This is a genomic window from Enterobacter sp. GD03975, from assembly GCF_029838645.1.
Classification (GTDB): domain Bacteria; phylum Pseudomonadota; class Gammaproteobacteria; order Enterobacterales; family Enterobacteriaceae; genus Enterobacter; species Enterobacter quasihormaechei.
Genome location: NZ_JAOBZC010000009.1, coordinates 113647 through 170288 on the forward strand (window position 1 = coordinate 113647; position 56642 = coordinate 170288).

The 56642-nt window shown below is 52.8% G+C and carries 60 protein-coding genes (2 of these 60 only partly in view); 20 read left to right on the forward strand and 40 right to left on the reverse strand.

What is annotated here, in order from left to right:
• The 3 genes from N5C09_RS15350 to N5C09_RS15360 all read left to right on the forward strand — a co-directional run.
• On the forward strand, positions 1-348 hold the final stretch of the coding sequence (locus tag N5C09_RS15350; RefSeq protein ID WP_279749345.1) for an alpha/beta hydrolase. Its footprint begins 474 nt before the window's first position; the window shows 348 of its 822 coding nt (coding positions 475-822); its start codon lies off the left edge, out of view; it ends in the stop codon at positions 346-348.
• Positions 349-900: 552 nt separating this feature from the next.
• Positions 901-2436 carry a sensor domain-containing diguanylate cyclase gene (locus N5C09_RS15355; protein WP_279749346.1) on the forward strand — a complete coding sequence of 512 codons (1536 nt, stop codon included), beginning with the start codon at positions 901-903 and terminating at the stop codon, positions 2434-2436.
• Positions 2433-3929: a diguanylate cyclase gene (locus tag N5C09_RS15360; protein WP_279749347.1), complete on the forward strand. Its 1497-nt coding sequence runs from the start codon at positions 2433-2435 to the stop codon at positions 3927-3929. The genes N5C09_RS15355 and N5C09_RS15360 overlap by 4 nt, the downstream gene beginning before the upstream one ends.
• 73 nt (positions 3930-4002) lie before the next feature.
• Here the strand turns inward: N5C09_RS15360 and N5C09_RS15365 are convergent, their stop codons facing one another.
• The 14 genes from N5C09_RS15365 to N5C09_RS15430 all read right to left on the reverse strand — a co-directional run bounded on the left by N5C09_RS15365 (position 4003) and on the right by N5C09_RS15430 (position 16333).
• Entirely contained in the window at positions 4003-5547 is a 1545-nt protein-coding gene (locus tag N5C09_RS15365) for an EAL domain-containing protein (protein WP_279749348.1), read from the reverse strand.
• Between the two features lie 31 nt (positions 5548-5578).
• Positions 5579-6364, reverse strand: a complete 786-nt coding sequence (locus N5C09_RS15370; protein ID WP_193033966.1) for an EAL domain-containing protein — start codon at positions 6362-6364, stop codon at positions 5579-5581.
• 112 nt (positions 6365-6476) lie between these two features.
• Positions 6477-7055: a hypothetical protein gene (locus tag N5C09_RS15375; RefSeq protein WP_279749349.1), complete on the reverse strand. Its 579-nt coding sequence runs from the start codon at positions 7053-7055 to the stop codon at positions 6477-6479.
• A 70-nt stretch (positions 7056-7125) separates the two neighbouring features.
• A complete protein-coding gene (gene parM / locus N5C09_RS15380) occupies positions 7126-8160 on the reverse strand; it encodes a plasmid segregation protein ParM domain-containing protein (RefSeq protein ID WP_107535648.1) in 1035 nt (344 codons plus the stop codon).
• Between the two features lie 61 nt (positions 8161-8221).
• Positions 8222-8995 (reverse strand): C40 family peptidase, encoded by a 774-nt coding sequence (locus N5C09_RS15385; RefSeq protein ID WP_279749350.1) that lies wholly within the window; start codon positions 8993-8995, stop codon positions 8222-8224.
• Between the two features lie 16 nt (positions 8996-9011).
• Positions 9012-9980: a putative lateral flagellar export/assembly protein LafU gene (gene lafU, locus N5C09_RS15390; protein WP_107534607.1), complete on the reverse strand. Its 969-nt coding sequence runs from the start codon at positions 9978-9980 to the stop codon at positions 9012-9014.
• Positions 9980-10843, reverse strand: coding sequence for a flagellar motor stator protein MotA (gene motA / locus N5C09_RS15395; protein WP_063450798.1), 864 nt, complete (start codon positions 10841-10843; stop codon positions 9980-9982). Before motA ends, lafU begins: the two co-directional genes overlap by 1 nt.
• A 7-nt stretch (positions 10844-10850) precedes the next feature.
• A complete protein-coding gene (locus tag N5C09_RS15400; protein ID WP_173937196.1) occupies positions 10851-11552 on the reverse strand; it encodes a FliA/WhiG family RNA polymerase sigma factor in 702 nt (233 codons plus the stop codon).
• A 13-nt stretch (positions 11553-11565) separates the two neighbouring features.
• Positions 11566-12036 (reverse strand): flagellar basal body-associated FliL family protein, encoded by a 471-nt coding sequence (locus N5C09_RS15405; protein WP_063450800.1) that lies wholly within the window; start codon positions 12034-12036, stop codon positions 11566-11568.
• A gap of 13 nt (positions 12037-12049) precedes the next feature.
• The gene (locus N5C09_RS15410) at positions 12050-13159 is read right to left on the reverse strand and encodes a flagellar hook-length control protein FliK (RefSeq protein ID WP_279749351.1); all 1110 of its coding nucleotides are present in this window, start codon (positions 13157-13159) and stop codon (positions 12050-12052) included.
• Positions 13159-13461 (reverse strand): hypothetical protein, encoded by a 303-nt coding sequence (locus N5C09_RS15415; RefSeq protein WP_279749352.1) that lies wholly within the window; start codon positions 13459-13461, stop codon positions 13159-13161. Before N5C09_RS15415 ends, N5C09_RS15410 begins: the two co-directional genes overlap by 1 nt.
• Complete coding sequence (gene fliS, locus N5C09_RS15420) at positions 13458-13850, reverse strand: flagellar export chaperone FliS (protein WP_063450802.1); 393 nt, start codon at positions 13848-13850, stop codon at positions 13458-13460. The genes N5C09_RS15415 and fliS overlap by 4 nt, the downstream gene beginning before the upstream one ends.
• Before the next feature lie 21 nt (positions 13851-13871).
• Complete coding sequence (gene fliD, locus N5C09_RS15425; RefSeq protein ID WP_279749353.1) at positions 13872-15194, reverse strand: flagellar filament capping protein FliD; 1323 nt, start codon at positions 15192-15194, stop codon at positions 13872-13874.
• A gap of 200 nt (positions 15195-15394) precedes the next feature.
• A complete protein-coding gene (locus N5C09_RS15430) occupies positions 15395-16333 on the reverse strand; it encodes a flagellin (RefSeq protein WP_107534602.1) in 939 nt (312 codons plus the stop codon).
• A gap of 839 nt (positions 16334-17172) precedes the next feature.
• Between N5C09_RS15430 and N5C09_RS15435 the strand changes: the two genes are divergently transcribed.
• A complete protein-coding gene (locus tag N5C09_RS15435; RefSeq protein ID WP_279749354.1) occupies positions 17173-18102 on the forward strand; it encodes a transcriptional regulator in 930 nt (309 codons plus the stop codon).
• Complete coding sequence (locus N5C09_RS15440; protein WP_063450806.1) at positions 18074-18547, forward strand: hypothetical protein; 474 nt, start codon at positions 18074-18076, stop codon at positions 18545-18547. The genes N5C09_RS15435 and N5C09_RS15440 overlap by 29 nt, the downstream gene beginning before the upstream one ends.
• 12 nt (positions 18548-18559) lie before the next feature.
• On the opposite strand, the gene N5C09_RS15445 is transcribed toward N5C09_RS15440, so the two are convergent.
• From N5C09_RS15445 to flgB, 12 genes are read right to left on the reverse strand one after another with little or no spacing between them, the layout of a single operon-like run.
• Complete coding sequence (locus N5C09_RS15445; RefSeq protein WP_107534600.1) at positions 18560-19570, reverse strand: hypothetical protein; 1011 nt, start codon at positions 19568-19570, stop codon at positions 18560-18562.
• Between the two features lie 6 nt (positions 19571-19576).
• Positions 19577-20494 (reverse strand): flagellar hook-associated protein FlgL, encoded by a 918-nt coding sequence (gene flgL / locus N5C09_RS15450; protein ID WP_279749355.1) that lies wholly within the window; start codon positions 20492-20494, stop codon positions 19577-19579.
• A 22-nt stretch (positions 20495-20516) separates the two neighbouring features.
• Entirely contained in the window at positions 20517-21884 is a 1368-nt protein-coding gene (gene flgK, locus N5C09_RS15455; RefSeq protein WP_279749357.1) for a flagellar hook-associated protein FlgK, read from the reverse strand.
• Positions 21871-22278, reverse strand: coding sequence for a rod-binding protein (locus N5C09_RS15460; protein ID WP_063450809.1), 408 nt, complete (start codon positions 22276-22278; stop codon positions 21871-21873). The genes flgK and N5C09_RS15460 overlap by 14 nt, the downstream gene beginning before the upstream one ends.
• Positions 22278-23369: a flagellar basal body P-ring protein FlgI gene (locus N5C09_RS15465; RefSeq protein ID WP_063450810.1), complete on the reverse strand. Its 1092-nt coding sequence runs from the start codon at positions 23367-23369 to the stop codon at positions 22278-22280. The genes N5C09_RS15460 and N5C09_RS15465 overlap by 1 nt, the downstream gene beginning before the upstream one ends.
• Positions 23370-23380: 11 nt before the next feature.
• Positions 23381-24046, reverse strand: coding sequence for a flagellar basal body L-ring protein FlgH (gene flgH, locus N5C09_RS15470; protein WP_063450811.1), 666 nt, complete (start codon positions 24044-24046; stop codon positions 23381-23383).
• A gap of 25 nt (positions 24047-24071) precedes the next feature.
• The gene (gene flgG, locus N5C09_RS15475; RefSeq protein WP_063450812.1) at positions 24072-24857 is read right to left on the reverse strand and encodes a flagellar basal-body rod protein FlgG; all 786 of its coding nucleotides are present in this window, start codon (positions 24855-24857) and stop codon (positions 24072-24074) included.
• Positions 24858-24878: 21 nt separating this feature from the next.
• Positions 24879-25610, reverse strand: coding sequence for a flagellar basal body rod protein FlgF (locus N5C09_RS15480; protein ID WP_063450813.1), 732 nt, complete (start codon positions 25608-25610; stop codon positions 24879-24881).
• Positions 25611-25613: 3 nt separating this feature from the next.
• Complete coding sequence (flgE, locus tag N5C09_RS15485; protein ID WP_279749358.1) at positions 25614-26819, reverse strand: flagellar hook protein FlgE; 1206 nt, start codon at positions 26817-26819, stop codon at positions 25614-25616.
• Positions 26820-26853: 34 nt separating this feature from the next.
• Positions 26854-27543, reverse strand: a complete 690-nt coding sequence (gene flgD, locus N5C09_RS15490) for a flagellar hook assembly protein FlgD (protein ID WP_107534595.1) — start codon at positions 27541-27543, stop codon at positions 26854-26856.
• Between the two features lie 2 nt (positions 27544-27545).
• Positions 27546-27971, reverse strand: coding sequence for a flagellar basal body rod protein FlgC (flgC, locus tag N5C09_RS15495; RefSeq protein ID WP_279749359.1), 426 nt, complete (start codon positions 27969-27971; stop codon positions 27546-27548).
• Between the two features lie 23 nt (positions 27972-27994).
• Complete coding sequence (flgB, locus tag N5C09_RS15500; protein WP_063450817.1) at positions 27995-28345, reverse strand: flagellar basal body rod protein FlgB; 351 nt, start codon at positions 28343-28345, stop codon at positions 27995-27997.
• A gap of 114 nt (positions 28346-28459) precedes the next feature.
• Here flgB and flgA point away from each other — a divergent pair, with 114 nt between their 5' ends.
• From flgA to N5C09_RS15525, 5 genes are all read left to right on the forward strand, one after another.
• The gene (gene flgA / locus N5C09_RS15505; protein ID WP_279749360.1) at positions 28460-29209 is read left to right on the forward strand and encodes a flagellar basal body P-ring formation chaperone FlgA; all 750 of its coding nucleotides are present in this window, start codon (positions 28460-28462) and stop codon (positions 29207-29209) included.
• A 131-nt stretch (positions 29210-29340) separates the two neighbouring features.
• The gene (gene flgM, locus N5C09_RS15510; protein ID WP_107534593.1) at positions 29341-29613 is read left to right on the forward strand and encodes a flagellar biosynthesis anti-sigma factor FlgM; all 273 of its coding nucleotides are present in this window, start codon (positions 29341-29343) and stop codon (positions 29611-29613) included.
• A 2-nt stretch (positions 29614-29615) separates the two neighbouring features.
• Complete coding sequence (locus N5C09_RS15515) at positions 29616-30053, forward strand: flagellar protein FlgN (protein WP_279749362.1); 438 nt, start codon at positions 29616-29618, stop codon at positions 30051-30053.
• Between the two features lie 115 nt (positions 30054-30168).
• Positions 30169-30831, forward strand: coding sequence for a glycosyl hydrolase family 25 (locus tag N5C09_RS15520; RefSeq protein WP_279749363.1), 663 nt, complete (start codon positions 30169-30171; stop codon positions 30829-30831).
• Entirely contained in the window at positions 30828-31484 is a 657-nt protein-coding gene (locus tag N5C09_RS15525; protein WP_197711249.1) for a glycosyltransferase, read from the forward strand. Before N5C09_RS15520 ends, N5C09_RS15525 begins: the two co-directional genes overlap by 4 nt.
• 63 nt (positions 31485-31547) lie before the next feature.
• On the opposite strand, the gene N5C09_RS15530 is transcribed toward N5C09_RS15525, so the two are convergent.
• The 11 genes from N5C09_RS15530 to N5C09_RS15580 all read right to left on the reverse strand — a co-directional run bounded on the left by N5C09_RS15530 (position 31548) and on the right by N5C09_RS15580 (position 44074).
• Positions 31548-33626 (reverse strand): glycosyltransferase family 9 protein, encoded by a 2079-nt coding sequence (locus N5C09_RS15530; protein WP_279749384.1) that lies wholly within the window; start codon positions 33624-33626, stop codon positions 31548-31550.
• Positions 33627-33718: 92 nt separating this feature from the next.
• Positions 33719-34969: a class I SAM-dependent methyltransferase gene (locus tag N5C09_RS15535; protein WP_279749364.1), complete on the reverse strand. Its 1251-nt coding sequence runs from the start codon at positions 34967-34969 to the stop codon at positions 33719-33721.
• A gap of 77 nt (positions 34970-35046) precedes the next feature.
• Positions 35047-35985 carry a hypothetical protein gene (locus tag N5C09_RS15540; protein ID WP_279749365.1) on the reverse strand — a complete coding sequence of 313 codons (939 nt, stop codon included), beginning with the start codon at positions 35983-35985 and terminating at the stop codon, positions 35047-35049.
• A 26-nt stretch (positions 35986-36011) separates the two neighbouring features.
• On the reverse strand, positions 36012-37433 hold the full coding sequence (locus N5C09_RS15545) for a glycosyltransferase family 2 protein (RefSeq protein ID WP_279749366.1): 1422 nt from the start codon (positions 37431-37433) through the stop codon (positions 36012-36014).
• Positions 37434-37438: 5 nt separating this feature from the next.
• Complete coding sequence (gene fliJ, locus N5C09_RS15550; protein WP_226848238.1) at positions 37439-37888, reverse strand: flagellar export protein FliJ; 450 nt, start codon at positions 37886-37888, stop codon at positions 37439-37441.
• Between the two features lie 3 nt (positions 37889-37891).
• Positions 37892-39211: a flagellar protein export ATPase FliI gene (fliI, locus tag N5C09_RS15555; RefSeq protein WP_279749367.1), complete on the reverse strand. Its 1320-nt coding sequence runs from the start codon at positions 39209-39211 to the stop codon at positions 37892-37894.
• Entirely contained in the window at positions 39198-39956 is a 759-nt protein-coding gene (gene fliH, locus N5C09_RS15560; RefSeq protein ID WP_279749368.1) for a flagellar assembly protein FliH, read from the reverse strand. The genes fliI and fliH overlap by 14 nt, the downstream gene beginning before the upstream one ends.
• A gap of 3 nt (positions 39957-39959) precedes the next feature.
• On the reverse strand, positions 39960-40985 hold the full coding sequence (locus N5C09_RS15565) for a flagellar motor switch protein FliG (RefSeq protein ID WP_107534585.1): 1026 nt from the start codon (positions 40983-40985) through the stop codon (positions 39960-39962).
• Positions 40954-42645, reverse strand: a complete 1692-nt coding sequence (gene fliF / locus N5C09_RS15570) for a flagellar basal-body MS-ring/collar protein FliF (RefSeq protein WP_279749369.1) — start codon at positions 42643-42645, stop codon at positions 40954-40956. Before fliF ends, N5C09_RS15565 begins: the two co-directional genes overlap by 32 nt.
• Positions 42646-42655: 10 nt before the next feature.
• Positions 42656-43024, reverse strand: coding sequence for a flagellar hook-basal body complex protein FliE (gene fliE, locus N5C09_RS15575; protein WP_279749385.1), 369 nt, complete (start codon positions 43022-43024; stop codon positions 42656-42658).
• An 18-nt stretch (positions 43025-43042) separates the two neighbouring features.
• A complete protein-coding gene (locus tag N5C09_RS15580) occupies positions 43043-44074 on the reverse strand; it encodes a sigma-54 dependent transcriptional regulator (protein ID WP_107534582.1) in 1032 nt (343 codons plus the stop codon).
• A gap of 537 nt (positions 44075-44611) precedes the next feature.
• On the opposite strand from N5C09_RS15580, the gene N5C09_RS15585 reads away from it, so the two are divergent.
• From N5C09_RS15585 to N5C09_RS15615, 7 genes are read left to right on the forward strand one after another with little or no spacing between them, the layout of a single operon-like run.
• Positions 44612-45496: a FliM/FliN family flagellar motor switch protein gene (locus N5C09_RS15585; RefSeq protein ID WP_063450832.1), complete on the forward strand. Its 885-nt coding sequence runs from the start codon at positions 44612-44614 to the stop codon at positions 45494-45496.
• On the forward strand, positions 45489-45887 hold the full coding sequence (fliN, locus tag N5C09_RS15590) for a flagellar motor switch protein FliN (protein WP_063450833.1): 399 nt from the start codon (positions 45489-45491) through the stop codon (positions 45885-45887). The genes N5C09_RS15585 and fliN overlap by 8 nt, the downstream gene beginning before the upstream one ends.
• A gap of 23 nt (positions 45888-45910) precedes the next feature.
• Entirely contained in the window at positions 45911-46636 is a 726-nt protein-coding gene (gene fliP, locus N5C09_RS15595; protein ID WP_226848244.1) for a flagellar type III secretion system pore protein FliP, read from the forward strand.
• A gap of 2 nt (positions 46637-46638) precedes the next feature.
• Entirely contained in the window at positions 46639-46911 is a 273-nt protein-coding gene (gene fliQ, locus N5C09_RS15600) for a flagellar biosynthesis protein FliQ (RefSeq protein WP_063450835.1), read from the forward strand.
• A 6-nt stretch (positions 46912-46917) separates the two neighbouring features.
• A complete protein-coding gene (gene fliR / locus N5C09_RS15605; RefSeq protein WP_063450836.1) occupies positions 46918-47691 on the forward strand; it encodes a flagellar biosynthetic protein FliR in 774 nt (257 codons plus the stop codon).
• Positions 47688-48824: a flagellar biosynthesis protein FlhB gene (gene flhB / locus N5C09_RS15610; protein ID WP_279749386.1), complete on the forward strand. Its 1137-nt coding sequence runs from the start codon at positions 47688-47690 to the stop codon at positions 48822-48824. Before fliR ends, flhB begins: the two co-directional genes overlap by 4 nt.
• Entirely contained in the window at positions 48811-50907 is a 2097-nt protein-coding gene (locus N5C09_RS15615; RefSeq protein ID WP_107534579.1) for a flagellar biosynthesis protein FlhA, read from the forward strand. The genes flhB and N5C09_RS15615 overlap by 14 nt, the downstream gene beginning before the upstream one ends.
• Before the next feature lie 35 nt (positions 50908-50942).
• Here the strand turns inward: N5C09_RS15615 and N5C09_RS15620 are convergent, their stop codons facing one another.
• Positions 50943-51920 (reverse strand): hypothetical protein, encoded by a 978-nt coding sequence (locus N5C09_RS15620; RefSeq protein WP_279749370.1) that lies wholly within the window; start codon positions 51918-51920, stop codon positions 50943-50945.
• A 237-nt stretch (positions 51921-52157) separates the two neighbouring features.
• Positions 52158-52589: a FosA/FosA2 family fosfomycin resistance glutathione transferase gene (gene fosA / locus N5C09_RS15625; RefSeq protein WP_112792948.1), complete on the reverse strand. Its 432-nt coding sequence runs from the start codon at positions 52587-52589 to the stop codon at positions 52158-52160.
• A 199-nt stretch (positions 52590-52788) separates the two neighbouring features.
• Here fosA and trpS point away from each other — a divergent pair, with 199 nt between their 5' ends.
• Positions 52789-53790, forward strand: a complete 1002-nt coding sequence (gene trpS / locus N5C09_RS15630; RefSeq protein WP_279749371.1) for a tryptophan--tRNA ligase — start codon at positions 52789-52791, stop codon at positions 53788-53790.
• 43 nt (positions 53791-53833) lie between these two features.
• On the opposite strand, the gene N5C09_RS15635 is transcribed toward trpS, so the two are convergent.
• A complete protein-coding gene (locus N5C09_RS15635; RefSeq protein ID WP_279749372.1) occupies positions 53834-54289 on the reverse strand; it encodes a SymE family type I addiction module toxin in 456 nt (151 codons plus the stop codon).
• Positions 54290-54913: 624 nt separating this feature from the next.
• Here N5C09_RS15635 and dptF point away from each other — a divergent pair.
• Positions 54914-56563 carry a DNA phosphorothioation-dependent restriction protein DptF gene (gene dptF, locus N5C09_RS15640; RefSeq protein ID WP_279749373.1) on the forward strand — a complete coding sequence of 550 codons (1650 nt, stop codon included), beginning with the start codon at positions 54914-54916 and terminating at the stop codon, positions 56561-56563.
• Positions 56564-56567: 4 nt separating this feature from the next.
• Positions 56568-56642: the 5' portion of a DNA phosphorothioation-dependent restriction protein DptG gene (dptG, locus tag N5C09_RS15645; protein ID WP_279749374.1), read on the forward strand. The gene runs 1251 nt beyond the window's last position; 75 of the gene's 1326 nt are visible here — the first part of the coding sequence; the start codon lies at positions 56568-56570; the stop codon falls past the right edge of the window.

Below are 56642 nucleotides of genomic sequence, written 5' to 3' on the forward strand. Positions count from 1 at the left end.
TTCGCCACGCCGTTCTACGGCACCAACGCCGGACAGACCGTTTCCGCGGGTGCCCTGACGCAGACGCTGAACATCGCCCTGCTGGCGTCTCTGAAGGGCACCATCGACTGCGTGACCGCCTTCGCCGAGACCGACTTCCGCCCGGATATGGTGAAAATCGACGTGCCGACGCTGGTGATCCACGGCAGCAACGACCAGATCGTACCGTTTGAAACCACCGGCAAGCTGGCGGCGGAGATGATCAACAACGCCACGCTGAAGGTGTACGACAACGCGCCGCACGGCTTCGCGCTGACCCACCAGGACCAGCTCAATGAAGATCTGCTGGCGTTTGTGAAGTCGCTGTAAGCGGTTACCGCTTCCCACCACGTTAACGCTCGTGGGCGCGTTGTGTTTCTGTTCAGACTTTGTCCAGCTACATACGCGCCCCGAAATAGCGACGCTCGCAACGATTGAACAGAATAATTTCCTGCCGGAAAAGAGGTGATGAATTTACAAATAATCATTTGACTGCATGGCATATTCTGCAACGCCATGAAGCGAAACCTAGATCTGGATTTTAATTCTCTCCCCGAGTCATAAAAGCGTTTTTTATCTCCCCGCGCGCAATATAATTCCGTTTCCCTCAACCCGCCGTAAATTTTACAAAGCGCTTTAATATAAAAGACTTAAATTTACTGTTTGACTGAATAACTTTAATTATTCCTTCCGGCTAAGATCGAGCAGGCCGATCGATTGTGGATCATTGATAGGACTTATCAATACCTTAAAATCGATCGGAATTGGCGATCATTTTTGCTTTAAAAATGCCTTAAAGACATATAAAATCGCCGACTTACTTTATAAATCCTATTTTAAAGAGTTACCTGTTTTTTACTTGTAATTTTAATGTTAACTAGTGTGGTTGAAGTGAAAAACATATTCCCGAGGCGGAAAAATAATTTCCGCAAAGAGATTCACATTACGTTCTTTATTGTAATCCTAACGACTGCGCTGGGCGGCATAATTGCAAACGTTCTTCAGTGGAAGAATCAAGAAAGAGTTTATGACAATATTTCACTACAGATAACCGAAGATAAGAAAAATGAAATTGAGTATATTATTCGGTACGTTGAGAGGAAATTTAATAACCTGACGAGGCTTCTCGAAAAAAGCAAGAGCCCTGATAGTCTCTTTAACGAGAAAATCCATCTGCGAGAAAATCTCATGGGTGCCTTTGGGCTTATTCCTGCGGTTTCGTCAGTCTACATCGGGGATACAAAGGGCCGCTTTTTAGCCGTACCGTCGTTAGAGCTGGAAACCGGCCTGAAGCCAGGCGGGAGGCCGTGGTTTGTACGCCCCACCGACGATCTCTCCAGCGTGAAATATTCGGGAGGATATCGCGATCTGCAAACGGGCCAGCGCGTTTTCTCCGTGTCCAGGGCGCTTTTTATCGAAAACGGCTATTACGCCGTGATTGGTATGGACGTCAACCTGCTCAGGCTCGGCGTTCTCTATGAAAAAATGCGCCATACCATGCCGGCCGATCTCTATATTCTCGACGAGCGCGGCAACCTGGTGATTGGTGACGAAAAACGCTGGCAGACGTTGCCGCAGCAGTCATTCACGGCCCTGGAGGGGAACAGCGGAGTGCTAAGCCAAACCCTCAACGGAAAACGTTTCTACTATAGCAAAATGCGCGAACCGCACTGGACCGTGCTCATGGCGGTTGATGATAAAGTCCTCGCGGAAACGCTTTACCGGGAAAGCGTTTTGCCGGCGATCACGCTTCTGACGATGCTGCTGTTTCTGCTGTTTTGCTGGTGGCGGTCGCTCGAAATCCTACAGATTTTCTACTTCAACCTCCTGAACAAGCTCAAGGGCCACAGCAGCAGCGTGGATAATCTTCTTGAAGAACAGATCCGTAAGAGCAGCAACGAGCTTGGGATGATGGAAACCTGCGCGAAAACGGATGGCCTGACGGGCTTATTAAATCGTCGCGTCTTCGACCGCGATCTCCATGACGCACTGAAGCGCCCTGATTTGCCTGTTTCCCTGGCGATGGTGGATATCGATAACTTCAAGCTCATCAACGATACGTATGGTCATCTCATTGGGGATGATGTGCTTCGTGTCTTCGCATCCATGGCGATCCAGTCTCTCGAGAGCGAAGCCATACGCGTGTATCGCTATGGCGGAGAAGAGTTTGCAATCCTCTTCCAGGGGCTCTCTTTTGCAGAGGCTAAACGCGCGCTGGAAACCTTCAGGCATGCATTTGCCGCACGTAAATGGCGAGATAATCTCTCATCCGTGTCGTTCAGCGCCGGGATAAAGCAGTGGGAGGGAGAAAAGCTGGCTCCCTTTGTCGCGGCGGTGGATAAATTGCTCTATCGGGCAAAGAAATCAGGGAAAAATAATATCAACGGTGACGGCGGCAAGAAGGACGATAATCAATGAAAAACTTGAGTATTTATGCAACGCTTAACCGCCTGTTTTTAGGTCTGGCCATCTGCTCAATATTCTTATTCGCCCTTTTTTATTTGAGTCAACGGGTCATTATTGCTAATTCATACCATCAGATGAACGATGATTATATTAGCAACATGCGCAACTATGTACTCCAGCGGCTAACCGGATATCAAGAAGAGACAAAATTTATCGCGGAAACCATCGGTGCGAATGAATCCTTAGCGACCATCATTAGTGGGAAGAATGAGACTAAAATGCTCAATACCTTTCAGATGCTCCCACACAGCGGCGCATTGACCGTGAGCGACATGGAGGGACACTATCTTCTGCTGCCCCAAACGTTTTCCAGAAAGCTCGATGTTAGCTTTGATCCACGCGAGCGCCCCTGGTTCATACGCAGGGCAACCTACGGTTTACGGCCGGAATTTACCCTCCCCTATCGTGATATTTTTAATAATCAGCCGTGGATTAGTATCTCTTTACCGATCTTTTATAAAAATACCAAACAGGAAGGGGTCGTATCCCTCTCGATAAATCCTCAGGTATTGACGGACCTGCTGAAAGTTTCAGTGGGCCCGTCCAGGGGTAAACTGTCACTGGTGGCGCATGACGGGACGTTTATTGCCGGCACGCCGCCTGCGGTCATACCCAGCCAAACCGATCTCAACGGCGAAGTAGGATTCTATGAAAACGTTGAGGCAGCCTATTACTACGCCTCCCTGACGCATCCCAACTGGTACATTGTTTATGAAGTTCCGAAAAGCATTCTCAATGGGATGATCAACGACGAAAGCAGCGCGGTACTGTACGCGGCGGTATTCTCGCTGCTCATGCTCCAGCTGTGCTGGATCCGCATGCGTGCAAATGCCAATCGTATTGAAAAACATTTTACCGGCCAGCTGGTGCAAAACGGCGACGACACAAGGCATGTCAGCCTGCCATCGGCACTGAATCATCTCTCTGAGAGACGTAATAAACTCAGGAAGGAATCGATCCAGGACGGTTTAACCGGCCTGTACAACAGGCGGGCGTTTGACAAGCTGCTACAGGAAAGCAGCCAGGATAAACATCTTTATCTGGCGATAATTGATATTGATAATTTCAAAGCGATAAACGATATCTGGGGACACCCGATCGGCGACGAGGTGCTAAAGCGGATGGCCTCCATGGCAATGCTGGCGTTTCACCATCAGGGAATGTTTCTCTTCCGCTACGGCGGCGAGGAGCTGGCGGTAGTATTCCGGGACGTTGCGCCCGCCGTCGCCCTGCATGCTCTGGAAACACTGCGTAAAGCGGTCGAGCACTATAAATGGGACAATGGCCCTGAGCAGGTCACATTCAGCGCCGGGTTCTGCCAGTGCAGGGAAGAAGATGTTCAGCTGATGCTGGCTACCGCAGATGCGCTGCTTTACCAGGCAAAGCGTAGCGGTAAAAACAGAATCATCTGCGAGGCCGGGTTGGAACCGAACCTTACCTGGTAACCTGGCCGAGAGAATAAAAATGCCCGCGTGGTTTCACGCGGGCATTTTTTTACGCGTATTTTCCTCGCCTCATTCAGGCATGAGAGGCCGCGTCACGATCGCAGCAATACTCCACGAAGGCACTGAAGGGAAGCGGCTTTGAATAATAATACCCCTGGAAAAAGTCGATATTGTTCTCCAGCAGCCAGCTAACCTGATAATCGTATTCCACCCCTTCGGCCACCGTTTTAATGCCCATTTGCTTCGCCATGGCAATCACGCAGTTGATTAACGGCGTTGAAGCGGCGGGTGAAATTTGATTGATAAACATACGGTCTATCTTGATGCTGTCCGGGTTGAGCGTGCTTATCCATGACAGATTCGAAAAACCGGTGCCAAAGTCGTCCAGAGCAATCGATACGCCCTTTTCACGAATAAACTTAATCTTATTCAGAAGATCGTCATTCATCTCAATTCGTTCATTTTCCGTAAATTCAAAAACCAGCCGTAATCCCATCTCACGAAAACGTTGTGCAAAACAGGTAGTAAATGCGCTAAAGCTGTCAAGCGACAGATGAGAATGGCTGATATTGACATTAAAAATGAAGTCTTGCGGCCAGATATTTCCCGCCTGACGACAGTCAGCCAGCACCCGATTAAGCAAATTTTCGGTCATCATGCCAATAAGATGATTTTTCTCCGCCAGGGGAATAAAAATATCTGGCCTGACAAACCCGAGGTCATGGTGTTCCCAGCGCGCCAGGATCTCCGCGCCGATGACGCGATTATCGCTGGCGGAAATAATAGGCTGATAGTGCGGTTTAATATGATCGTTAATGATTGCGGTAGCCAGATGCTGTTCAAGTGAACGACGGCGTGACATGACCATCCAGGCCAACAGCGTAAGCAAGAAAGACGGAGCAATAATCAGAAAGAGATATATCCAGGACTGGCCGATCTCCTGCCAGACCTCGTGCCTGTCAGGTAAACGCCAGGAGAGGGTATAAAAATCGGAGGCCTCGTGCCGGGTATAGTCCGACAGGATCCTCTCCGCCTCTTGCCCTTTTAAAATGCCCTGTTTGGTCAGAAGATTATCGTTAATCTGTAAGACGAATCGCCGATCGAGATTGGCATTTCCCATGATCCCCCACAGATAACGAAGATCGGCGGAGACGATCACTCCCCCTCCCGGCAAACGCTGGTATAACGACAAAACGGGAATACCCACCGAAGCCATTGTATTATCAATTTTAATGCCGTCCGTACCAAAGCTGCTGAGGTTCACCCGATGACCAATGTTATCAAGAAGCGAGGAGCAATATATTCGGTCTTTATTCAGCAGGTTAACCACCAGCATTCGCATTTCGTGGGCCGTTAGCGTATTGAGCTGGTTCTGAAGCCGCGCATCGCACTTTTTATTTATCCACTGATCGGCCTTTCGGGCAACGTCCTGCGCTTCGGCGAGTAAACTTTCAACAGCATTTTGAATCGGTACCGTCTGCTGGATAATTTGCGCCTCAAGCTGGCGCTGCGCAACGAAGAAAGTTAACAAGGTCGCCAGAGCCATCGACGACAAAGAAAATAACGCAAGAAGAAAATATCTTCTGCGTTGGGCTTTGCCCGCGTTAATTGTGTTCATGTTGTTCCGTCTGTCCGGGGAAACGATCCGTTTAACGTGAAGCGCCTGTTACACGCTCTTTTTGTTTTTGCATATATTCGTTAATAAAACGCTCTTTACTCAGCGGTCGTGAGAACAGATACCCCTGCCCGTATTTTACGCCCAGCCTTAACATGCTGGATAACTGAGTGTAATTCTCGACACCTTCAAGAATAACGTCGGTATCGTGCTGGCTTATTACCTGCAAAATCTCTTTAGTGGACGCCTCGTTGCCCCGTGCCAGGCAGGCGCGATCGAGCTTAATATAGTCGGGGCTCCATTCTGCCAGACGTGTATTAAGCGCATCCAGCGTGCCTATTCCATCCCAGGCAATATGGAGGCCCCCTGTCTTTAGCGTTTCAAGATTCTGTCTGGCAATATCCGATAGAGGCCCTTCGCCATGCGTAATTTCACAGACGAGCTGAAGTGCTGGAATCGCCTGTTTTTCAACAATGCTCATTGTCTTGCGGCCAAAGTCGGGCGTATTGATCTGAACGGATGAGATATTAAAAGTATAAAGATAAGAGGTGTCCGTCTCCCCGTGCTTTTTGGCCATAAACGACAGGGCCTTTTCCAGAACGTAATACCCCATCTCCACGATAGTGCCGTTTTGTTCCAGAAGCTGGATAAATTCAGCCGGCGGGACAACGTTGCGACGATGGGTGCCACGCACCAGCACTTCGCCACCAATACAAATAAAGCGAGATAAATCAAAAATGGGCTGAATAACAAAATCAATGCCGACATCAAATTTTGCATCTTCTACACAGCGCACGACGTAATCGGTACTTTTTTCCATATCGACCTCGCAGAAATAAATTTTTTAATCAAAGCGGCCGCAGACGGTAAGAACTTAAATGCCGTAAGATTCGATCGCGGGCGTACGAAAAGAGGGTACGGGCGCAAACCGGTCAGAAAACGCCTTTTTGCCGAATGGCCTTCATCTTCTGCGCCGGTGCGTTCAGGCTGCTCAGCGCAATCTCTTCCGTCTGTCCGTTTTTTACGCTTTCAGCGGGTTGGACGCTGCCAGCGCCCCCCAAGCTTAGCTTCCGCAACAGCCGTGTTTGCTGGTCCAGCAGTGTTTTCAGGTGAACGACCTCGCTGCGAAGCTGCGTCAACTCTTCACGCGACGCCTCATCCAGCGCGGCTGGCGGTTGCCGTTGCAGCGCGTCGGACATGAGCGCGCGCAGCTGACGCAACTGCTGTTTGCTGAAATCCGCGTTTGCTTTTGCCGGGTCTGTCTCCACGGGAGCAGACCCGTGGGCAGGAAGCAGATCGGCGCTGGAAAGCTCCTGACACAGGGCATACAGGGTGAGCCCTTCGCGGCCAAGGGATTCCGCGATATGGCTGCAAAGTAGCGGGTTCAGGAGCTGCAACTGAAGGCCGGCCAGATAAACGTTGCGGTGGAAACGACGCATCTCCATCTGGGTATCTTCAGAATTGCTTCCCTGAAGCTTAATGGCCTCGTGCCATTTTTTAAGCTGTAGCATTGCGCGCATGTCCGCGCGCGAATGCTCAGGCGACAAATGAAGGGTAAAATTTACCCGCCGAATTGGCCCGTTACTCATCGTCACCCACCTCTGCCATATGCGGCAGGGCGACCTCCTCTACCTCCGAATCGGCATGATAGAGGCAAATTTCCCGCGACAGTGCGCTCTGAGGGTTATCGATGGCGATCACGCGATCCCCCAGCGTGGCATAGGTTTCACGAACGGCCTTTTCAACCAGATGTGCGCCCCCGCCAACCAGATAAACGCGATTCGGGTTTTTGGAGAACTTCTTCGCTTCGTAAGCCACCTGATCCCCCAGCTCCTGAATTTTGATTTCAATTCGTTCCAGGATATCTGTAATGCGAGATTCATCGTTAATGACGCTTTTCACGAAATCCATATCATGGCGACGTTTGATGAGCTCGTTAGCAACAAGGTAGCTGGAGTCGCTATCGGCAGCGGCTAACAGCTTACGCGTCGCGTCAGTCACCATGGCCACGCCAATTTCGTTGTTACCGTAGATCGCAGAAACATCATCAAACTCACCAACAATAACGCCCATATCCAGCGTGGTGCCGCCGCAGTCAATCACCAGTGATTTGGTGAATTCATTGACCCGTGAGTTAAGCAGGTGAGAAAGCGCCGCAGGTAAACTTTCCGGCATCACCTGAACATCGACGATGCGGAATAATTCGCCTTTATTCAGCGAGATATCCCGCATCAGATTGCGCCGTTTTGCGTCAATGCGGCTTTCGTTGCGCTGGCAGTCATCTGGGTTGTAGTACTGCGTGATCGGCAAAGTCACGATGATTTCAACCTCGCATGGGGCAATTCCCGTTTGCAGCAGGGCGTGGTGAACGGCCAACAGGTTGAGATCGTCATACTGATAGTCGATGTGCGTGGTCGAAAGCGCCTTGTCGGAGGTCGCGTCGTACGTATATTTCGTCGTCCCAATGGTGTAGTTGTAAACCGACTGTCCACGCAGTAGCGCAGCGCTTTTCCAGTCTTTGCGGAAGGAGTTTGGTGATACCACCGTTTTCAGAATGCCGTCCTGGATCCAGCTGATTTTGACGTTAGTGGAGCCATCATCAATGGCGAATTTCATACGTTTTGCAGTCATTATTAAAGTCTCATTTCAGGTATGTAAGAAGGCTTTCTGCACGGCCTTACAGGACGCGTCGTGCACCTAAATAACGTTTTTGCCAGAAGTCATCGGTGAGTTGGCTAATACGGATAGTGAGCCCGGTTCGCGGGGCTTCGATAAACTGCCCCTCGCCGAGATAAACGCCAACGTGATCGGCTCCAGGCCGCTGGTTGATATTGAAAAAGACCAGATCGCCCTTCTTCAGGTGTGGCTGTCGCACCGGCTTTAAGCGGTTGTCCTTGAACATGCTGTTCGCCGTACGCGGCAGCTTTTGCTCCAGAACATGGTTGAAGGCGTAAAATACCAGGCCACTACAGTCGAAACCTTCGTGCGGGCTTGCCCCGCCCCACTGATAGGGTTTTCCAAGCTGGCTTTCCAGACGGTGAATAACGGTGCGTAACTTCGTCTGGCTCTCTCTCATGCGGCGCGGATCCCGCGCCTTTTTCATTATTTTTTCTGAGCTACCGAGCGCACCGGGCGACCAGCGTACGTGCATAGCCAACGTCTTTCGGTTGCTCGCTCGCTCCACCCGTTTCCTCTCACGCTCGCGGGCCATCTGTCCGGGCGTGGGCGGCAGCCGGTTTTCGCGCTTTTTCGCTTCTGCAAAAAGCCGGTCACGGTTTGCCTTACGCTTCTGAGCCTCGGCGGAAACTGGCGATGCGGATAACGTCAGCGGCTGCGCCTCAACCGGGGATATCGAACCAACCAGAGTGACCATCAGGAAGAAAAAGCGCACCAGACGGACGCAATCAGTCCGTTCAGGTACGAAAGTGAGGAAGCGAGGAAAACGTTTCACAGCGATAGTCTGGACGTTACTGACGATGGTTAAGCTTATCTGCCAATGGCTTAATGACTTTCTCGCCCTGGTGTCCGAAGAACTGATACAGCGAATCGCTGGCCGAATGGGTCAGCACCATGATCTCAATTCGTCGGTTCTCGGAACTCAGGGGGTTGTCCGGGTCCAGCAGCACCTGGTCAGCCATGCCGCTTACCTGCAATACTTTTTCCGGATCAAGGCCGCCGCGCGTCAGCACGGCACGGGCCTGCATCGCACGTTCGCCAGAGAGCGCCCAGTTGTTGTACAGCTCCTGATCGCGAAAACGGGTTGCATCGGTATGGCCTGTGATCACAATCTTGTTTTCAATTTTGTTAAGCTCAGGCGCAAACTCGGTCAGCAGACGTTTGAAAAAAGGCGTCAGAATGGCGCTGCTGCGCTGGAACATTTCGCGTTTACGATCGTCGGTTATCAGGATACGTAACCCCTGAGGCACCACTTCCATCTTGAGGTTCGCCTGCGCGTTATAGGCGGAGGTGATCTTCATGATAACGCGCGCCAACTCCTCAATTTCGTTTTGAGAGCGCACGCTGACGTCTTCAAGCGTATCCGCATTTTTCGCCAGCGCCTCGAGTTCCTTGCGTTCCTCCGCGACGGCCGCGGCCGCGCCCTCATCCTTATCCTCGTCATCCTCATCCTCATCCTCATCGCTGCTGCCGTTATGCTGGTGAACGAGGGGGATCTGGCTGCCTCTGTTGAACTCTTCCTGGGAAATCTGAATGATGGAGCTGCCTTCAAATATCGACTCGCCGTTCAGCCGCGAGACGATCTCTTTACGTTCTTCTTCTGTTACCGCCCCCATAATCCAAAGCACCATGAATAGCGCCATCATCGCCAGGGTAAAATCGGCAAAGGCCACCTTCCACGCCCCGCCATGAAAAGCATCATGGCTTTTGCGCGACGAGCGTTTGATGATGGTGGTATGTTCTTTATTACGACCGCGCATCAAGCATCACCAGTCATCTGGTTTACCCAGCCGTCGAGTGTGGCAAAGGTGGGTTTGGTGTCCATCGGTAGCATTTTGCGGCCCGCATCCACCGCCAGCAGCGTCGGTTTACCGGCAACATGGTTGACCAGCACGGTGCGGACGCACTCCAGTACCGCAATCTGCTTTTTGGTGCGCTGCTCCATGGCGTTTGCGACAGGATCCATCAGGCAGTAGCAGAAAAACACGCCCAGGAAGGTCCCGACCAGCGCGGCGGCAACCTTCACGCCGATGACCGCAATGGAGCCGTCGATAGACTGCATGGTGATGATAATGCCAAGCACCGCGGCACAGATGCCGAAGCCGGGCATCGCTTCTGCCGTACGCTGTAGCGACCGGGACGGCTGAAGCAAGTTTTCCTCCATCGCGACCAGCTCTTGCTCAAGGATGCCTTCCAGCTCGTGCTCGTTGATCTTGCCCATCGCCATCAGGCGGAAGTTGTCAGAGATGAACGTCACCAGCGCGTTGTCGTGAAGCATGAGCGGGTACTTCTGAAACAGCGGGCTGTTCTCGGGCGATTCAATATGTTCGTCCAGTACCTTCAGGCCACCATCCTGCACCAGCTCCAGCAGTTCATATAAGAGCATGAGCAGCTGGCGCTGGTACTCATTGGTATATTCATTCTTACGCATGATGCCGCGGAACTGGCGATACATTTCCCCCATCACCGCAGGCGGGTTCGCCAGCACCATCGCCCCCAGCCCCGCGCCAAGAATGATAATGATTTCACCCGGTTGCCAGAACGCAGTGAGCTTGCCGCCAGACATAAGAAAACCGCCAACAACGCAGGCCATAATGATTAAAATACCTAAGAGTTTCTGCATACACCTTTCACTTCTGGAAAAAAGACTGAATTTTTTGGGCGATTTTTTTATTGAGCTGACAGACCCTGGCTTCCGTTAAATCAAGGACCAAAGCGATCTCTTTAAGGCTCATTTCATGCTGGTAATAAAGCGTCAGGATCAGCTGTTCGCGTTCATCCAGCGCCGCCAGCGCACTGCGCAGCGTCCGGCTAACGACGATTTCATCCTCCAGCTTGCGGCTATCCAGCGCGCTGGTGTGAACATCATCGCCTAACAGCTCATCCAGGCTCTCTATGGTTTTGGCGCAATCCAGCAACAGGTACTCCTGGTACTCTTCCGCCGAAATGGAGAGATGACGTTTGATATCCTCAAACGTGGGCGTACGCCCGAGTTGACGCGTCACGTCGCGGATATCGTCATTGAGTTTGTGCGTCTTTTGCCGCAGGCGCCGCGGACGCCAGTCAAGCGAGCGGAGTTCATCCAGTATCGCGCCGCGAATACGCTGTGCCGCATAGGCAGCAAATTGCTCGTCCGGATGACCATAGCGACGCAGGGCGGTTAACAGGCCCATGAGCGCGATCTGCTCCATATCTTCCTGACCCATCACGCTGCTGGTCTGGTACGACAGCTGTTTCACAATCTTTTTGACCAGCGGCAAATAGGCGCTGAGATAGCGCCCTTCATCCGCAGGGGTCAGCGTTTCGTTCGCGACAAAATCCATCATTTGCATTGCGGTGCCGCTTTCACTGGAAGACCATTTTGCTGATGATGACGTCATCGAAAGGCACGCTCATCTTCAGGCTCTTGAAACGGGCTGCGTAGGCGTCCTGTAGTTTTTTATGCAGTTGTTCGACGCTCATTGCGCGCACCACGTCGTAATCCAGGTCTGAGAGCAGGCTTACCGTGGCGCCGCGAACGGCAGGGATCATCTCCTGCGCTTTACGCGTACTTTCCGCATCGCTGGTCGCCAGATTGAGCTCAAGCAACAGATAGCGTTCTTTATGCCCGGTCCCTCTTAGCGTGATGACCACATTTTTGATCTCCACAAACTCAACGGCGCCTTTCTCAGGGCTGGAAAACATCCCGGACAGGAAGCTCTTACCCGTGGTTTCATCCAGACGAAGCAGATGCGTGCCGACCACCGTCATACCGGCGGCCAGCATGGCGGTCACGAGGGCGATGATAATGCCGAAAGAAAGCGTTTTTGCATTCATAGTGTTCTGTGCCTTATACCGTCAGAAGGACCGAGTTATCGCGGCGAGCGTCGTCGCCGTTCGGGGAATGAGCAGCAATCTCTGCACCTGCCAGAATGGCGTCCTGCTGCCCGTTAAATGGATGTCCTCTTCCCTGCTGTTGTCCTCCGGACTGGGAAGAGACCTGGACGTTAACCTGGACAAAGTTTTGCTCTGTCAGGCTCTGCCGAAGTTCATTGCTTGTCTGCTGTAAGGCACGATAAACCTCGGCATGACTGGCGTTGATTTGTACCTGTACACGTCCGCTATCGATTTGCATCGCGATGTCGATTTTGCCCATATCCGGGGGATCGAGACGGATAGTGGCATGTTGAATTTGCTGCTTAACCTGTACCTGAAGGCGCTCTCCCAGCGCGCTTTGAAGTTGCTCGCTCCAGCGTGAAGGTTCAGGATCCATCTTCAGCGTCGTCGCGGGCAGGGATGGCGTGGAGGTCACAGCCGCGCCGACGGACGGTGCCGGAGAGGGTGATGCTGACGCTGGCGTTGACGTTGCTACCGGCATCACCTGCGTCAGGTCAGCAGCTGCCGGTTGCGAAACGACGTGTGCAGCAGTGGCGGCTGGCACAGCGTCCACGCCTGCCGACCGCGGTGCGGGCTGCGTTAGCGGTGTTAGCGGTTGCTGCGTCGGTGCTGAGGCAAGCGGAACGCTTTGTGAAGCCAGTGACGTATGCTGGACCGACAGCGCGCGCGCGGCGTCACTCTTTGGCTTTAATTCCAGCGTCAACGCAGGCGGCGTCGCGCTTACCGCCAGCCCAACAGGGCTATCGGTGAAGGTCGGCGAAGCGGCTCGCCCCGACATGAGCAGCGTCTCAAGCAACTGCTGACGCGCATCATCCTTTAGCAGTGACTCGGCAGAGGGCGGAGCATCCTCCTCGGACAAGAGGGGTCGCTCTTCGCCCGGCAGCATCGGGGCAGGCGCGCCCTGTCCCGCCAGTAAGGTACCGATCACGTTGGATAACGCGTCATTAAAGTCCGCCGTCGGCTGCCCCGCCTCAGGATCCAGGACCGCCAGAGGTGCAGATTCGGCCTGCATAAGCAGGCCAGACCCGATGAAGGTGCCCTGAAAAAGATTGAGAATATCCATTAGCCCCCCTCCACGTCGCTAAACAGCGCATACGCCGTCGCGCCCTCGCGGTTACGTAACGCAAGGTCCATTTTTTCCGCCAGGATGTCGCTTTGCCCCTGGCAGTAGTCGCGCGCCTGCCGGTGCAGTTTTTTCAGGTGATCCAGCGCCTGACGCTCGTGAGACAAGAGGGGGCGATCCCCGAGCCCCGTCAGGAACTCAGCGATGCTGGCATCCACGTTCATGACGGCGGGCCAGTTATGGTTTTCCGTTGCGTCACGCAGCGCTTTTGCCAGCGTCTGGAGGGTGTGAAGCGTGCTCATTTTCCCTGGCCCATTTTTTCCCAGCCCTCCTGGATATTGCCCAGAATCACTTCTACCTCCTCAATGATTTCTATTGAGAGCTTGTGGCTGGCGTCATACAGGCGATACACGCAGAAGTCGTATAGATTCGCCAGGCTCAGCGCCAGCTCGCCCCCTTTTTCGTAATCCAGCGAACTGGTCAGCGCATTCAGAATATCGATGCACTTATTGATGCTTTGCGCCTTACGCTCAAAACGGCGGGCCGCAATATGGCTTTTGGCGCGCACAAGCTCGTCCATCAGGCCGTTGAACAGCATCAATACCAGCTGATGCGGATTCGCGGCGGCGGCCTGGAGCGCCAGATCCGATTGTTGATAAAGGCCGTATCCTTCCTGTTCGTTACCGTACATAGCAGCGAAATTCCCTCAGAATTAACTAAACAGACCCATGGTGTTGTTCATCTGCGTCATCAATGACTGCAACTGCGTAAACTGCTTCAGATAGCGGTTGTAGGCAGACTCATAGCGCGATTCCATCTTTTCGGTTTTGGTATCAATCTCGGTCTGTTCGCGATCGAGTGTCTCCTGTCGCCCTTTAAGCAGGCCGCTGGAGCTGCTGAGATATTTATCCAGCGCTTTATCCATCGTCTTGATTAAGCCGTCGTTGCCGTTGAAGAACTGGGTGAGCGTTTGCGGATCGCGTTTGAGCTGTTCTTCAAAGTCGTCAGAATCGAGCGTGAGCTTGCCGTCTTTGTCGGCGGAAATACCGAATTTGGTCATGTTTTGCATGCCGTATGTGCCGCGCAGCAGCCCGCTCAGCTCGCTGGTCAGAGACGTGATGCTGGCGTCGCCCGCAAAGGCGCCGCGCGAACTGCCGCTGGTAGACGTCAGTTCGGAAATGGTGCTTTGTAGCGTGTTAAAGGCATCGATAAAGGTCTGGACCTGCGTTTTGGTCTCAGCGGTATCCGTATCGATGGTGATAATCAGTGGCTTATTGTTTTCGGTTGTACTGGTGAGCTTGATGGAGACCCCGTCAACCAGATCGTCCAGCGTGTTGGAGCTGCTGGTGTATTCCGTAGGCGAATCGCCCAGAGTGAATTTGGCGTCCCGGCCACTGGTGATGATCTCTTCGTTATCAAAAATGTCCTGCCCGCTGGTCATGCCGCTGGTATCCAGCTGGATATCGTATTTGGAACCGCTCTGATCGCTATTGAGAATCAGTGAGACCTTGCCATCGATGCGCATCAGCGAGGCGGTGACGCCGTTTTGCCCTTCGGCGCTGGTCGTTGAGTTAGACGCGCTTGGAAAATCCGTGCCGTTAATCGCATCGGCGAGATCGCCGAGGTTTTCGAGATCGTCCATCTCAATCTCAATGCTTTCGCCATTAAGATTGATTTTCAGCGTACCGGTCGCGTTCTTGACGGCCTCATCGTCCAGCCCACCGTAGCTTTTCTGCTGGGCGGTCGCTAACTGGTTAACGTTGATGCTGTATGTCCCTTTACGCGCGCTGGCGTCGGCGGTGACGGTCGCAATCCCTTCCTGGTTCAGCGTGGCGGAATTTTTGAGCACGCTGGCGCTACTGGAGTTCAGGGCGGTAATCGCACTGCGGAAGGTCGTCATCGCCGAGCGTAGTGATGAGAGCGCTTCTTTCTGCGCCTCCAGCGTTTTGGTCTTGGTCGTTATTGAGTTCTGGAGCGGAAGAATATCAAGGCTTGCCAGCTGCGAAGCGAGATAAGTGGGATCAAAATCAGACATTTTTCATTCTCCTGGCACGCAAACCGTGATTGACTTGCCAATGATTAGCAATTAGCGTGCCAACTTTTTAATCGTTTAAAATCAATTAATTATAAAAAACCAGGAATACGCTTTTCCGCTTTGAAGACGAAGCCGGCTGGTAAGCGGATACAAAAACACCGCCATACAGCGGTGTTTTAACTGCGTTAATGTGGGATGAATTAGCCCAGCAGAGAGACCACCATGCTGGACATGCTGTTGGACTGTTTCAGCATGGACATACTGGTCTGCGACAGCAGCTGGTTACGCGTCATGGAGGAAGCTTCCGTTGCGTAGTTCGCATCACGGACGTTACTTAATGCCAAATCCGTATTGTCCTGCATGTTTGCGAGGTTCGAAGCCGCATAGCTAAGACGGTTGATACTTGCACCCATTTTGGAGCGGACGCTGCCCACATCATCAAGGGTTTTCTCCAGGTCTTCCATCAACGCTTTCGCGCCCGCAGCATCTTTAATTTCAATTGAGCTGGTAGATGCACCGCTCGCACCGCTCGCGGAGATCGTGTATCCAGACCCGTTGAGGCCATTGAAATTGCCGCTGCCGTCAATCAGGCCGGTGCTCGCACCGCTCGCACCACTCGCACCGCCTGCACCGCCCAGCTCAGCGCTCAGATCGACCTTCATGGTTTCATCGGCGGAAGAACCGATCTGGAAGCTTAACTCTTTACCGAACTTACCGGAGGCGCCGAACAGCTTCTCACCCGCGTAAGAGGTATTTTTCATAATGTTGCCCAGCTCGGCGTTCAGGTCGTTCAGCTCGGTGTTGATGGCATCACGGTCTTTCTGGGTGTTCGTGTCGTTCGCCGCCTGGGTTGCGAGGTCCTTCATGCGGTACATGATGTTGCTTACTTCATCAAAAGCCCCTTCCGCGGTCTGCATCATCGCAGTGGAGTCAGCAATGTTACGCTGAGCAACGGTCATACCGTTGGACTGGCCCTGCAAGCGGGTAGCAATTTGCAGACCTGCCGCATCGTCCGCCGCGGAGTTGATGCGTTTACCGGTGCCCAGACGCTCCATAGAGGTGGTCAACAGCTTGTTCGCATTGTTCATTGCATTGGTGGATGCCATGGAGGCGGCGTTGGTAAAGATAGACATTGACATATGTATATTCCCTTTGTCGTTCAGGTGGTTCAGATGTTGTATTGACTAAAGACGACACAGGTGAAATGAACATTAAATCGCTGACGTTCGTTCGAACAAAAATTAAACACAATGAAAATTAAGCGATTGTTTTATCTATATTATTTTACGAATGCTGGCGCATAAAATACCGCATGGGGAGGGAAAAATGGCAGGAATCGCCTGTCCATGCCGCTCTGACTCACGCGTTAAACTGCTTTAATTTTCTTTATCTATTTTTAGCGGCTTTTACATAATGATAATTCTATAAAAAACCTTAATTTATATAGTTCTTTTTCGCATTATTCTTTAGCGAAATTATAAGAAGGCGCAAATAAAGCGACACAACCGCGCCTAAAATTAAACGCTGAGTTTTATTTTTTAAACAATAATTATTCAACTTTGAGCCAGAACAAACACACCACAATATTAATACCATGTATTCACTCTATAACCATATTATTAACATTAGGAATATTTAATAATTTCTGTTAACGTTGTGGTTACTAATCCTAATAACCAGGTAGACTTTTCCTAAATTTGAGTTGCGTGAAGCAGTTGGATCACGTAAAAATAGGCGCGGAAAAAATTATTCCTTCCTTGTGCCCTGTATATTGGAAGAGAAAATCTTCTGTTAGCATAATTTTTACAGATCATATGGAAGCGCATAACATCCTCTGACGTGGTTCACCGCAGGTACGCGGCATTCATTAAGAATCCTAAATGGAGTTGATAGAACAATCTGTTCATAACGGATTGCGACCGGCTATTTGCCGATTTGTTACTCTTATTCCTGGAATGGTGGAATCCATAACGCATACATGAATAAACGCTATTGTTCCGTAAACAACTGGCTGATTGATGTTGCTTCAGGCTCGATTCTCCATTTAGCTAGCGGAGAACGTAAACGCCTGGGTGAATATCAACTCAAGCTACTGGATATACTGTCGCAGAACGCGGGAAAAATATTTACTCGTGAGGAGCTGACCACGCTCGTATGGGAAAGGCGCGTGATCGGTAATAACAGTTTGCCGAATGCCATTCACGCGCTGCGCACCGCGCTGGAAGATGATGGTAAAAATCAACGCATCATCAAAACCATCCCACGGCGAGGCTACCTGCTTGAAGCAGAATATTGTTGCACGGTTGAGAAAGATGAAGAGGAGGTAAGCCAACCGGAAGAGCTCCTCGACGGGCAGGAGGAAAGTGCGGCCGGGCAGCGTGCTCTGCTCCCTGTGGCGCAGGAAGCCAATGAGGATAAGGTACCGAATGAGACGCTGCTGCGGGTCATTGAACCTAAAAAGGGTCATCGCCGTCTGTTCTCATTTATGCTGGTCATTCTGTTCACAGCCTGTATCACGCTTTTGGTTAGCGGGTATTTTTCTGGCAGCTTTGGCGAGCGTCTGAATGCACGTGAACTTCACCAGGGCATCTATAGCAACATTCGGATCTATTCCGTGGAGTCCAGGGTTGAGCCAGCCTATATGGCGGCCAACCTCTACAACAAGCTTAAGGATTCGCTGTATACCCTCAATCAGCAGATAAAAATGAAATCAGCCACGATGGAGGTCTTTTTTTACGGCAATACCCCCACGCTAAATTACAGCTTCGTGCTCACGAACGGGTGCGATCAAAAACAGCTGGCGATGGTCATTTACCACTGGCGTGTCGATCCCGTAAGGCTGAACGATCTGATCCTGCGCGAAACCAGGAGAAAGTTGAATGAAATGGCAACATGCAAAACGAATTAACTATCTGATTATCTCAATAACGTCTCTGTTGGTGCTGATCGTGTTGGCATTCAAGCTGCTTATGCCCAATTCGCCCGCCGGGAACCGTGACGTGTCGGCTAACTTTGACCTGGGCATGTATGATCTGATGTCTCAGAGTAAGGAGGTCTACAACGTCAATTTGCAGACGACCCGTAATGTGCTGCTGATGAGCATCACCAGCCCGGACGATAACCGTATCATGATGAAAGGTAAGCTGACGCCGACGAAGGAGATTCATGGCCGAATCTACTTCACAATGACGCCCATCTTCTATGGCGCACGCCAGAGCAAGCTGATGATTGATGGCCTTGCCGATCAGTTAATGAATTCAGGTTACTACTGGATGGAGTCGGTATCAGCCAAAGAGCGCCCCATCGTTGTGGGACAAAACGGAGCGATATTCCTTCATCCGCTCCCCCGGTAAGCGGGCCCCCGCTTACCGTTGTCCCAGCAAATTTTTTACCGTTGCCAAATGCACGTTAGCCTGTGCGCCCAAAGCCTGCGACAGCACGCCATAGCTGTTGCGGGCCAGCACCTCACCCAGATGACGCGATGCCTCAAGCGCCTGTCGGGTATCGTACGCCGTCGCCATTTCACCGATTCGCGAGCTGACGCGCTCCTGATGGTGCCGCAGCTTGCTGCGCTGGGTCGTGACGTGATCCAGGCTGTGCTGGAGCTTCATTTGCCCTTCTCGCTCGCGTCGCGCAGCAATATCAAGAAGTTCGTCACTGCTTGCGCTTTCCGCCTGGGGCGCCAGCAGCGTGAAGGCATCCGCCGGATAGTGGTGATTTTCGCCGCGAACGCTAAGCTGCTGACTCACCCGCTCCCAGCGGCTTTCATCCACGCTAAATAATAGTTGCCCACCTTGCGTTTGAGAGGCGTGGATCCCCAGACGCCCCAGCCCGACGTTCAGTTTCGTCAGCGTCTGACGCGGCGTCGCCTCTTCCGGCAGCGCTATTGCAACCATCTCCCTTTGGCGCCCCCCGAGCGAAAAGACAAGCGTTTCGCCAGCCGGGTCGCTCAGGAGTTTTTCGCTCCCCGGCAGCGTGAATTCCACCGTGCTTTTTTGCTCAAGCGAAGCCCGTAGCTGGCGATCGACCGTTCCGCCAGAGAGCTGCGTTCGCCGCGAAAGATGTTTTTGCAGCGCCGCAGCCTGCGCGCCGCTATCACCGCCACGGGCGACCGACTGGCGAAGCTTAAGCAGCTGCGCTTCGGTCTGGGCCAGATAGCTATCGGCCTGCTGAACGGAAGTGATCTGCTGGTTAAGCTGTACGTTATAGCGCATAGGCCGACGCGAGAGCAGCGCAGATTCAGGAAATGTGCTTCGGGACGGCGCCACGGTAGCGGGCAGAACGCGGCTAACCGTCTGCGGTGCATCAATATTACCTCGCCCGGCCGTCGCCGGGGAGGAGGTCGTAATGGAGGCGTTTTTTAAACTTACCTGCATAATAATTTACAACAAACTGAAGAGGTTAAGCTGGCTCACCTTGCTATAAGCCTGACTGGAGATCTGCATTGATATGGTATACAGCTGCAAGTTAATGGTGGCCGTCGCAGGATCTGCGCTGCCCAACTCATTCTGTACCAGCTCATTGGAGAGGCTGACGTCGGTATGCGCGTCGTCAATTAACGTCAGGCGGTTCTGGCGGCCCCCAAGATCGGTCAACAGCGATCCAAGGTTATCGCTGGTCGACTGCACCATGTCTATCATGGCTGTCACCTCGTCCTGGTAGTCGGCATAACTGGCGTTAGGATCCTGCATCTTTAGGCTCAGCGCTTTCAGATTGTTAAGCATCTCAAGGTCGTTACCGCTGCTGGAGAATGCACCAGCAACGTTTGTGTTTTCAGTGATGCTTACGCCGTTAGCAACCTGCGTTTCCCGCGTGCCGTCGTTTCCTCCATACACATACTCGCCCAGCGTTTCGTCCCAGGTCACTGCTTGCTGATCGGTCTTCGTCCCGGAAAAGAGATAGCTTCCACTCTCATTTTTGCTGTTTAACGTGGCCACCAGCGAATCGAGCATGGACTCCAGCTCGATGCCATACCCGGCGATGTCTTTCTGGCTGAGTGTACTGTTGTTAGCTAGCTTAAGCCTGTCGCCAATCGCCAGCACTTCGTTACTGAGCGCCGTAATGTGTGACTCCTGCACGGAGAGTGCGCCGCTCAGGCTCGCGATGTTGCTCTGATACTGTTTAATGGCGGACTGTTCCCGGTTCAGCTGTACCAGACGGCTGGCAGCGACCGGATCGTCAGAGGGAACATTGACGCGTTTTTGCGTGGCCAGCTGTTCCATCAGCTTACCCACTTTAACCCCCGTTGTTCCCAGCTGTGCCAGCATGGCGTTAGAGTGGTAAAGACTGCTTATACGCATAGGTTAGTGCTCCTGATTGCGTTTAAAAAATGCTCAACAGTTCGTTGAAAATTTCATTTCCAGCGGAGATAACTTTCATGTTGGAGGTATAGGCCTGCATATATATCTGAAGGTTGATAGCTTCCTCATCGAGGTTTACCGCACTGACGTTGTCACGCTGAGTTTGCGCCTCGGTATTGACCGCAACCGCTGCCTCCATTTCCGTCTGGTTCTGCTTACTGGCGATACCGATGCTCGAAATAATCGCCGCCGCTCCCTCGCTCAGGCTCATATTGCCCAGGCCCGGAATAGTGGTTTTTTGGTTTTTCAGCTTGATGAGTTCATTAAGGTTATCGCCATTACCCGGCTCATCCGCTTTGCCCGAAAGCGCCAGCTCTTCCGGCTCCAGATCGTTGACTTGCAGAATGCCCGCCGGATTGGTCGGGTCGAAGGTAAACAGGGGCTTACCCGGATCGCCGTTGAGATCGTAACCCTGAGCCAGCTGATTGTTGAACAGATCCGCCAGCGACTCCGCCATCCCCAGCACCGCATCGTTCATCTGCTTCAGGGTGCCGACTTCGTATTCATAAAGCGCGCCCAGCTGGCCGCCCGTGGACGGGTCAAGGGAAAACTCGCTGCTTGAAAACGTCAGGGTCAGCGTATGATTACCCTGACTGTCAGTCCCCGCGCTCAGCTGGCCGGCAGTCTTCCCGCTGACCAGCGGCTGACCGTTGCTCAACGAAACCGTGTAGCCGCCGCTATCTTCAGTGACCTTAACGTCCGTCATGGAGCTGAGCTGCTTAACCAGTTCGTCTCGCTGGTCACGCAGCACGCTGCTGTTACCGCCAGTAGAATCCATCTCAATGATTTTCTGGTTGTAATCCGCAATGCTGCTACTGAGCGTGTTTATCTCCTGCACGACCGCATCGCGCTGGGTATTGATGGAGCTTTTCTGGCTGTTAATGAAGTCATTCACGCTGTTGAAGCGGGTCGCGAGGCTGTTCGCCTGGTTCAAAAGCTGCTGGCGTAACGCCTGCGACTCCGGCTCCTGCGTCAAGGCGCTCAGGGCGCTAACGAGATCGTCCAGGCCATTTCCCAGGCTGGTCGAATCCGTACCCAATACCTGCTCCAGCGCGCTAATGTACTGATTACCCGTGCTGTAGAAATTGGCCTTACTGTTGGTTTGCCAGACCTGATTCACCAGATACTGGTTGGAGATACGACGAATACTGTCCACCTGGACGCCGCTTCCCGCCGAAAGCCCCGTCTGTCCCATCGGGCCTATGGCGCTCTGCATAATCCCTTGTCGACTGTAGCCGGGCGTAAGATAGTTGGCGGTATTGTTAGATGTCACGGTCATGCCCAACTGGGCAGCCTGCAACCCGCTGAAGGCAATATTAATCATGCTCATGGCTTACTCCTGCCCGCTGCGTCGGTAGTGTGACGGGCGTATTAAATGCTGGCGTTTGCTCCTGTAAAGCGGCCATGTCGACCGCATTCTTAAGCGGGGAAACCGTCTGCGGAGAGAGCTGGTTAACGATCATTTGTGTCATGCCGGTACTGCGCATTGACGCCAGCTCTGCCGCAAGCCTGTCGTCATGAAAATCCCGCATCATCCGCTGCTGTTTGCTGGTGAAGGGATTATCTTCGCCCAGCACGTCCGAGGCCTTACGCATCTGCGAGAGCATCGAACGCAGCATAATGGCTTCGAATTGCTCGGCAGCCTGTTCAAGGTTTTGAGGTTTCATCTGCCCGGTAAAATCACCGGGCAAAATAGTCTGCTGTCGGTTGATTGCGCTTAACATCACATCACCACCAGTTCTGCTTCCAGGGCACCTGCTTCATGAAGCGCCTGGAGAATGGCCATCGTATCGTCCGGCGCTGCGCCCAGACTGTTGAGGGTATTAACGATGCTGCGTAAGCTCGTCCCGGCGGGAACGGTAACCATCTGGCCGTGGCCACGATTCACGCTCACGTCGCTTTGCGGTGACGCAACCGTCTGCCCCTGGCCGAACGCATTTGGCTGACTGACATTCGTCGATTCCCGAATGGTTACGGTCAGGTTGCCGTGAGCCACAGCCGCCGCACGCACGATAACCCCATCGCCGATCACCACCGTACCGGTACGGGCATTGAACACAACGCGCGGACGCTGTTTGCCCGCATTAATCTGTACATCTTCGAGGGAAGACATAAACGCGACCCGCTCTCCGGCGCCCATCGGCGCGCGTACCGCCACATTGGTGGCACTTTGCGCCGTCGCGGTTCCAGGCCCGAACGCATTGTTCAGGGCGACCGCAACGGCATTGGCGGTTTTAAAACTCGGGCGCTTAAGGTTGAGCATCACCATCGGTTCCTGATGGAAGTCGGTGGGGATCTCTCGCTCTACGGACCCCCCGTTTGGTACGCGACCCACGGTCGGGGTATTAATCGTGACGCTGGAGCCGCTATTTCCCTCGGCTTTAACCCCGCCGACCACGACGTTCCCCTGCGCCAGCGCATAGACTTCGCCGTCAGCACCGCGCAACTGGGTTAACAACAGCGTACCGCCGCGCAGGCTTTTCGCATCACCAATAGAGGAAACGGTAACGTCGATGGTCTGCCCGGGCGAATATCCCGGCGGCAGCGTCGCGCTGATCGCCACCGCCGCGACGTTTTTGACTTTAGGATCGATCTTTGTCGGTAGCTGTACGCCGAACTGACGCAGCATGTTGGTTACCGACTGACTGGTAAACTTCACCTGGTTTTTATCACCCGTGCCGTCGAGCCCTACCACGAGGCTGTACCCGATCAGCTGGTTTCCGCGCACGCCCTGAATATCCACCACGTCGCGCAGAGGCTGCGCGACGGCGGCGCCACAGATAAGACAGAGAAGTACCAAAATGCGTTGTAACATCATGGCCTCCATCAAATTGGGAACAGCGGATGATTAAAGAAGCGAACCAGCCAGCCCGCCGCATTGGCATCGCTGAGCGCGCCGCGTCCCGCATAGGAAATGCGCGCATTGGCAATACGCTGCGACGAAATGGTGTTATCGCGTTCGATATCATCGGCGCGCACCAGGCCGGTAACGCGGATATACTCATCGCCCTGGTTAAGGGTTAACCACTTCTCGCCACGCACGGCGAGGACCCCGTTTGGCAGCACCTTATACACAGCAACGGTGATGGCACCCCGCAGGCTATTCTGCTGCTGTGACGTCGCGTTACCGTTAAAGTTACGCTCACCGTCTACTGTCCCGGAAAGCGTATCGGCGGAATGGCCGAACGCTTCCGGAATGCCGAGGGAGACATCGTTTTTCTTGCCGTAATTGGTACGCGCCTGCTTGCTAGCCTGCGTGGACTCGTCCAGCTTAACGGTCAGAATGTCACCGATGCGGTAGGCGCGGCGGTCCTGAATAAGCGACCAGTTATAGTTGCTGTTATATACCCCTCCACCGCGTACCCGGGTATCAGGCATGGCAAAGTCTTCCGGCGGCGCGTACGCCGCATCGTCTTTCTGGACCAGCAGCGCGGGGCTTTCACACCCCGACAGTGCCATCATCAGCAAACCCACTGCTACCTGCTTTTTCATCTCTCTCACTTTACTTGCTCTGCCGTTACATGGACTGGGTGACAAACTTCAGCATGTCGTCTGCGGCAGAAACCATTTTGGCGTTCATTTCATAGGCACGCTGGACGGTGATCATGTCCACCATTTCCTCTACAACCTGCACGTTTGAGCCTTCGAGCGAGCCCTGCTCCAGTAGACCGAGCGCATCCTCTCCCGGCACCCCCTCAACCGCCTCACCGCTGGCGGCAGTTTCGCGATAGAGGTTGCCGCCAATCGCTTCCAGTCCGGCTGGATTAACAAAGTTCACCAGCGTCAGCTGGCCGAGCTCGACCGGTTCATCTTCCCCCGCAACCGTTGCGGTAATCGTGCCGTCCTTCGCAATCTGGATGTCGCTGGCATTTTCAGGAACTTCAATCTGCGGGATTAACGGCAGCCCCTGAGCATTCGTCAGAATGCCGTCCGGCGTTTTTTGCAGGTTGCCCGCACGCGTGTAGGCGATATCCCCATTGGCGGTTTCTACCTGGAAAAAGCCCTGACCGGAGATCGCGACGTCCAGCTTCTGGCCCGTGTTCTGAATACTTCCCACGGTAAACTCTTTCTGAGTGCCGACGATTTTGACGCCGGTCCCGAACTGGATGCCCGTGGGGGCAATATTGTTTTGGTCCAGCTGGCCGCCCGGGGTGCGCTGGTTTTGGTAAAACAGATCGGCAAACATGGCGCGTTCGCGTTTAAAGCCAGGGGTGTTCACGTTCGCCAGGTTGTTAGAGATGGTGGTCATTCTGGCGTCCTGCGCCGCTAACCCGGTTTTACTGATCCATAAAGCGGGATTCATCTTTATTCCTTCATGAAGTCATTAAGAGACGCGAAGCAGGCGGTTACCTGCGTTAGCAAGATCTTCCGCCGCTTTCATCATTTTGATCTGCGCTTCAAACTGTCGTCCTAGCGCAATGCTCGAGACCATTTCGCTGATGGCCGACACGTTGGACGACTCCAGGTGTCTGGCCGCAACGGTCACCTCCTCATCGCGCGGATTTTCCGTCGCGTTGGTGATAAGAAAACCGGCGTCGTTTTTACTCAGCGCCTCAGCGGGAATGTTCACCAGCTTGATGCGGTCAACGTCTAACGGCGTCGCAATATCGGCCTCCTCCGGCACGATGCTGATTACGCCATCCTCGCTGATGCTCAGTGAGGCGAAAGGCGGTAGAACAATCGGGCCATTGTCGCCTTCCAGCGGCAGACCGTTGATGGAAAGTTCGCCGTCGGCGTTCACGTTGATTTGTCCATTGCGGGTATACACTTCCCGGTTGCCGCTCCGCAGCGCGATCAATCCATCGCCCTTGATGGCAATATCCAGCTCACGCCCGGTTTCACGCACCGCGCCGGGTGACATATCTACGCCACCCTGCGTGGGCTGCGCCAGATAGCGGGAAGCGTACCCTTCCCCGGCAATCTGCTTCGCCACCGCATTATCTAAATCGCTGCGAAATCCCTGCGTATTCACGTTGGACAGGTTATTCGCGTGGATCTGCTGCTGATTGAGGCTCCGCGAAGCCCCGCTCACGGCGGTAAAAAGTAAGCGATCCATAAATTACACGGCCTGGAATAGCGAGTTCATCATGGTGTCGTTGGTGCTGATGACCTTCGTGTTCGCCTGGTAATTGCGCTGCGCGGTCATAAGCCCAACCAGCTCAGAGGTCAGGTCGACGTTTGAGGATTCGAGTGCCCCGGAGACGATTGAGCCCAGCAGTCCCGTACTCGGTGCACCGGTCAGCGGCGCGCCGGAGCTGGCGGTCTGAGCCCAGGTGGTACCATCCTGCGACTGAAGGCCGTTCGGATTGGTAAAGTTGGCCAGTACAAGCTGCCCCTGAAGCAGGCGCTCGCCGTTGGAGAAGGTGGCATAGACACAGCCATCCTCGTCGATCGCCTGCCCGGTACGCTCACCCGACGCATAGCCATCGCTTTTGTTTTTGCTCACGGAGAAATCGGAACCAAACTGAGTCGAGCCAGAATAGTTAAGCGAAACGCTGATATCGTCCGCGCCGGCGATAGCCGCATCCAGCTTAACGGCGCTGGTTGGAGAGGTCAGCACACCCTGGCTGTTGAAGGTCAGGGCCTGCGTGACGGCAGCACCGCTGCTGTCGGTTACCGCCACGTCGTCCATGTAATAGTGGACTTCCCAGGTATTGGTGCCGGTTTTGACAAAATATTGGTTCAACGTATGTTCGCGGCCCAGTGAATCATAGACCTGAGTGGTATAAGAGTTGTTATAGGTCGTATTGTTTTTCGGATCGAACGGGGTGGTCGCCGGAACATCCGCGCGTGCATCCATGTTTGCCGTAAAATCAATGCTGCCGCTCGCTTTTGCCGGAATCGAACCGCTGCTGATATTCAGATTACCTATCGTGCCCACCTGTAGCTTGCCGTTGGCATCAACCGGATACCCCTGTAAATACATTCCCTGGTTGTTCACCAGGTTTCCGTTACTGTCGGTATTAAAATAACCGGCACGGGTGAAGGCGGTCGTTCCAGCGCTGTCCTGGACCATGAAAAAGCCGTTACCGTTAATCGCGAGATCGAGCGCGCTACCGGTGGAAGTGATGCTTCCTCCTTTGGTAATGCTTTGCGTGACGGCTGTTACCCCAACGCCCAGCGGCTGGCTTTCGGCATACAGCGCGGAAAACTCTGCGCGGCCCGACTTAAAGCCTACGGTGCCGGAGTTGGCAATATTATTTGAGATAGCATTAAGCTGCTCAGTAACCGCGTTCAGTCCAGAAGTTGCAATACTAAAACTCATAATCGTTCCTGTTTAATTAACGGCCTGATTCACTTCAGGCTTTATCTTTTGAGGCTTCGTCTGTGGAAGTCTTACCAAACTGGCTAATGTTGTTGTAGGCAATCTCGCCCATACCGCCGACGTTCAGCACCGTTGCGCTACCGTCAAGCGGGATACGCACATTTTTGACGATGCCGCCCACCTCGATCTGCACGGTTTCTTCCCCCGTATCGGTCACCACGCTCAGGGTGTATTTTCCTTCGCTCAGCCCAAGCTCCTGCGGATCGATAGTGAAGTCCACGAGGCCGGCTTCCTGCTTGCCCAGTTCGATTTTTTGCTCAACGCCGGCAGCATCTTTCACAATTACCGTCACAACGTTGGCTGAATGTTCCAGCGTCAGGCGTCCATTAAGCGCCGTTTCACCATCGCTCTCGATCGTGTTGGTCTGCACCATGACGTGCTGGCCCACCAAATTGCCGGTGGCCAGGGTCTGTAGGTTATCCATCAAGACGGCGTTGTTCGCCATCAGCTGTGATACCGTCTCCATGGACTGCACCTGCGTCAGCTGGGCAAGCTGGCTGACGTATTCCGTTCCGTCGGTCGGGTTGAGCGGATCCTGATTTTGAATCTGGGCCACAAGCAGCTGCATAAACATGCCCGACATCCCTGAGACGGTGCTGTTGCTGGCCACATTTGGCGCAGAGCTGGTGGCCTGGCTGCTGCTGTAGGTGCTTTCAACATTCATGATTACGCTTCTCCAAGCCGCAGCAGGCTTTGCTGCATACTTTTGATGCTGTTTAAAACTTCAACGTTGGTTTCGAATCCGCGCGAAGCAGACATCATGTCCGCCATCTCTTCCACGACGTTGACATCCGGGTAGTAGACGTAACCTTCGGTGTTTGCCATGGGATTATTGGGCTCGTAGCGCTGGACCGCATTGCCGGTTTCAACGACATCCATGACCTGAACGCGGGCTCCGCTTAGCGCCTTGTCACGCATTAATTCATCGTTCTGATAAACCGCTGCGAAGACCGGGCGCCTTGCCTTATAGGTGTCGGTTTCCGTAGCCGAGGCGGTTTCCGCATTCGCGAGGTTGCTGGCAATAGTGTTAAGACGCACCGTTTGCGCCGTCATCGCCGACCCCGAAACGCGATAGATATCCGAAAAAGACATATTTCGTCGTTACCTGTTCTGGATTACTTGCCTTCAATGGCCTTTTTCAGGCCCGTGAATTTCATGTTTAAAAAAGCCAGGCTCATCTGATAGTCCTGCGTGTTTTTGGCAAATTCAGCCTGCTCGACATTCAGTGACACGGTGTTTCCGTCTGACGAGGGCTGATACGGCACGCGATACATCTCCTGCGGCGAAGACGGCAGGGAAAAACTTGACCGCGACCGTTGCATCTCTGCGGCAAAGTCAATATCTTTAGCCTGGAAGTTGGGGGTATCGACGTTTGCCAGATTGGCTGATAGCAACTCTGCTCGGGAAAGTCGAAGCGCTACAGCCTGTGGATGAACGCCCAGGGCTTTGTCAAAAGTTATACTCACAATTCACTCCCTCTGATGCTAAACCTGCACGATGCACAACAATTAAAGCAATAATCGTGCCAAGGTTGCAATTCCATGATTTATATAAGATTTAAAGAATTTTTCACCCAAAGTATGAAGCGGCATTTCCGCTTATTCGCTGCACTGCCGCTGCTTATCACTAACCTTTCAACTGCCTCGGCTAACGATACGGCGCCCCTCAGCGCCCGTAAGCAAATCTATGCAGCCGCTCAGAGCCATACGGCATCGCTCATTCGTCAGGAGGCCCGGCGGAAACGCTGGCCCGACTATCAGGCAAAGATGAACATCTTTATTCCCGCCGAAGCATCGCAATATCGCTCATGCAGTCAGAAACTCGCGGTATCCCATTACGGCGGTGAAACCCCTGACTTCTACCGCCTGCGTCTCAACGTGAGCTGCAACGATCATCAGGGGTGGGAGACCGCCGTGACGGTGAAGCCGGATATCTACCTGCCGGTAATCATTGCTAAAACCGCCCTTGAGCGAGATCAGGTGCTCAGCGAGGAAGACGTCACGACAAAAAAAATCAACATCAACAGCACCCGCGGGGAGTATCTGACGCAGGTAGATGATGTTGTCGGCATGACGGTGAAACGCCGCATCCGCGATCGCCAGCCCATCACAAAACATCAGTTAGACATGCCGTTGCTCGTCGAGCGCGGCCAGCGCGTGATAATGGTGGCGGTACAAAATGGCGTGGAAGCGCGCACGGTTGGCGAGGCCATGAAGAAAGGACGTAAAGGCGAGACCATTAACGTCAAAAACCAGAGCAGCGGAAAGGTCGTGACCGCCGTTGTGACGGAGAGAGGCGTTGTGCAAACGGCTAACGATTCCACCCTATAAAAATCTTTCCGCCGCGTTTAAGTTTTCGCTTTCGCAGGCCGCTTATTTCCTGCAATGGCAGAGGAAATCAGGCTTCCGCAGAGCAAGATTCATGCGCAACCACAACGAAAGAAGAAAATGAGGGCAAAGCGATGAAAATTTCAACAACACAATTCAACCTGGCCACCGCGATTAATAAGGCCAGCAGCGCAGAACAAACGCCCACCGTGGCACAGGAAGGTTCAGCTGTGGTTCGCAGCGCCGCTATCGACCCGGTCCTTGGCGAAGCGCAGACCCAGCTTAGCGCACTGCCGGAAGTTGACATGGCGCGCGTCGCCGAAATGAAAGATGCCATCAGCAGCGGCAAAATCAGTATTGACGTTGATTCGCTGGCGACGGCTATGCAGAAGTATTACCAGAGGTAACTATGACTAACGCCGCACAGCGCGTTAAAGCCCTGATTCAGGGTATGACCGAAGACAGAAAACACTACCAGACGCTAGGCGAAATGCTCATGGAGCAGCGTCATCATATCATCGCCCGCAATGCTGCATCGCTGGATAGCGTCAACGCGCAAATTATGGCGCTATACCAGCAAATTTCACACAATAGCCAGCAACGTCGACGCCTTCTTGAACAGCTCGGCATCACTGCCAGTGGCGAAGGCATGAAAACCCTCATTGCCCGCCTGCCCTCCTCTCATCAGGCCCCCGTCGCGGCCCTGTGGCAGACGCTTCAAAAACAGGTTGAAGACTGCCAGCATCGCAATGAATACAACGGCACCCTGATAAACATGCAGCACGATATTCTGCAAAATTTGCTGAACAGCAGCGAACCGGAAAACTGGCTGTATCAGCAAATATAGTTCTGATAACCGCTACGCAAGAACGTCTGATGAATGTTCATCACTCAGTACAGGGCAGCAGGTATAAAAACGCTGTCATTTTCTTACTGGTTTAGATTCTAAGGAAACGTTGCACATGGATATCGACTGGTCAGTTTTTGACAAAGTCATTTATATCAACTTAAAAGAGCGTCACGATCGCAAAAACACGATCAAAAAAGAGCTTCGGTCGCTCGGTATTCCGCCCCATCTGATTCACCGCGTTGAGGCAACCCGCCATCTTGTCGGGCAAATTGGACGCGCCCGCTCCCATCTGGCGGCGGTTGAAACGGCAATCTCAGAAGGGTGGGGAAATGTTCTTATTCTCGAAGACAATATGATCTTCGACACCACCGCTGAGGCAAAAGAGCGCCTCAACGCGTTCCTGCAAACGCTGAAGAAGATTGACTGGCACTGCGCCCTCTTAAGCACCCGTTACAGAAAGGTCATCACACTTAAAAGCACGGACCGGATAGTGAAGCCTGTGGACGCGGGCTCCGCCTGTGCCTATGCCGTTCACCGCGATTATCGTGACACCATGCGTGCCTGCTTCGCCACGGCGACGGGATATTTGCTCAAGGGAGGCAGCCCCCATGAATATGCGCTTGAAAATACATGGCTGCCGTTAATGCAGCAGCACCGATGGATCGGTATGTACCCTGTCGCAGGGCATCCCGCGCCGGGAATGTCCGACACGGAGGGGTGTGTCGTGGACCATACTGAACATTATTATAAAGAGCTTTCGGTAATAGCATTATGAGAATACCTAAGATCATTCATGTTGTTTGGATCGGCGACGAAACCAAAACGCCGCGAAAGATGATTGATACCTGGAAAAAAAACAATCCCTCCTGGACGGTAAAAGTCTGGAATAATGCCGCGCTACGCCAGACTAAATGGATTAATAAAAAGCATATCGACGCGATGATTAAATCAGGCAGGATGTGCGGGGCGGCAGATATTATGCGTTACGAAATTCTTTTTAATCACGGCGGATTTGCGGTAGATGCAGATTCGATATGCCTGCGTCCCCTTGAGGACTGGCTTTTTGACAGCCAGGTCTGCGCCAGCATGGAAAATGAGATCGTCCGTCCTGGCCTTATCGCGAACTGCTTTGTGGCATCAGAGCCACGGTCGGCACTGATGGCTGAATTAATCATGCGGCTTGAGCAGAAAAAAAGCGTCATTTACGATTTGCCGTGGATTGTAACGGGGCCGAAATTCCTGACGGATACCGTCCGGGAACTGGGATACGCGAATATCACCTACTGGCCAAGCCACTACTTTTTACCCCAACATTTTACCGGACAACGATATCTCGGACCGGGGCGTGCCTTTGCACATCAGCTGTGGGGGACGACCAATGGTCTGAATGAAACGCTCTTCGAGATAGACGTTCCCGAGTCTGCGTAATCATCAATAACAGGCAAGACGGCCCGACTAGCATCGGGCCGCACGTCTGAACAGATTCGCCCGTTATTCCGCCGGGCCCGTCTTCTTCTGGACACGTCGATCGAAGAACTTATCTGACGCGATAAAGCGCTGGATGCGCGAATAAAAATCATCGGGCATGAAGCCACTCATGCAGGCATAGGACCTGTTATTGGGGCACCATTCATCAAACTTCTCATCCGAGCCCAGACGATAGGAGCTGGCGCAATGGTAATAGCTACAGGCGATATCCACCGCCAGTGAATTCCAGCCCTGCTCACCGTGACGCCAGGGCAAACGATACTCTCCGGGCACAACCGAATAGAGGGCGCAAATAGCAATATCGGTTGCCCCCGCTAACGCCACGGGTCCGGAATCACAGGCGACAAGCAGTGTAGCCTGGGTCATTAAATAGACCGTTTCCAGTATCGTAAACCGATCGATGGCATTCACCACGGCAGCGTTTTCAATCTCCAGCGCTTTTTTATGGGAGTAAAAGTTGGTATTACTGCCGATCAGCACCACGGACCATCCGTCGTCGACGAAACGCGCGATAAGCGCTTCCCAGTATTGCTGTGGCCAGGTTCGGTTTGGCACGCCTACGTTAGGGTGAACCAAAACGATTTTATCCGCCCCCGTTAAGCCGTGGTCGTTCATAAACGCGTCAACTTGCCGCTTATCAAGCGCGTCAAGCAACAGGACAATCGATTTCCTGCTATCGTCGACCGGCTCGCCCCCAAAGGCGTCCACAAAAGAATCAATCTGATGCTTTTTGTCGAGAATATGTTTTACGTGGCTTGGTAAGTGGTATTGCCCCAGCTGCTGCGCAATATAAATGTCTGCCGCCTGCTGTTGAGTAAAGTACTGAGGTTCCCAGAGCTCATCCACCCAGGGGCAGAGCGATAATAGATCGTGATAAATTTTGGGCACGATACAGATAAATGGGCCTTCCAGCCTGTCGCGAAGCGCGTTGAGCGCTCCAGCAGCAAACAGGACATCCCCCATGGACTCAGCCAAAAGAAAGATATGCTTTGTAGAATAGTTACCAGCTATTTTTCTCTGCGTTTCATTAACATAACGGAAGGTTTTTTTAGCGAAACCATTTAGGGTAAGATAGCGGCCCAGCGTTGCATTTTCTGAAAAATTCTCGTGCTCATGGAAAAATATTTTTTGGATGCTTTTAGCCGGCGCGAGAAAAAGCTCAAAGACAGGGAATCCGTAAACGTTGCGGGGCGCAACGCCTGCCAACAATAAAGATGCAAAAGTGATATTATCAGGCAGCGCAATGACATTAGCGCCACTTACGTTTAGCGGAATCGGTCCTTTACTATTCAGGATAACGATATAATCAACGCTATCGGCATCAATTTCCTGTTGTAAACAGGCGCCCTTTCCTTCCTGCCCCAGGAGATGCGTTTCACCATCATCAACGAAAAATAATGTTTTTTTCTTTTCGTTCATTTCACGCAATGAATCCAGAATAACATTATCCACGCCCAGCAACCTGAGTGCGCCTGCGGCTGCATCAGCGTTAATGCTGTTAAGCAGCTGGCTCCAGTAACGAAACTGCGGCGCTGCAAAAAACTTTTTATACGTATTCCGATGGAAATCAGACAGGTAATAGGTTGTGTTTACCAGAGCGTTAAACAGATAATTATAGACCGGGCTCCACTCTGCGTTATGATGCGTAACTTTACGCTTTAACTGCTGCGAAAAGCCGCGCACGTCCAGCCCTTCATAGAGGAGTTTATTAAGCTCTTGTCGAAAAACGGCGTCAACGATGCGCGTCTCATAGAGGCAGAAGGCGAGCCGGAACGTGTGCGCCTTCTGACTGAAAGCCTGGAGTAGCGGAAAGTTGATCGACTTACCACAGTGGACAGGCGCATGGATCGTGACGGCGTCTGCGTTGATTTTGCAGGCAAATTGAGAAAGAGTATTACACCACTCATCCGTAACGGCGGCCGGGAAATCACATACCATGACATTTTTGTCATTATGTAACCCAGGATACTTTTTTTTCAAAAAGAAAAGGTAATAATCATTCTGCCTGACGTTTTTTGCATAATCTATAATCGGGAAAAGATGCCAGGCATCTTCATCCTGAATATATATATTCAACTTCACCAAGAAATTCGACTCCATTCAATACCAAAGCGTGCGCGCAGGGTGATAAACGCCATTTCACATGGCGTTTATAAAACAATTATCGTGACGTGTTAGTCGCCAATTTTTTTAATGACAATTTCGATACCACTCTCCGCAAACGGCGTTCTGGTCTGATCTATGCGCGGAACATTTGTTAAATAGCTCTGATTCAACAGCTCAATCTTTTGAATTTCATACGTTCCATTTAACGTGTTGAGCAGGTCCAGAACATTAATCGACACGGGTGACCAGCTCTTCTTTTTCGCTAAAGTAAACGTATGTTTGTGATCGAAGTTATAGGTTGAAGGCCAAACGCCTTGCTCATACATATCTTCGTCAGGAATGGTGAGGATCATATGGCCGTTTGGCTTTAAAACGCGGAACCAGTTATTTATCGCGATGGTTGGATCAACCATATGCTCCAGACAGTGTGCAGAATAGACGAAATCAAAAGCATTATCCGGCACATTATACAGGAACTGCGCATCACCCTGTGGCATATCATAAAGCGTAACCGCTTTAATTAACGGGAAAAGCGATTGATAAATACCGATACTGTCGTTGCCTCCGCCAATATCCAGCCCATAGCCAACCAGCCAGCGAGTCGAAAAGCGTGAATCGTGCAGTCGGCGGTTAATCGACATCGACGTGGTGCCCGGCACGCCTGGCGTTACGCTGAACGTCGCGGTTGGATCGCCCGGGAAAATATAAGGCACCAGCACATTTTCACCCCAGGCTTTCGGCCACAAAATGACGTATCCCGTGTCATGCGGCAATAAGTGTATTTCGTGCGTAGCGCTGAAACCGTTTAAGAGCTTGATGAAAAGCTCGCGGCTCTCAAAATCATTCTCCGCGATGTCGCCAATCGGCCCCTGATAGACCTCTCGTTCCTTAAGATATATACGATAATCGTCAATAATAACTACGCTGTTGTTGCACTTACCCTGTAGCGCGAGCAATTCATTGAGCAAGGGGAGTTTCGTCTCCTTGTCCCATTTGTCAGTTTTATAGTCCTCATAACCAAAATCCGCGCCGGGGTAATGGGCATCAAGGAAAATTAAACAGCGGTTCTGTTCCAGCGTCTGGTTAACGATGTCGGACTGGATAAAATCCGTACTGTCGGAGAGCGCGACGGAAATCTTCTCATTCTGTATCGCCTGTCTGTGCAGATCGGGATAGATTTCACACGATAGCGCTTTAGAAAAGCCATAGGCGATAGCGGCTCGACACGAGACCCCTTTACCATACCCCGTCTCAATAAAATGGGTGACGCCATAATCAGAGACCAACGTATTTACCGGAAAACGTACAATATTACCCATTCGCGAGTATCCTTTAATGTTGTTATTTATTTCGTGCCGTTCGGGTGTATTACGCGTAAACGGCAGCGCAGGCGCCACTAAAGAAGCGATAATCCATACAACAGGCTGTAGTCGGGGGTATTTTGTGTTTCCCCTGCCGCATTCTTCAGGTGCCAGTCGCGCAGGGCGCTAACAAGCGGCGCGATATCCTCCTGCGTTAGGGCCTTCTGCTCTGCGCGGAAGGCACACAGCATCTTGAACTGGAAGACCTGCCGTGCCAGATCTAAAAAGGCCTGACCGTAACTGGTGCAGTCAACGCCGGGAAACACGTCATGATAGAGTGAATAGATAATTAAATTGCGCATGATGTATGGGTTATCGTGGAGGATTGTCGCTTCCCCCCAGGCCGCTTCCAGCTCATGCAATCGGTCGGTCAAGCGGGTTGGCTGCATTACTGACAGCTCGCTCAGCTTCAGCGCTACGCCTATTTTATCCACCATGGGTAAATTCAGATCCAGGCGCATCGTGCCCATCTCTTTTAACGTGGCAATGCGATGCTCATTAATCGGCGGCAGCATCGTGAACTGCTGGGTCAGAACACCCTGCTCTGCTAACAGGCTCAGCTGCGCGCCCATCTCTTCAAGCAGCGCCGGAGAAAGCTCGCCGTTATCGCGATAATGTTGCGCTTTGCTGAGGAGCACGCCTATCCCATACAGGCTTACTTCGAGCGACAGCGCCGGATGAATGGCCAGATTAATGCACTGCTGATTTAACGTTTCGCTCCAGGCTGACAAGGTCTCTTCTGCGCTCGCGGCAATCTTTGCCTCGTGCAGAACAAACGCGTCAGGACTCAGCAGCATTTCATGCGCCGCCGTCTCGCAGCGAATATCCAGGCTATCGCGCTGCTGATTTTTAAACTTCACGCTGCTGTGCGGCCACGCGTCATCGGCATTCTTACAGGTTGGACAGTCGCAGCGGGTCTCACGCGCATCAAAGCGCAATACGAATTCGGGTTGGTATTGTTCAATCAGTTCCATGTCTGTTCTCTTCCAGCGATAGCGTCTTAAGATTGTTTACGGAAAAACCAGTGGGTGCAGTCGATCACCTTTCCGTTTTGTGGATCGGTCCAGTGCTGTAGGAAGGCGAAGCTCGGGCTAAAGCCGAGCCATATTGCGTCATAACGCATCAGCACCTTCCAGCAGCGGTCCAGGCTCGCCTTCAGCGCTATGGTCTGTTCATAGGCATCCAGCAGTACGGTGTAATAGTTCGCATTTACCGCGTAAGCGCAGGCGCAGCCGGCACTGTAAATACGGGCCACCCCTTGCAGCGACTGGGTCGGAGTGAAGTTGTCATAGCGCCCTCCCAGCAACAGCATCTGCCAGTTGATCTGATCCAAACCGTTGAGCAGCTTATTGATGTTGGTAACCACGTTTTCTTTTCTGACAAAGCGCAGCTTTGCATCAAGCAGCAGCACATTTTTCCAGCCCTGCTGCTGCGCCTTTGCAATCACCTGATAATGCGTTTGCAGCTCGCTATCCTCGGGCGAGCTTCCCTGCGCGTTGGCAACGGTCCAGAGCTGTTCTTCTTTAATCCCCAGGGATTTCAGGTTTTCACAGCAGGCTGGCAGCTCGGCTTCCTCGAGGGGATCGTAAAGCACGGCAATTTTCTCAAACGCGTTCCAGTTCACCTGGGTGTTGAGCGGCGCGGTGCTCAGGCGACGATAATGAGCCAGAAGGTTGGGATCGCTGACGAAGTCCTCCAGCGTCAGGTCCACCGGCGTGGAGGAGCTGAGCACAAAGTCTTTATCGTACGTATTACTGCTATGTGAGATGCACAGGATCGCCTGTTTTGGGTCAATCTGAAGAACCGGCGCGGTAAAGTCCTTCAGGAATCCCACCTCTTCCGCCAACGAGGCATCGTCAAGGTAACGATGCTTTTTCAGGAAGTTACGGTGGTAGCCAAAGGTACCGTTGAGCGCATGACGCGGGCCAAACCCGTGGGTCATATAGATTTTGTCGAGATGGCTGTACCAGATGTAGATCCGATCGCTGCCGGAGAACAGGGCCTTATTTACCTGCATCTCCGCAACCTGATGGGAAATTTTATTTGGCGGATAATAGTCATCATCATCAAAGCAGATGATGTATTCCCCTTTCGCCATGTCGTTGAGGCGGTTACGCTTGTTACCCAGCACCAACCGCTCGGGGCTGTGAATATAGCGCACGTTAGCCTGAGCCGGATCGACCATCATCTCCACGAGATCGGCATTGCTGACGGGCGAGTCGTCAAGAATGATCAGCTCGCGCTTTTCGGCAGGGTAGTCCTGATACTGCCAGATATAGAGCAGGTAGGGCAGAAACTCGCGGCGGTTATAGGTTGGGCAAATAACGCTCACAAACGGCGTCGGCAACGGCTGAGTGCGCTTATTGCGCGCCATAAGCGCGTTAATCAAAGAGGAGTGGGCGGGCTGTTTTACAGTCTTCATAACACTTATCGTTGACGTGTGGTGATCTGCTGCTGGCGCAGCCAGCATTGAGCAGAAATAGAGTCGGTCATTTTTTGTTCGCGGCGATTGTGCTCCTGCTGGCGATCGCGGCGTTTCGCCTCCAGCACGAGCTCAAGGCTCTTCTCGCGCCTGGCTTCGGCCACAAGCGTCCCCTGCATCTTTTGCGCTTCCAGATTTGCCAACGCATGCTCTTGCTTCTGCCAGTCGATAACCCGCTGGATAACGTGCTTATACGTCGACTGGTTACTCATCATCACCGGGCTGTTGAGGTTCGAATTCGCCATGCCGGACGCGAGGGAAGAGAGCGAGTCGATATTTTTCTCGAACCGCTGGCAAAGCTGTTTTTGCGTAGCCAGCTTGAGGCTTAAATCATCGACGGCGCGGGAGCGCATAAGATGCAGCTGTTCTAGCGTTGAAATAAGTTTGCTCATCATTCCTTATCCTGCGTTTGCCAGCGCACAGAGATCGCTGATAGTGGGCGCCAGCAATGCCGCATCCTGAACCTCCTGCTGTAGGAATCCGACGATGGCCGGAGAGAGTCGAACGGCTTTGTCCGCCAGCGCATCCGCGCCGGCAACATAGCCGCCCAGCGGGATCAGCGGTTTGATATTTTGATATTCCGCGTAAAGCTGCTTAACGGTGCGGGCGGCCAGCTGGTGCTCGCGCGCCGTCACCTGGCTCATGCAGCGGCTGATTGACTGGCCTATGTCGATGGCCGGGTAATGCCCCGCCTCCGCCAGTTGGCGTGATAACACGATGTGACCATCGAGTACCGCTCGGGCACAGTCGACGATCGGATCCTGCTGATCGTCTCCTTCCGCCAGCACGGTATAGATCGCCGTCATCGATCCTGTGCTCTCGCTGTTACCCGCGCTCTCCACCAGCCGGGGGATCATGCTGAACGCCGAGGGTGGGTAGCCCTTGGTTGCGGGGGGCTCACCCAGCGAAAGCGCAATCTCGCGCTGCGCCATCGCGTAGCGGGTTAAGGAATCCACCAGCAGCAGAACGTCTTTCCCTTTGTCGCGGTAGTAACTGGCAATGGTGTGGCACAGTTCGGTCGCCTTAATGCGCATCAGCGGCGATTCATCCGCCGGCGCGGCAACAATCACCGATTTCGCCAGTCCTTCGGCCTGGAGGGAATTTTCAATAAACTCCTTCACCTCGCGACCACGCTCGCCAATCAGGCCCACCACGACCACCTCGGCCTGCGTATAGCGGGTGATCATCCCCAGCAGAACGCTTTTTCCCACCCCGCTACCCGCCATGAGTCCGACGCGCTGGCCTTTACCGATCGTCAGCAGTCCGTTGATGGCCCGCACGCCCACGTCCAGCGGCGACTCCACCGGCTGGCGCTTAAGGGGATGTACCTGGGGAAGCTGGGAAGACAGTAATGTATCCCCGCCGAGCCTGCCTTTTTCATCCAGCGGTTCGCCGAGGCCGTTCACCACCCTGCCCAACCACGCGTCGCCAATCATGATGCCTTCGTTCTTTCCGGCAGGAAAAACGCGCGCGCCAGCAATCAGCCCGGACGGCTGCTTAAAGGGCATCAGGAAGGTGACGTCCCGATCGAAACCGACAACCTGAGCGTCAATCATGTCGAGCTCAACGCTCTCCACGTGGCAGAGCTGGCCTATCGCCAGCCGGCAGCCCACGCATTCGAGGAGGATACCGTTAACCCGTACCAGACGACCCGCAACGCGTGCCAGATCAATCTGTTCGATAGAGCGCAGCGCGTGTTCAAAATCAAGATTGCTCATGGCTCTCTTCTGGCAGTAGTTTTTCTTTTAATACGGAAACACACTGGTCGAGACGGTGCTGGCAACCAATGTCCATCTCGGTAGACTCGGTCACTACGCGGCACTCCCCGAGCGCCAGCCCCGGGTCCGCAGCCAGGCCCCACTCACGGGCTTTTTCGGGCTCCGCTTCGCTAATGCGGCGGAACTCTTCAGCGTTAAGCAGGACACGGATCTGTTCGGGCGGCTGCGGCAGGCTGGTCAACGCCTCCTCAACCAGCGCTAAAAGTTGGGTTGGATGGAGCGACAGCTCGCAGCGAATAACCTGCCGGGTGACCTTTTCGACCAGCTGTAGCAGCTCTTCGCGACGGCGCTGCTCGTAATTGTCCAGAAAGCGCTGAACGTTGGCGGTCATCTGCTCGAAGGGCGTTGCCGCCTCAAGAAACAGCTGGCGGGCCTGAAGCGCCCCTTCAGCCTGCCCTTTCGTCATGCCCTCTTCAAAACCAAGCCGCATGCCTTCCTGGTATCCCGCCTGCTTACCCTCTTCCACGCCCTGCGTAAAGCCCTGGTTCATGCCCTCCCGAAATCCCTCCTCAAGCCGCTGCTGATATTCAGCGGGGTTCAGTGAGACCGGCTCGTTGCCGGCTCCCGGCACGTCGGGCACGTTCACTCCCTTTCTTAACGGAGGGAACTTATACGGCCGCGGCTTTACGTCGGTTGGCCGGGCGGTAAACACGGGCTGCGGCGAAATACGCCGTTTTGTAAACATGGCTTATTCCACCGTTTGCTCTGCGAAGAGCTGTACCTGGATTTCACCCTCATCCACCAGCTGACGCAGCGTTTGCATGATCTCTTTACGCACCTGCTCAATGCGGCTGATCGGCACCGGACCAAGGCGCGTAACGGTGCTTTGCAGCAGCGTTACCTGACGCTTCGGCATAACGTTGAAGATCGCTTCGCGCAGGACCTGCTCGGTTCCCTTGAGCGCCACGGCCCAGTCTTCGATAGGCACTTCGTCTATCAGACGCTGTAGCGTGACCGGAGACTGACGGCTGAGGATAAAGAATTCGTACATTTCGTCCTGAAGCTCTTCAACGACGCTCTCATCGCGTTCACGCAGCTGGTCCAACAGCTCCTGCTGATTCTCAGGAATGCGGTTGACGATATCCGCTGCGTGCTTGATCCCTCTCAGCTTCGAACCATGTTCAGAGAGAACGGCAATACCGCGATCGATCAGGCGATCGAGTTCATCAATCACGTCGCGGTTGATGTCGTCCAGCCGGGCAATACGGTAGATAATTTCATCCTGTCGCTCGCGCGGCAGCACGCCGAGCACGCCCGCGGCGATATCCGGCGGCAGGAAGGCAAGAAACACCGCCTGCATCTGCAAATGCTCATGCTCGATCAGCGCCGCCAGCTGTGGGGTATCAACCCACTGTAGGCGAGCCATGCGGTAGCGGATCTCTTCGCCATAGATGCCGTTGATCACGCTGCGGGAGATCTCGCTGCCCAGCGCCTTCTCCAGAATGCTGCGCAGATAGGAACGCGAGGCGCCGTTAATCCCGCTCTGCTCACTGTAATCAGAGAAGAAATTATTCATGGCCTGCCGCACCTGGCTCATTTTGACATCGTGGAGCCGCGCCATAGTGTCGCTCAGGAGCATCACCTCTTCCCGGTTAAACTTCTGCATTACCTGCGCTGCGGCCTCTTCGCCCACGCTCATCAGCAGGATAGCGGCCTGTTCAAGGGGGCTACGGCCAGCAGAACTATTCATTTGATTTCGCGTTGCTTCGGTCATTGCTGTTAATCCATTGTTTCAGAACCTCCGCTACACGCTCCGTTTCGTTCTGGGCGAGAACCTGTAGATACTCGACTTTGGTTTCCAGACCGGAGCTCTGCGGCGGCAGTTTGTCGTCATTGATATTGAATGCCGCTTTTGGCAGCACAGAAAGTTCATCTTCCTGCGGCGGTGTTTCCGTTGTTATGACAGGTAGTTCCTGCACATCAGCCTCGTGTTCAATACGTTCGCGTCGTCCCAGGCGCTTAACGAGTGGGCGCACGCCGAACAGCAGCGTCAACAATGCCAGCAGGCCAATCCCCAGATTTTGTCCCCAGAACTGCATATCAGGATCCTGCCACCACGCCAGCACCTCGGTTTCTACCGGTTTCTGTACGTTGAAGGCCAGCACATCCAGCGTCAGCACATCGCCACGCGTTTTGTCGATGCCCGCCGCGCTCTCCACCAGACGGGTGATCGAAGCCAGCTGTTCCGGGGTCGCGGCGGCCAGCGCCGGGGCTGATTTATTCAGCGCAACGGCCACGCTCAGCTTTTGCAGCTTGTAACCGGGATGGCGGATATGGCGAATATCGCGATCGAATACGTATTTACGCTGTTCCTGACTGCGCGCGGAAAGCTTGCGCGGATCGGAGGACGGATTGGCGGTCGCGGTATTACCAGCGGTCGCCTCACCGCCCGCAGCCTGTGCCGCAGCAGCCTGAGGGTTTTGGTTAACCGGACGATTGCTCAGCGACCCCGGGATACCAAACGCCATCTCATTGGTGATGTTCTCCTGGCTCAGTTGCTCGTCGCTCACCTTCGGTTCTTTGCCCAGACGCTCCTGCGTCTCCTCTACGCGGCTTAAATCGACGGTGGGTGCAACGCTAATGCGGAAATTGTCGCTGCCCACCAGCGACGTCAGCAGGCTGGAGACATTTTTGCTGGTATCTTCGCGAATACGCTGCGTCACATCGTTAGCAAGACGCTTTTCGCCGAGGGTGCCATCCTGGCCCTCAATGCCGCTCGACAGCAGGTTGCCCGCCTGATCGACCACGCGCACGCTGCCCGGTGCCATACCGGGCACCGAGCCAGATACCAGCTGGACGATCGACGCAACCTGCTGATCATCAAGCGTTTTGCCATAGCGCAGCTGAACCATGACCGACGCGCTGCTGTTGGGTTTGTTCGTCAGGACAAACGAGCTGGATTCGCTTAGGCCAAGATGGACGCGCGCATGCTCGACCGGCTGGAGCGCCATAATGCTCTTTGCAAGCTCACCTTCCAGGCTGCGCTTGTAGCGCACGTTCTGGACAAACTGGCTGCTACCCAGCATCTCCTCTTTATCCATAAGCTCATAGCCGTCCGGCATGATCGCACTGATACCCTTAGCGGCCAGCGCCATACGCGCCTGAGGAAGTTTGCTCTCTGCGATCAGCACCTGCCCGCTGTTGGGGTCGATACGGTAGGGAATATTTTCCCCCCCCAGCACCTCAACCACCTGTGAGACAGGAATGTTTTCCTGCGCGCCATACAGCGCAACATAGCCCTGGTTGCGGTTCCACAGGGAGGCAACAATAGCGATCGCTAACGCCGCCCCCCCGGCAATCACCCACAGTCGGGTACTCATCAGGCCGGCAGGCAGGGAGAGCGCGGAAAGACGATCTTTGATTTTGTTTAACACGGTACAAACCTTACAGCGGAGTATTCATCACTTCGTCGAGCGCGCTGTTAAGCTTGTTGCGCACCTGCATCATCGCCGAAAAGGCCACGCTGGCTTTTTGGCTCTCAATCATCGCGCCAGCCAGGTCGTCGCTCTGACCCATATCAATGGCGGTCTGCTTTGCGCCCGCGCTGTGCTGTAATGCATCCACCTGATTGATGGCGTTATCCAGCACGCGAGAAAATGAGACGCTATGCGTACCGGCAGAGGCGTTTTGAGCCGGCGCAATGGTTGGAAACGTGCTGACCTGACCGGCAGAGGCCAGTCTGGCCGTTTGCCGCATCTGGTTCAGCAACATCTGCTGCGTGGGTTGCATACCTACAGCGCCTATCTTGTCCATCATTTTTCCTTACAAACTTCAGGAATAGCATTCAATATCAATGCCTTCATCGCGCATCGAGGCAAGGCGGTAGCGCAGCGCTCTCGGCGTAATCCCTAAAAACTCAGCCGTTTTCGATTTGTTGCCTTTATGGCGTTTAAGCAGGTCGATGATGTATTGATACTCCGCCAGACGACCGTGAAGCTTAACGTCCTTAATGGCGGAGCTGCCGCTCTCCTGCTCGCGATAGGCAGGCATAAGATCAACCGCGGGCGTTTCAGGAAGCGGGACGCGGGGTTCAAGACCAAAATCTTCTGCGGTTATCTCTTCCCCGTTACTCAGGATCATGCCCCGCTGAATCACATTCTCCAGTTCGCGGACGTTACCCGGCCAGTCATAGCCCAGGAGTGCTTTACGGGCCTCTTCGCTCAGGCGGATATTGCCCTTGTGGAAAGCGCGATATTTATCAATAAAACGCTGCACCAGCGGCAAAATATCCTGCTTGCGCTCGCGCAGCGGTTGAATATGAATAGGCACAACAGAAATACGGTAGAATAAATCCTGGCGGAAACGACCTTCGGCGATTTCCTGCTGCAAATCCTTATTAGTGGACGCAATCAGGCGAATATCCAGAGGGATACGCTTATGGCTTCCCAGACGCTCAACCTCCTGCTCCTGCAAAACGCGCAATAATTTCGCCTGCAAGGAGAGCGGCATATCGCCAATTTCATCCAGCAGCAGCGTACCGCCATTAGCCTGCTCGAATTTACCCGCCACGCTGGCGACAGCCCCGGTAAAGGCGCCCTTTTCATAGCCAAATAAAATGGCTTCCAGCATGCTTTCCGGAATTGCCGCGCAGTTAACACCTACGTAGGGGGCATCGTCACCGCAAGCGTGCTTATGGATATATTTGGCGATGCACTCTTTTCCAGTTCCTGTTTCGCCGGTAATCAATACCGAAACATTATATTTTGCAACGCGCCGCGCCAATGAAATTACGCCAACGCTGGCAGGTGAAACAGCGACAACGCCATCTACATTACGGTTTTCACGCCCAATGATAATGTTCATATTTTGAGCCCAAGTAATAAAACAATGTAACCAACAGCACGTTAGAAATTTATTAAAAAAATGATAACAAACTTATTTTCCACACTTGCGCTACAAGGAGAAACTAATAAGCTATTAACAATGAAAGAAAACAAATATCTGCGTACTCTTCACAGGAAGCAAACCTTCCCTGAAAATGTGTTGCCTAGTATACGTTTCCGTTGAGAATTGTCTTATTTTTAATGTGTATTAAAGGATTAATCAATATAAAACAAAGAGTTATAGATGTTATTAAACTGAATTAATCCTAATTAATTATGGATTAATAACCGGAATAGTCTTGAAATAAAATGACTACAGATGTCTAATTCTCACTCTGAAAAAAAGCGTGTGAATGTGTCTTGCGGTGTGTGAGCCTCTATTTATCTATAGCGACACAAAACCACCTGAAATCGTTTTTTTTCAGAAAAAATTTTTACGTATGGTCGAAGAGCCCATCAGCGCGTCGTAAAAACGCACAACGGTTTCATCATGCATTGTTATTAAAGCGGAATGATTATGTACCCTGCTACCCAGCGCATCAGAATCCATCAGCAGGATAGTCTTCCTGAGCTGGAAATACTTGATATCAGCAAACTTGGTCGTCCATGGCATAAACTTCCTAAGTCCATGAACGACAGCTTTGACATCCTTGATGCACGCCTTGGCATTTACTTCCTGAAAAAACTTCGGGTAAACGCCACGCTGGAATCAATGACATTTACTGTCGACCGTCATTTTAAAAATGCACAGATTTTTTCCACTCCCTATGGAAATCTCGGGTTCGTTATCGATCGCCTGCTGCTGCTAAATATCCTGCACGACTACTACGGTCTTAATAAAGACAGCGTGCATATTGAGCCAGATGAATCGATGCCGGTAACGAAAACGGAAGAGCGTTTACAAAGCAAGCTGGGCCAGGAGCTCACGTCGCTGATCATCTGTAAAGAGACGCTGGGTGAAGATCTCGAGATTAAAGTGGATTATTCCACCGTCATTAATCAGTGGCCGTGGTGTATTACGTTTAATCTGGAAGGGTATAAGCACGGTAGTTTCAGCATACTGCTGGATAGCCACCACATTGATCAGATGCTGGCAAATTTGCGCTCGCCCGTATCAAAAGAACACCGGCAGCGAAAAACGGACTCGTTGAGTCCCGCTCAGCTGGAGCGCCTGTTTGATAGTTTACCCATCAAGCTGAACGGTCGGTTAGCCAGCCTGAACCTCACCGTGGCGCAAATTGCCGACATTAAACCCGGGGATATTATCCCCATCACCATCAACGAACCGATGCCCGTTTTTATCGGTAAAGAGCAGATTTTCGAAGCCACAATAGCCGAGGATTACGGCAAGCTTTTCTTCTGCGACATCCATGAAAAGACGCCCGAGAAACAATATGAGTGATTTGCAACATGAGCTGAGCCAGTCTCTGGATTTGGACGATCTCAACCTCAGTGATATGCCGCAGGACGCGCCGGCGGAAGGCACTATCCGCAACGATTTACAGCCTGAGCCTTCACACGCGTCGATGACCGATATGCGCCGTATGGCGTTATTTAGCCGTATCCCGGTCACCCTGACGCTGGAGGTCTCCTCCGTGGATATTCCGTTGTCGGAGCTGATGAATATCAGCAGCGACTCGGTGATCGAGCTGGACAAAATGGCCGGCGAGCCGTTAGACATCAAGGTCAACGGCATCCCGTTTGGGAAGGCGGAAGTGGTCGTACTGAATGATAAATATGGCCTGCGGATCATCGATTTCAACACCAAAGAGCTGGGCGAGCTGACCCGATGAACCGCGAGCTTATTCTGTGGGGCATGACGCTGCTGCTTTTCGGCGTGCTGTTTAATCAGCAGGCGATGGCGGCGAACGGCGATATTACGCTGCTCAGCACCGCAGCCAACGGCGATGGCCAGGACTACAACGTAAAGATTGAGATCCTGATCCTCATGACCTTACTCGGCCTGCTGCCGATTATGGTCCTGATGATGACCTGCTTTACGCGCTTTATTATCGTGCTGGCCATTCTGCGCCAGGCGCTGGGCCTGCAATCCAGCCCGCCGAATAAAATCCTGACCGGTATCGCCCTGGCCCTAACGCTGCTGGTGATGAGACCGGTATGGACCACTATTTATACCGATGCGGTTGAACCCTTTCAGAGCGATCGCATTACCCTGAAGCAGGCGCTGGTCAATGCTGAAGCACCGCTGAAGCGGTATATGCTTGCCCAAACCAATGAAAAGGCCATGGCCCAGATCATGACGATTGCGGGCGTGGAGGGGGATGCTCGCGAACAGGATTTGACGATCGTGACGCCCGCCTATCTGCTGAGCGAGCTGAAAACCGCCTTCCAGATTGGCTTCATGATCTACATTCCTTTCCTGGTGATCGATCTTATTGTCGCCAGTATTCTGATGGCAATGGGGATGATGATGTTGTCGCCTCTCATCGTTTCACTCCCCTTTAAGCTGATGCTCTTCGTGCTTTGCGACGGCTGGACGCTGATCGTCGGCACGCTCACCGCCAGCGTGCGGGGATTATAGCCATGATGAATATGGACACCGCCGGCGACATCATGGCGACGGGCCTTCACCTCGTGCTGATGATCTCTGCCGTTGCGATTGTTCCCAGCCTGCTCATCGGCCTGTGCGTCAGCATTTTCCAGGCCACGACCCAGATCAACGAGCAGACGCTCAGCTTTTTGCCACGACTGGTGGTAACGCTGGGCGTACTCGTTTTCGCCGGAAAATGGATATTGACGCAGCTGGTGGATTTTACCGTCCAGCTCTTCACCCAAGCGGCCGCGCTGGTTGGTTAAAACACGATGGCTATTGATATTCACGCGCTGATCGCGCCGCTAATGGCACTGGTGCTCCCTTTTTTCCGTATCCTCGCCTTTATCCAGTTCGCGCCGGTTCTCGACAACCGCGTCTTCTCGCGCCGCGTAAAAATCGGTACCGCGCTGGCGCTGGCTATTGTGATTGCCCCCATGCTGCCGGAGCGGGTCGTGCTCACGGAACTGCTCTCGCTGCGCTCGGTGTTACTGATTGGCGAACAGCTGCTGTGGGGCATGCTCTTCGCGACGATCCTGCATCTGGTCTTTGTCGCGCTACAGACGGCCGGGCATATGCTTTCCATGAACATGGGGCTGGCGATGGCCATGATGAACGATCCGGTTAACGGCAGCTCGACAACGGTGATTTCACAGATTATCTACGTCTTTTGCGCCCTGCTGTTTTTCATCACCGACGGCCATCTTCTGCTGGTCACCATCCTGTACAAAGGGTTCACCTACTGGCCCATCGGGCAGGCGATTAACCAGCCGACGCTGATGTTGGTTGCCCAGGGCCTGGGATGGATTATCGCTGCCGCCGTGCTGATTGCGCTCCCGACAACCTTTGTCATGCTGATCGTTCAGGGAGGGTTTGGCCTGCTGAACCGCATTTCACCGACGTTAAACCTGTTCTCGCTCGGTTTCCCAATCAGCATGCTTTTTGGGCTTCTGTGCATCTCGATGCTGGTCACGAACATTCCTGACCACTATCTCAACATGACTAACGACATACTGGCGAAGCTTGACGCCATAAGGGTGCAATAGTGTCCTCCAGCGGCGATAAAGGTGAAAAACCCACCCCCGGGAAACTGCGAAAGGCGCGGGAGAAAGGGGATATTCCCCGCTCAAAAGACCTCACCATGGCGGTGGGGCTTGTCGCTTCCTTTATTATTTTGGCGACATTCCTGCCTTACTATCGCCAGCTTATCGGGGAGTCGTTTACCGCCGCCGCACACATGGCGAGGGATATCGATAACCCTGGCGTACTGAGTCAGTTCCTTATGCTTAACCTGAGCGTAATGCTGCGCTTTATCGCAACGCTTGTTCCTATCCCGGTAGCCTGCATCATCGCCAGCCTGATCCCCGGGGGATGGCTGTTTACGCCTGCCAAATTAAAGCCCGATTTTAAAAAAATCAGCCCGATAGCCGGTACAAAGCGACTGTTTTCCGCCAGCCACTATACGGAAGTGGGCAAAATGCTGCTGAAGTGTTCGGCGATACTGGCGGTGCTGTACATGATGGTGGGCGATAACATGGCGGCACTGCTGAATCTGCAACGCCTGTACCTGAACGAGGCCATTCTCCGGGGATTTGCGATTTTCCATCACGTTGGCAGCTATTTCATCGCTGTTATCGTCTTTTTCTCCCTGCTCGATGTGCCGCTCAGCAAATTTATGTATACCAAAAAAATGCGCATGACCAAGCAGGAAGTGAAGGAAGAGCATAAAAACAACGACGGTAACCCGCAGATCAAGGGCCGAATCCGTCAGCTACAGCGACAGATGGCGATGGGGCAGATTACCCGCACCGTACCGACCGCCGATGTGATCATCACCAACCCGACCCATTATGCGGTAGCGCTGAAATACGATCCGCAGCAGGCGGAAGCTCCCTACATCGTCGCAAAAGGGATTGACGATGTCGCGCTGTGGATACGAGAAGTCGGTGCCAGCCACCGCATTGAGGTCGTGGAGTTTCCACCGCTGGCGAGAGCGGTTTACTACACCACCCGCGTTAACCAGCAGATACCGGCTCAACTCTTTCGCGCCATTGCGCACGTGCTGACCTATGTGATGCAGCTGAAGTCCTGGCGTGAAGGCCGCATTGAGCAAAAACCCCGCCTGAACAGGCAAATAGACATTCCTCAAGAGGTATTTAAACACCATGGCGAACGGTAAGTTATCCAACGTGTTCGGCATGCTCCGGAAGGGGCAGATTGCTGTGCCTATCCTGCTTCTCTGCGTTCTGGCGATGGTGATCCTGCCGCTGTCGCCGCTGATGCTGGATATTCTGTTTACGTTTAACATCGTGTTGGCGGTCATCGTGCTGCTGGCCTCGGTCAATATGCAGCGTCCGCTGGATTTTGCCATCTTCCCAACGCTGCTGCTGATCACGACCCTGATGCGCCTGACGCTGAACGTGGCCTCCACGCGCGTGGTTCTCCTTAAGGGGCATGAAGGGGAAGGCGCGGCGGGTAAAGTCATCGAAGCCTTCGGACAGGTGGTCATCGGCGGCGACTTCGTCGTGGGTTTTGTGGTGTTTATCATCCTGATGATCATCAACTTCGTCGTTGTGACCAAGGGTGCAGAGCGTATCTCGGAAGTCTCGGCTCGCTTTACGCTGGACGCCCTTCCCGGTAAACAGATGGCGATTGATGCCGACCTGAATGCCGGGTTGATCAACCAGCAGCAGGCCCGCAGCCGCCGTCAGGAGGTCGCCAAAGAGGCGGACTTCTACGGCGCGATGGACGGGGCATCCAAATTCGTCCGCGGCGATGCCATTGCCGGGATCATGGTTCTGATCATTAACGTGATTGGCGGGATCTGCATCGGTATCTTCAAATACGATTTAGAGGCCAGCGTCGCTTTCCGTCAGTACGTCCTGCTCACCATTGGTGACGGTCTGGTCGCCCAAATTCCGTCCCTGCTGCTCGCCACCTCCGCCGCCATCATCGTGACGCGCGTCAGCGAAGGCAATGACATCAGCGATGAGATCAAGACGCAGCTTCTTTCGAAACCGAAAGTGCTCTATACCGCCGCGTTTGTGATGTTTATTCTGGCGATTGTGCCCGGCATGCCGCACGTTGCCTTCCTGAGCTTTACCGCGCTGCTGCTGTTTGCCGCCTGGCGTCAGAGCAAGGTGGTTCAGCCCGCCGCACCGGAAATGGACATGGAGGCGATCAACGAGGCGCTGGCCCCCGACACCTCCACGGCCATCACGTGGGACAATATCCCGCTGGTTGAGCCGATCGGTCTGAGCCTCGGCTACAAGCTTGTCACCCTGGTAGACGAGTCCAGAGGTAGCCCGCTTTCGCTGCGCGTCAGGGGGGTAAGGCAGGTCATTTCCGAACTGTGTGGGGTGCTGCTGCCGGAGATCCGCATACGCGAAAACTTCCGGCTAAAACCTTCGCAGTATGCGATTCACGTCAACGGCATACGCACGGCAGTGGCTGAAGTTCAGGCCGAAAAGCTGATGGCGATCCCCGGAACCGAGCTGTACGGTGAGATTGATGGCGTGCTGGACACCGATCCGGCCTACGGTATGGCGATCGTCTGGATCGATCCCGACCAGAAGGCGAAGGCGCTCAATCTGGGGTATCAGGTCGTGGATTGCTCAAGCGTGGTCGCCACCCACGTCAACAAGGTCGCGCGTGAATATTTACCGGAGCTGTTTAACTATGACGACATCACGCATCTGCACGCGCGCCTGGCCCAGCAGGCTCCCAAGCTTGCCGAGGACTTAAACGCCGCGCTCAACTATAGCCAGCTGCTGCGCGTTTATCGCCAGCTTCTGCTTGAGCAGGTTTCGCTGAAGGACATTGTGACCATCGCCTCAACGCTGCTGGAAAGCTCGGCCATCACGAAAGATCCGCTGCTGCTTACCGCCGACGTGCGCTACGCGCTTCGCCGCGCGCTGGTGCATAACATTAACGGCGATCGCCCTCAGCTGGCTGCTTATACGATCGATAATCAGCTGGAAAACCTGCTGCTCAGCGCACTGAACCAGGCCCAGCAGGCGGGTAAAGTTGCTCTGGATAACTTCCCGGTCGATCCCAACATCCTGACGCAGCTGCAAAATACGATGCCAATGATCTACGAGCAGATGAAAGCGAAAAATATGCCTCCGCTGCTGCTGGTCACGCCGCAGCTGCGGCCGCTGATCTCGCGTTATGCCCGCCTGTTCGCTAAAGGGCTACACGTACTTTCCTACAATGAAGTGCCTGACGATGCGGATTTAAACGTCGTTGGCACGCTGGCGTAAAGCTCAACACGCGTCCTGGAAACAGGACGTGACGCTTAATGCTCCATGTAGCGCATGCGCCATTCCGCTATGGTGCGCGGCATTTTGCTGACGTCATTATGCTGCGTGCTGTAGTAATAGAAGGTCAGTTTGCCTTTTTCATCAGGAGCAATGCGGGCAGCCCAAATATGGCTGGCGTTATACATAATAAGTGCGGTGCGGGTATTGGCCGCCCCGCGCAGCCAGGACGAAATGACCGTGGCGCCAATATTGTCGATATCTTTGCGGTATATATACGCATTAGCCGTCTGAATAAATTTCTGATAATCATCCCCCACCAGCGCACGGAATCGTTCTTCCGTTTTCGCATCGGGCAGGATTTGCAGCGAGAGCAGCGTTGCTTTTGGGCGCGGGTCCTTTTCTGACCGGGCGTAAATACCGTCAATAAAGGCCCCGTTGGGCACGGAGAGACTGCATCCTCTTTTGCCGCTGCTAAAAGCCTGAAGCGCACCGCTGCTTTCGGGGATCAGCAGCACTTTGCAGCGTTTACTTTCCGCCATATTGTCGATGAGCAGCATGCCGTCGACCTTGCGCGCTTCGGCGGTATAGGTCTCTTTATTCAACCCAGACCAGATGCGAATATCAACATTGACCGTCCAGTCGGCGTTGTGACTGAATTCAATCACCCCGCCGTTCATATTTGCCGCCTGGGTATTCCACCAGCGCCCCTGCCAGAGAAAGTGCGGAGGGGCTTCGGCCAGCTTGCCGATTCCCGCGAAGTAGGCGTGCTCTATACAGCTTTCTGACGTGCACTTTTTGAGTGACGTCTGCCATGCCAGATATTCCTGATGAACAACGTGTCCGTCGCGGCGCACCAGCATATCGCGATAGTAAGTTGTCATAATGTTATTAAGCCAGCTGAGATTTTCACTGCTACAAATCGTGTTCTCAAGAGGGGTCGCCGCACGCTGGCAGTTAACGGCAAACGCGCTGGTTGCCATTAATGACGCGATAAGTATGCCTAAAACATTCATGAACTTTATCATAGCGGGTACTTTTTAACCGAAAAAGGGCGGGTATTTTGGCTAAATCGCGCTCACGTTGCAATAAATCAAATTAAATTATTGACGAACTAAATATATAGAAAAACGGCTAATGTAGATTTTTACAATAATAATTTTCAGCAATGTAAAAATTATTTCCTACTTACGTTAAAAATAAAGAAACCCGGTAACGTGAATACCGGGAACAGGTATTTTTGTGCCGGTGTTTCATGAACGTTGAGATGATGCGGTAAACACCATGCCCGCGTAGGGCTTCTCGCGACACGCCGCCAGCCGCGCGGCGAGGCTGCCCACGTGCAGCTCCAGCTTGTGCCCGTCCGGATCGAGAAAATAGAACGACGCCCCCTCGCTTTTGTTCTGCTTCCAGACGGTGACGCCCGCCTGCTCAAGCCTTTGCGAGAACGGTTCAAAATCCTCTTCCGCCACGGTAAACGCGTAATGCGTGTAGTCGCTCTCCTGCGGCGGCACGTACCGGCGCGCCTCGTCGTACGACAGACAGACCCACAGTTCGCCGCAGGTGAGATAGGCCCCTGTATTCCAGCGGGCGTGCAGCGTCAGGCCCAGCAGCCCGTGCCAGAAGGTGACGCTTTTTTGCAGGTCGCTGACCGCGAGGGTCAGGTGGTTGAGAGATTGCAGCATGACGTGCCCTTTTGTTTTTCGCGCCGGACGTGGTACGGTAAAAGCATGAACATAAACCACGCCGTCCTCACCGTAAACCGCTGGTGGCTGCCTTCTTAAAGGCGGCACGGAGTAGTTTTCCCTATTTTCAGATAGCCGCCGAAAGGCGGCTATCGCACACAGAAGACCCCTTTCGGCATTGCAACGTTAAGGAGTCTTTATGAACGCACCCACCATCCTCACCGGCGACCGCCCAACCGGCCCGCTGCACCTTGGCCATTTCGTCGGATCGCTGCGCCAGCGCGTGGCGCTCCAGCACACGCACAGCCAGTTCGTGCTGATTGCCGACCTTCAGGGGCTGACCGACAACGGCAGCAACCCGCAAAAAATTCGCGACAACATCCCTGAAGTGCTGGTCGACTACCTCGCCGCCGGTATCGACCCGAACCTGACCACGATCTGCCTGCAATCCGCCCTGCCCGCCCTCGCCGAGCTGACGATGCTGTATATGAACATCGTCACCGTCGCCCGCGTGGAGCGTAACCCGACGGTGAAGAACGAGATTGCGCAGAAGGGCTTTGCTCGCTCGCTGCCGGTCGGGTTTATGGCCTATCCCATCAGCCAGGCGGCGGACATCACCGCGTTCAAGGCCGAGTGCGTGCCCGTCGGCGACGACCAACTGCCGATGATTGAGCAGACCAACGAGATCGTCCACAAGATGAACAGCCTGCTGCCCGCCCCGGTGCTGCGCCACTGCAAGGCGATGCTGAGCGACACCAGCCGCCTGCCCGGCATCGACGGCAGCGCCAAGATGTCGAAATCGCTGGGCAACACGCTGCACCTTTCGGCCAGTGAAGAGACCATCCACCGTGCGGTGAGCGCCATGTACACCGACCCGAACCACCTGAAGGTAAGCGACCCGGGGCAGATAGAGGGGAACGTGGTGTTTACGTACCTCGACGCGTTTCATCCGGACAAGGAGAAAGTGGCGGCGATGAAGGCGCACTATCAGGCGGGCGGGCTGGGTGACCGGGCGTGCAAGAACGAGCTGGAGGGGTGTTTGCAGGAGCTGATTGCGCCGATGCGGGAGCGGAGGGCGATGTATATGCGGGATAAAGGGGAGCTAATGGCGATGCTGAAGCGCGGGACCGAACGGGCGCAGGGGGTGACGCAGGAGACGTTGAGGGAGGTGAAATTGGGGCTGGGGGTGCCGGTGTTTTGAAGGCGGCATAATAAAGAATCCCGGCTCAGGGCCGGGATGTTTATCAGGCGTTGCGCTTAATCACCGGAATATCACCGGTGTCATTTAACGCGCCTGGAAATGTTTTTAACCACTGCGCGACTTTCTGCTTATTTATATTCACCACACTCATACCTTCCAGGCATCCCCATAATTCTCTCGTATGCTGTGGTGTAATCACAATGCAGTCTTTCATGGCGCGGATTTTTACGGGCATACCGTTGATAAAGCCCGCACGGGTTAGCCAGTCGCCACCCAGCAGAAGGTATTTCATGTCTATACGCGCATACAGTTCGCAGCAAGCGGCACTGTCCTGCGGCGTTTCCGCGCGGGGATGGACGGGCGCCGCGTTAGGCGGGTTGCCGTGAAGACGGCGGGCGCTGTTTTTGCGTACCAGCTCGCGGTTTTCAATCATGCCGGTGAAAGCGTCTGATTCTGTTTTGCAAACGTTAAACTCTGGCTTAAAATTCGTCGCAGCCATTTTCAACTCCTCGATAGTTGGTTGTGGTTAGCGGTATGGGGGTGTTGCAGCACCTTCATATCGCGAAATCCTCGTTAAATATTCTTTGATACTTCCTTTGCCGTTAGGCCTAATTTCTGCTGCTCATTATACAGGGCTGAATATAAATACAGCGGTTTTGGGTGGGGTAAATTTGGAATTTGCCAGGAGGATTCAGGAAATAGTGTTAAGGGAAAAGTTGATGTTTATGGGCTGTGGAAAAATACTTCACTTTTTGCAAGCGCTATTCCTTTACTTTGTACGCGAGAGCTTCCCAGGAAACCGTATTTGTAGGGTGCACACTTTGTTGCAATTTTACACAAGTAAGATTTTTTTATTTATTAATAAAGCACCAGACATTCCAAAAAAACATTTTTTACATGAAGAGTTGATGATTTCAGGAAGGGCCAGTTTAACTGTTTCCAGAAGCAAATAATTTCAATTGGTTATTATTAGCTTTTTCATCATTACTTGAGCTAATACTATTTAACCCTTTCATTCGTTACACGAAAACACGCATCCTTAACTCGAAGGCAAAAGTCCTATAGAGATCAAGGAAAAGCTCGTATAAAATAGGCGAATTCTTACTTTAGAGAACATGAAGTTATGAGCGCGATCACATTACGTAAAGCGTTAGGTGTACTTGCGAAGTCATCTTCGTTTTCTGTAACCACAGAAACTCATCGGCAAAAGGATGTGTTCGATGAGCTAAAAGAACAACTCTTTGTTAAACAAGAAATCGAAGAAGAGTTACAGCGTTATCTGGATACAGCGACTCCCGGTGAGATCATTTTTCTATGCGGAAGTAGCGGGGATGGGAAATCCGAAATTTTAACCCGCTGTAAGTCAGATCCACGATATCAACATAAGTTTAGTTTCCATCTGGATGCTACGCACAGCTTTGCGCCTCAACAATCAGCCATTGATGCACTGAATGATTTATTTGAAAATCATCACGCACAATCATACCCGCTCCTCATCGGTATCAACACCGGGATGCTCGCCAACTTTGCAAGAGAAGGTTCTGAGTCCCATATGGCTATCCGCGCTGCCATTGATTCATTCTTGTCAGCGCAACAGGAAGGTCAGCGTCCTTACCGCAATGAACATTGTACATTCTTTGATTTCGAACATTATCCAAAGTTCGAGTTTGACGAAGAGCAGGAATACTCCCCTTTTATCAAAAAATTAATGAATCACTTAACGGGGAATGGCGACAAAAACCTGTTTTACACAATTTATCAACGTGATGAATCAATAGGACATGATTTAAAAACCGTTGCTAACTTTAAACTACTGTGCATGCCCGGTGTTCAGAATGTTTTAATAACACAGCTATTTAAAGCCAGATTAATAAAAGATCAATTCGTTACCACACGAACCTTATTGGATTTTTTACATCACCTGCTGACAGGGCCAGGGTACCTATTTGATAATCTGTTTAATGGTGCAGAAAATGATCTAATTAAAAAGGTTTCTGATTTTGATCCTGCCAGATTGCATACATACGAGATTGATCAATTTATTTTACGCTATGAGCTTGGATTGGTTGATCCCGAACTGGATGAGTTCCTAATTACCCTTGCACAATTACCTCTTATGTTTGATCGTAAATGTGTTAAGCCAGGTGATGCAGCTTCTTTAATTAGACTTTTCTGGCTACTACAACATGAATCTTTAGGGAATAACTATCACAAAAAATTCTCTATCTTCTTTAAAGAAGCTGTCTTTGAGCGTTATTCTGAGATTTGGCATCTGCATAAAAACTATACCGCAGATCCGGAACAAAAAAGAGCACTGAACCGCTTTTACTCTTTCGAGCTTATCGCTGGTATTCAGCGCTATGCAAACCGTAAAGCACCTGAACTGAGTACACAAAAAGAAGAGTTCTTTTTAGGCGAATTTGGTGGGATTAAAATCACAGCACCTGTTGCGCTGAAACCGGACTGGGATTCCATCCTCAAGAAAAATACAGCCCATACAACTTGTTTCGATATCTATTTAAAAGTAGGACAGGATCCGCTGGATCCGATTAGAATCGGTCTTAATTTATTTGAGTTATTGAGCAAGCTAAATAATGGCTATCGCCCTAATAAATATGACAAAAGTGCGATTGTTTTACTGGATGAAATCGTTGAACTAATTGCGGAAAAAGCAAAATCCAGCAGCGAAATCAAGTTTTATGACGGTGTAACACGAGTTTACAGTGCAAGAGCGGACGACGACATGATTACTATCAGCGGCATGGAGGGATAACATCATGTATCCTATTGCAGAAAATTTAAAAGTTGGAAATAACCAGCTGGATAGTTACCTTCCAATACGTAATAAGAAT

What these genes read in the sequence shown, in the direction of transcription:
- N5C09_RS15445 (WP_107534600.1), bottom strand. Translation starts at nt 19,570, where the DNA reads ATGCAGGTAAGTTTAAAAAACGCCTCCATTACGACCTCCTCCCCGGCG.
- fliP (WP_226848244.1), top strand. Translation starts at nt 45,911, where the DNA reads ATGACGCTGCTGCTTTTCGGCGTGCTGTTTAATCAGCAGGCGATGGCG.
- N5C09_RS15370 (WP_193033966.1), bottom strand. Translation starts at nt 6,364, where the DNA reads ATGGAAAAAAGTACCGATTACGTCGTGCGCTGTGTAGAAGATGCAAAA.
- N5C09_RS15405 (WP_063450800.1), bottom strand. Translation starts at nt 12,036, where the DNA reads ATGAATGCAAAAACGCTTTCTTTCGGCATTATCATCGCCCTCGTGACC.
- flgC (WP_279749359.1), bottom strand. Translation starts at nt 27,971, where the DNA reads ATGTCTTTTTCGGATATCTATCGCGTTTCGGGGTCGGCGATGACGGCG.
- flgH (WP_063450811.1), bottom strand. Translation starts at nt 24,046, where the DNA reads ATGAAAAAGCAGGTAGCAGTGGGTTTGCTGATGATGGCACTGTCGGGG.
- N5C09_RS15365 (WP_279749348.1), bottom strand. Translation starts at nt 5,547, where the DNA reads ATGAACACAATTAACGCGGGCAAAGCCCAACGCAGAAGATATTTTCTT.
- N5C09_RS15440 (WP_063450806.1), top strand. Translation starts at nt 18,074, where the DNA reads ATGAAATGGCAACATGCAAAACGAATTAACTATCTGATTATCTCAATA.
- N5C09_RS15580 (WP_107534582.1), bottom strand. Translation starts at nt 44,074, where the DNA reads ATGAACATTATCATTGGGCGTGAAAACCGTAATGTAGATGGCGTTGTC.
- fliI (WP_279749367.1), bottom strand. Translation starts at nt 39,211, where the DNA reads ATGAGCAATCTTGATTTTGAACACGCGCTGCGCTCTATCGAACAGATT.
- parM (WP_107535648.1), bottom strand. Translation starts at nt 8,160, where the DNA reads ATGAAATTCGCCATTGATGATGGCTCCACTAACGTCAAAATCAGCTGG.
- N5C09_RS15635 (WP_279749372.1), bottom strand. Translation starts at nt 54,289, where the DNA reads ATGGCTGCGACGAATTTTAAGCCAGAGTTTAACGTTTGCAAAACAGAA.
- N5C09_RS15430 (WP_107534602.1), bottom strand. Translation starts at nt 16,333, where the DNA reads ATGTCAATGTCTATCTTTACCAACGCCGCCTCCATGGCATCCACCAAT.
- flgE (WP_279749358.1), bottom strand. Translation starts at nt 26,819, where the DNA reads ATGAGTTTTAGTATTGCAACTTCTGGACTGAACGCGGTTACTGAGCAG.
- flgM (WP_107534593.1), top strand. Translation starts at nt 29,341, where the DNA reads ATGAAAATTTCAACAACACAATTCAACCTGGCCACCGCGATTAATAAG.
- N5C09_RS15535 (WP_279749364.1), bottom strand. Translation starts at nt 34,969, where the DNA reads ATGGGTAATATTGTACGTTTTCCGGTAAATACGTTGGTCTCTGATTAT.
- fliN (WP_063450833.1), top strand. Translation starts at nt 45,489, where the DNA reads ATGAGTGATTTGCAACATGAGCTGAGCCAGTCTCTGGATTTGGACGAT.
- N5C09_RS15620 (WP_279749370.1), bottom strand. Translation starts at nt 51,920, where the DNA reads ATGAATGTTTTAGGCATACTTATCGCGTCATTAATGGCAACCAGCGCG.
- fliE (WP_279749385.1), bottom strand. Translation starts at nt 43,024, where the DNA reads ATGGACAAGATAGGCGCTGTAGGTATGCAACCCACGCAGCAGATGTTG.
- N5C09_RS15375 (WP_279749349.1), bottom strand. Translation starts at nt 7,055, where the DNA reads ATGCTACAGCTTAAAAAATGGCACGAGGCCATTAAGCTTCAGGGAAGC.
- N5C09_RS15400 (WP_173937196.1), bottom strand. Translation starts at nt 11,552, where the DNA reads ATGCAAATGATGGATTTTGTCGCGAACGAAACGCTGACCCCTGCGGAT.
- N5C09_RS15415 (WP_279749352.1), bottom strand. Translation starts at nt 13,461, where the DNA reads ATGAGCACGCTTCACACCCTCCAGACGCTGGCAAAAGCGCTGCGTGAC.
- N5C09_RS15465 (WP_063450810.1), bottom strand. Translation starts at nt 23,369, where the DNA reads ATGTTACAACGCATTTTGGTACTTCTCTGTCTTATCTGTGGCGCCGCC.
- fliR (WP_063450836.1), top strand. Translation starts at nt 46,918, where the DNA reads ATGGCTATTGATATTCACGCGCTGATCGCGCCGCTAATGGCACTGGTG.
- N5C09_RS15360 (WP_279749347.1), top strand. Translation starts at nt 2,433, where the DNA reads ATGAAAAACTTGAGTATTTATGCAACGCTTAACCGCCTGTTTTTAGGT.
- fosA (WP_112792948.1), bottom strand. Translation starts at nt 52,589, where the DNA reads ATGCTGCAATCTCTCAACCACCTGACCCTCGCGGTCAGCGACCTGCAA.
- N5C09_RS15520 (WP_279749363.1), top strand. Translation starts at nt 30,169, where the DNA reads ATGGATATCGACTGGTCAGTTTTTGACAAAGTCATTTATATCAACTTA.
- N5C09_RS15540 (WP_279749365.1), bottom strand. Translation starts at nt 35,985, where the DNA reads ATGGAACTGATTGAACAATACCAACCCGAATTCGTATTGCGCTTTGAT.
- N5C09_RS15410 (WP_279749351.1), bottom strand. Translation starts at nt 13,159, where the DNA reads ATGGATATTCTCAATCTTTTTCAGGGCACCTTCATCGGGTCTGGCCTG.
- N5C09_RS15545 (WP_279749366.1), bottom strand. Translation starts at nt 37,433, where the DNA reads ATGAAGACTGTAAAACAGCCCGCCCACTCCTCTTTGATTAACGCGCTT.
- N5C09_RS15585 (WP_063450832.1), top strand. Translation starts at nt 44,612, where the DNA reads ATGTACCCTGCTACCCAGCGCATCAGAATCCATCAGCAGGATAGTCTT.
- N5C09_RS15435 (WP_279749354.1), top strand. Translation starts at nt 17,173, where the DNA reads ATGAATAAACGCTATTGTTCCGTAAACAACTGGCTGATTGATGTTGCT.
- fliS (WP_063450802.1), bottom strand. Translation starts at nt 13,850, where the DNA reads ATGTACGGTAACGAACAGGAAGGATACGGCCTTTATCAACAATCGGAT.
- dptF (WP_279749373.1), top strand. Translation starts at nt 54,914, where the DNA reads ATGAGCGCGATCACATTACGTAAAGCGTTAGGTGTACTTGCGAAGTCA.
- fliH (WP_279749368.1), bottom strand. Translation starts at nt 39,956, where the DNA reads ATGTTTACAAAACGGCGTATTTCGCCGCAGCCCGTGTTTACCGCCCGG.
- N5C09_RS15525 (WP_197711249.1), top strand. Translation starts at nt 30,828, where the DNA reads ATGAGAATACCTAAGATCATTCATGTTGTTTGGATCGGCGACGAAACC.
- N5C09_RS15565 (WP_107534585.1), bottom strand. Translation starts at nt 40,985, where the DNA reads ATGACCGAAGCAACGCGAAATCAAATGAATAGTTCTGCTGGCCGTAGC.
- N5C09_RS15480 (WP_063450813.1), bottom strand. Translation starts at nt 25,610, where the DNA reads ATGGATCGCTTACTTTTTACCGCCGTGAGCGGGGCTTCGCGGAGCCTC.
- motA (WP_063450798.1), bottom strand. Translation starts at nt 10,843, where the DNA reads ATGCAGAAACTCTTAGGTATTTTAATCATTATGGCCTGCGTTGTTGGC.
- flgD (WP_107534595.1), bottom strand. Translation starts at nt 27,543, where the DNA reads ATGAATGTTGAAAGCACCTACAGCAGCAGCCAGGCCACCAGCTCTGCG.
- flgK (WP_279749357.1), bottom strand. Translation starts at nt 21,884, where the DNA reads ATGAGCATGATTAATATTGCCTTCAGCGGGTTGCAGGCTGCCCAGTTG.
- flgL (WP_279749355.1), bottom strand. Translation starts at nt 20,494, where the DNA reads ATGCGTATAAGCAGTCTTTACCACTCTAACGCCATGCTGGCACAGCTG.
- fliQ (WP_063450835.1), top strand. Translation starts at nt 46,639, where the DNA reads ATGATGAATATGGACACCGCCGGCGACATCATGGCGACGGGCCTTCAC.
- fliJ (WP_226848238.1), bottom strand. Translation starts at nt 37,888, where the DNA reads ATGATGAGCAAACTTATTTCAACGCTAGAACAGCTGCATCTTATGCGC.
- N5C09_RS15615 (WP_107534579.1), top strand. Translation starts at nt 48,811, where the DNA reads ATGGCGAACGGTAAGTTATCCAACGTGTTCGGCATGCTCCGGAAGGGG.
- trpS (WP_279749371.1), top strand. Translation starts at nt 52,789, where the DNA reads ATGAACGCACCCACCATCCTCACCGGCGACCGCCCAACCGGCCCGCTG.
- flgG (WP_063450812.1), bottom strand. Translation starts at nt 24,857, where the DNA reads ATGAATCCCGCTTTATGGATCAGTAAAACCGGGTTAGCGGCGCAGGAC.
- lafU (WP_107534607.1), bottom strand. Translation starts at nt 9,980, where the DNA reads ATGCGCGGTCGTAATAAAGAACATACCACCATCATCAAACGCTCGTCG.
- fliD (WP_279749353.1), bottom strand. Translation starts at nt 15,194, where the DNA reads ATGTCTGATTTTGATCCCACTTATCTCGCTTCGCAGCTGGCAAGCCTT.
- flgA (WP_279749360.1), top strand. Translation starts at nt 28,460, where the DNA reads ATGAAGCGGCATTTCCGCTTATTCGCTGCACTGCCGCTGCTTATCACT.
- N5C09_RS15515 (WP_279749362.1), top strand. Translation starts at nt 29,616, where the DNA reads ATGACTAACGCCGCACAGCGCGTTAAAGCCCTGATTCAGGGTATGACC.
- N5C09_RS15460 (WP_063450809.1), bottom strand. Translation starts at nt 22,278, where the DNA reads ATGTTAAGCGCAATCAACCGACAGCAGACTATTTTGCCCGGTGATTTT.